We start from the raw sequence: 57,671 nt of genomic DNA, 5'->3' as shown, positions 1-57,671 counted from the left end.
CCATGCTTTTTGGACTCTTAGAGCAGTGCAAGCATTTACGGGAGCGGCAGCAACGGTAGTAGTACCGGGTATTATTCGCCATATTTATCAGCAAAATACAGCTAAAGGAATGTCATATGTATCGATGATTATGATGGTAGCACCGTTAGTTGCCCCCTCTGTTGGTTCGTTTATTTTAGGATTTTCTGTTTGGTCAACCATATTTTTGGTGCTTGCTGGATATAGCTTTTTAATATTGGCGTTAGTGCAAGTGTATCTAATTGATATTCCTATTCACAAAAATGAAAAAAAGGGTCTCGCTCTATTTTTTGATAGCTATAAAACAGTACTCAGTAATAAAGATGCACGTGCCGACATACTCAGTTCTATGTTTGTATCGTTTGGATTTTTTTGCTTTTTGACCTCAGTACCATTTATTTATTTAGATTTATATGAAGTGTCAGAACAGTTATTTGGTGTGTTATTTGCCTTTAACGTAATGGCGCTGATGTTTGGTAACTTTTTAAATACGCGAATTGTACCAAGGCTGGGCTCTCGAAAAATGCTCTATATTGGGCTTACATTTGGATTTGTATCGGGGCTGGCTTTGCTAACATTTAGCTTATTACACTTATCACTTTATTATATTGTGGCTGCTATTGCGCCATTAATGATGAGCTTAGGCGTCACTGCAAGTAATGCTGACTCGCTAATATTAATGAAGTTTGAAAAAAACACAGGCACGGCAACGGCCGTAATTGGCACACTTCGTTTTGGCAGTGGCGCGTTAGTTGGCCCACTACTCGCTATTATGCATGCAAAAAGCGCAGTGCCATTTTCAAGTCTAATGTTTAGCGCTGTGTTGCTTACTATGCTCGTACAGTTAATTCACTATAAAAAAGACAAAAAAAATGCCTCAATATGAGGCATTTTTTAAAACTAATAATTCAATTAAGCATCAGCAGCTTTAGAAACCATAACCATTGCAGGGCGTAATAAACGACCATTTAATGTATAACCTTTTTGCATAACAGCAAGTACTGTATTAGGTGTTACATCGTTACTTGGTTGAATTGACATTGCTTGATGAAAATCTGGATTAAACTGCTCACCTTGTGGGTTTACAATTTCAACACCAAACTTTGCAACAGCATCGTTAAAGCTTTTAACTGTCATATCGATACCTTCAAGCAACGGCTTTAAAGTCTCATTTTCTTTATCAGAAAACTCAATAGCACGCTCAAGATTATCAATTACAGGTAGTAATTCGTTAGCAAATTTTTCTAGTGCAAACTTATGCGCTTTTTCTACATCTTGTGCTGCACGACGACGAATGTTGTCTACGTCTGCTGCAGCACGAACAACACCATCTTTTTGATCAGCAATAGTTTGTTTAGCAGCTTCAAGCTCTGCATATAGCATAGCTATTTCTGCTTCAGGGCTTTGCTCTTCTTCTGCATGTTGATCAGCGGCTTCTACTGCTGCTTCTACATCAGCCTGCATTTTAGAAATTTCTTCGTTTAATTCTACTTCTTGCTCAGGGTTTTTTGTCTGCTCAGACATAAAATACGTGCTCCAATTCTTTACAACTGCGGTAATTATGGGGATTGAATAAAAAGATTCAAGAGTTAGATGCCTCAATTAATTTAAATTCTCGAATTATTTCTTCGATTTGCGCTGATTTAGGGCAAATTATACAAAAGCGGCTTTGGTATTCTTGATTTTGAAAGTACGGCACGCTTATTACGATCAATTCATCACACTCAGTAAAAGGCAATTTTTCGCTATTAAGTACCGATACACCGTTTTTAAAAGCGAGTTTATCTTCTACATAATTTAAAAACGAAACACCAATATTTAAACTTTGCTCACAATCGATTTGTTTATAGAGGTAATTTTCGCCAACTACAATACTATTATCTGAGCCTAATTTTTGACTTAGTTGTCGCGTCCATTGATTAAGCGAATCATGACAATTTCGAGGCGCTGTATTTGCCATCGCCTGCATACGATACAAACCCTCCATAAGAGTTTGTTGGCTAAATACGGTGTTCAACCATGTTGCAAACTGATAACGAACAGAATCTGACGAATCATGAGGTTTATCAATACAAATGTTGTGGCTCTGCCCAGCCCTGTCTATTAATAGAATAAGCCAGTCGGTAGAATCAAAATCAAGCACTTCTACTCTAAACACTTGCTGCGAGCTGACTTGTGGTAAACCAACACAACAACATATTTGGTATTTTTGGCTCAAACCATGTGCTAGTTCAACGAGTTGTGATTGCTCTGGTTGCCAATAATTAGCAATGTCAGCGAGTGGAAAAAACTCGTCAAACCAATAATCAAACCCTTCATTTGTGGGCACTCGTCCTGCAGATGTATGAGGTGAATACAATAGCCCCACTTTTTCTAAGCGAGCCATAGCATTACGAACCGTAGCCGAGCATACTGCCATGCCTTTGAGCTTGGCAATTTTTGTTGATGGAACAGGCAAGCCTTCACCATTACAGTACATGTTCATAACAGCTGAAAAAATTTGCTGATCTCGTGAGTTTAGTTTCATGGTATCTACATCTTGTTGCATGAAAGAGATATCGGGGCGTCTAGTTGTTTTTCAAGTCGTGCAGTTAACTCACTGCGAATAAAATTGAAGGTTTATAATATTGCTATAATCTGTATTTTCAAACACTTCTGTTTTGAGTTACTCTACAATTATTAAATCTTTTTGTGCGTACATTATGGACTCTCCTTTTAATACCATTGGCCTAATTGGCAAACCTAATCACCCGGGAGCCGCTGCTACCCTTCAGCGCTTACATACATTTCTACTTGCGCTTGGTTTTGAGGTAATAGTAGAAAAACGCACAGGGAGTCAATTAGACGATATCCCGCATGACAAACTTGTTAAGTTAGTCGACTTAGGAGAACAAGCCGATTTAGCTATTGTTGTAGGCGGTGACGGTAACATGCTTGGTGCTGCACGCGTGCTTGCGCGCTTTAACATTGCTGTAATTGGAGTAAATAGAGGTAACCTTGGCTTTTTAACTGATTTAAACCCTGAAGGGTTTGAAGCGAGCTTAGAGCAAGTCCTCAGTGGTGAGTACCTTGAAGAAAAACGCTTTTTATTAGAAGTAGAAGTATATCGCCACAACGAATTAAAGAGTGCAAATTCTGCCGTTAACGAAGCGGTACTTCATGCCGATAAAGTAGCGCATATGATTGAGTTTGAAGCTTTTATAAATAATGACTTTGTGTTCTCTCAGCGCTCTGACGGTTTAATAGTATCAACCCCTACTGGCTCTACGGCATATTCACTTTCAGGTGGCGGGCCAATTTTAACGCCAGAGCTAAATGCAATATCGTTAGTGCCTATGTTTCCTCATACCTTATCTAGCAGACCTTTAGTGGTCGATGCCGATAACGAAGTACGCTTAAAGCTAAGCCTAGAAAATACAGATAGCTTGCAAGTAAGTTGCGACAGCCATGTTGTGCTTGCCGTATTACCCGGCGATGAGGTAGTAATTAAAAAAGCGGATAAACAATTGCGCTTAATTCATCCAAAAAATTACTCGTACTACAACGTTTTACGTACAAAACTAAATTGGGGTAGTCGTTTGTACTAATTTTATTGCCAAAAGTTAAACGATAGAGCAAAATATTAGTAACAACTAAAAATTAAACATTTCAGGAACAAACGGCAATGACTTATGTAGTATTCTTTGCTTTACTGCTATTAATTACACTTTTATACAGTTACCTCAAAATTGAGAGTAATCGCAAAAAAGCAATCGAAGCTAGAAAAAAGCTATTTAATGAACGTGTTTCGCATGTAAATTCACGCCTTAGAGTAAAACTTAATGATCTTCTTGATGCTAAAATAATTCGCCCAAAATACGTTCCTCGTATTCAAGCTATTGTAAATAATTTTTTTGTTGTTCAATCGCATACAGAAGAGAATTTACAGCAACTTGAAGATACCGCTGACCTACTAATTAATACGTTGTCCAACGAGTTAATTAAAACTAATCAAACGAATATAATCCAACCATTGATTGATAATATACAGTACTTTGTATCTGAGTTACCTCAGCAAGGAATTTTATACAATAAGAGTTTTTACCTAAATACTTTACCTCCACTTATCGGGCTACTTAAAACCGAAGACGTTATACAAGCTACTGATATTGTTGATGATCAAATTGATACCTCCCCAAAAACTTCTGATACACAATTTACTCAAGATGTAAGCGTTGCATAAATAATAAAAAATTAATTTGCAAAAAACCAAAACACTGTATAAATTAACAGTTAATTGACTGGATGGATAAACAGTATGTTAATTGGTTTAGAAGTTAAAAATTTTGCAATTGTTAGTAATTTAAGCACAGAATGGCGCAGCGGTATGACCGCGATCACAGGCGAGACAGGTGCTGGTAAATCTATTGCTATTGATGCGCTATCATTATGTTTAGGTGAACGAGCTGAAGCATCAGCAGTGCGCCCAAGCTCTGATAAAGCAGAAGTATGCGCTCAATTTGACCTAACAGATTTACCGCTAGCTCAATCGTTTTTAGAGCAACATATGCTAAACAATGACGATAATGAATGTTTATTGCGTCGTGTTGTTTGCAAAAATGGACGCAGTAAAAGCTATATTAATGGCAGTGCCGTTACCGCATCACAATTAAAAGAACTTGGTCAATATTTAATATCTATTCATGGACAACATGCCCACCAACACTTATTAAAAGCTGAGCATCAGTTACAGCTTTTAGATGCCTATGCAGGGCATCACCACTTAGTAAATGATGTAAATAACAACTATAAACAGTTTGCTAACTTACAAAAAGAATTTAAACATTTAGAGCAACAACAGCAGCAACAAGCAGCGCAAAAACAATTGTTAGAATACCAAGTTGCAGAGCTCGATGAGTTTGCCTTACAAGAAAGTGAGTTTGATTTAATTGAGGCCGAGCATTACAAACTTAGTAATAGCCAAACAATATTAGAATCGTGCCAACGTGAATTACAATATTTATATGAAAGTGATGAACAAAATGCTTGTTCAATGCTGCAGCACAGTGCCCAACAATTCGCTGAGCTGGCTCAATACGACGAAAGCTTAGCGGGCGTAGCAGCGCTCCTTAGTGAAGCCGCAGTACAAGTTGAAGAAGCAAGCCGTGAAGTTCGAAATTATACTGAGCAAGCAGATTTAGACCCTGCTCGTTTAGGTGAAGTAGAAAATAGACTAAGCGGTGCGATGGATTTAGCGCGTAAGCATCACATAAAACCACAGCAGCTAGTTGAGTTTCATCAATCGATTGCTCAAGAGCTTGAGTCAATAAGTAATAATAGTAATCGTCTAGAGCAACTAGAGTCAGAAATAGAAAGCGCGTTACTTAGTTATAAGCAAGCTGCCGATGAACTAAGTAAAAGTCGCTATGAGTATGCTAATACACTTAACACACTAATAAGTGAAAGCATGGCTAATTTATCGATGGAAAACGGTGTATTTGAAATAGCTTTAACTCAAGAGAGTAGCCGCGCACCAAATAGCTTAGGGTACGATAATGTGTCGTTTTTAGTATCAACTAATCCTGGGCAGCCACTTCAGCCGTTAGCTAAAGTAGCCTCAGGTGGTGAGCTTTCGCGAATTAGCCTTGCTATACAGGTAATTATTGCCCAAAAAGTAACAACCCCAACGCTTATTTTTGATGAAGTTGATGTAGGTATTTCTGGCCCTACGGCATCAGCCGTAGGCAAACTATTGCGCCAGTTAGGTAAGTCTACTCAAGTGATTTGTGTTACCCATTTACCGCAAGTTGCTAGTAGCGCACACCAACAATTTTTTGTAGCTAAAGAAATAGCACAAGGCGAAACGTTCACTCATATGCTGCCTTTGAATAAAGATGGTCGTATTAATGAAATAGCTCGCTTACTTGGTGGTGATAATATCAGTAAAACAGCTAAAGCGAATGCTAAAGAACTAATAATGGCCCATGCCTAATATTGGTTAATAGAGCTTTGAAGGATTAAATAATGCACAGTACTTTAGTTAATTTTTGTATCATTTTAAGTTGGTTTTTATTAGCGCTAAGCAGCTGTTTAATAATTTTTAGTAAATATAAGCATACTTACTTTAAACAGCGTTTACTGAGGTTTTTAAATAGCTTTTTAGTTCTTCAGATAATCGCCGTAGCCTATTACTTTACTAGCGAAAAAATAAATAACCTAAGTGACTTAGGCATCAGTTATTGGCTATTAATTACAATGCAGATTGCCTGTAATGCAATGTGTTACATGAGCGTAAAGCGCAGAAAGGCTAAAATAAAGCCATCACTTGATTCGTTTTCAATGGATTAAAGTAGATAAACTTTTAAGAAGAACACGTTCTGTTTTTACCTTGCGCTTTTGCTTTATAAAGTAGTTCATCAGCACGCTTGATATCAAGATCAATTGAGCGTTCGGCACTTGCAGAGATAACACCAATACTTAGCGTAATATTGGTACTATCTGAAAATAAGCTCACAGCTGAAGCTTTAAGGGTGTTGTGGATTTTTTCTGCAACTTGCTCCCCCTGCTCAACTGTTGCATCTGGAATAACAATTAAAAACTCCTCTCCGCCCCAACGTGATGCAATCGCATTTTTTGGAATACTTTTATCAAAGGTTTTAGCTAATTGAATAAGTGCTTCATCGCCAAAATCATGGCCGAATTGATCATTAATCTTTTTAAAATTATCTACATCAGCTAATAAAATAACGAATGGAATATGATTTTTTGTTAGTTCAGTTTTAAAAGTAACCAGTTTATTCATAGCATAACGGCGGTTTGGCAGGTTGGTGAGTGGATCTATAGTTGCTAAAAATTCATTCTTTTGACTCAAAGCAATTATTTTACTGCTGTATTTTTCTCTTGAAAACTCGTAGTAGCCACTCAGCGACGCGACAATTATAAAAGCGAGTATGATTCTGATAGGAAACTGTTCCGGACTATAGTCATATATATTGAATGTATCAGCGCAGTAAAAGCCTAAAACAATCGCTAATAAAAACAAAATTATATCAAATGTACCTCGCTTAAGTCCGCGTATTGAATAAGTAACAGGAGACACTATGAATATCCATATAGGCCCTGTTCCTTGTGCTCCACCAGTGAGGACTAGGTAAAACATTAGTGCATAAAGGTTGTATAAAATTATAGTGCCTGACTTCTCTACTCCCCTACTTATGCTAAATGCCAATAAATAAACAAACGAAGAAACCACCAAGGTACACGCTAATAAATAACTGCTATTAATAAATGCTAAGCTAGCCATAGAAAACGTTGCTATAAACCCTATTGAAGAGAAGAATCGAACAATGAGTTTCCTTTCCGACTTGTTTGAATATTCGTACATAATTTCTATTTATTTTATTAATATATAAAAGCTTACTTGTACACAGAAAGTAAGCAAACCGTAAACAGCGTGCGATAATGGACCAACTTTATATTTAAATCAACTCTTAAGATTAGTTATTTCGGGTTGATAAAAGCGAATACTTTAACCATTACTTACCTTTGTTAGGGATAATGCAATAATATTAAGGGTTAAAAAATAAATAAGTTTACTTTTTTATTCCCACACTACCCGCACTAATAGTACTAGTAATAGTTAAAGTAGTGATATAACACACGTAGTTAAAGATGGTGTTAACGGTACTGTATATATGTATTGAGCCAAGCAACCAATCAATTAACTCTTCAAATCAAAGTATTTATACAACGATGCAAACAAGAGTTATAGCATATTAAGCAACAAAAGAAGCTACAGATTATGGCCAAATAACGTTAGCTAGTACTACTGAAAATCCAAAAAAATCGAGTTGCTATAAGTATATGCCTGTACCCTTGTGTTGGTTAAGTAAAGCGTAAAGTTTGATGTATGAATTAACCCTCAAGGCTGCTTAATAGATGCCCTAAGCATCCGTATTTAGCTCGAAACAAGCTCACCCACACTAAAGCATAATAATCCCTCTTGGTAGTACTCTAAAGGTAAAAGCTCAAGGTGTCGCTAAAGAAAGCTATACGCACAAGGTGAATTGTTTAATGAAGCCGAAGACATCATTGAGCAACCTGATGAGCTTGCTACGCAAGAGATTAGCTACACTCGCAAAACACCAAAGCGCAAACCATTACCCAAAGACTTACCCCGTGAGCAAGTGATTCATGACATTGCCGAAGAAGACAAGTTGTGTAACTGCTGTGGTAATGAGTTGCATAAAATGGGTGAAGACGTCAGCGAAAAGATCGACTTCGTCCCCGCAAAGATAAAAGTCATTGAGCATATTCGCCCAAAGTACGCGTGTCGTGAATGTGATAAGTCAGGGTCGAATAACAGTATTAAACAAGCCAAGATGCCAAACATGGCCATCAACAAAGGCATGGCCACGTCCAGTTTGTTAAGTCAAATCATCACCAGCAAATATCAATATGCATGCCACTGCACAGACAAGAGTCGATGTTCAAGCAATACGGCATTGAGCTTAGCCGTAAAACCATGAGTGACTGGGTACTCGCATCCGCTACCTTGTTTGAACCGCTGATACAACGACTGAAACACGCGTTACTTAAACAGCCTGCGATACATGCCGATGAAACGACGGTCAATGTGGTCAACGCCGACAAAGTAAAAAGTTACATGTGGCTATATTGTACCGGCACGGATTCGCCATCGGCTATAAATAAACACAACCCAATACCAAACATTGTGCTTTACGACTATCAAAACAGTCGGGCAGCTTCCTGTGTGGTTAATTATCTGGATGGCTATTCGGGCTATTTACAGGTTGATGGTTATCAAGCGTATGCACAAACGCAATCAACACTCGTTGGTTGCTGGGCCCATGCACGTCGTAAATTTATAGAAGCAAAACACGTGCAGGGTAAAAACAAGACAGGCAAAGCCGACGTAGTCTTGAGTCTTATTCAAAAACTGTACGGCATTGAATCAAAACTCAACGATAAAACACCAGAACAAAAGCATGAAATAAGGCAAGAGCAAGCGAAACCTATTATTGATAAACTGCATAAATGGCTAGAGCAAAACCAGCCACGTTTAGTCGGGAAAACCAAGTTAGCAGAGGCAGCAACCTATCTCGCTAATCAATGGCATAAACTTATAGTTTACCTTGAAAATGGTCAGCTTAATATCGACAATAACCGCGCCGAGCGCGCTATCAAACCATTTGTTATTGGCCGTAAGAACTGGATGTTTAGCCAAACCTCACGCGGCGCAATGGCAAGCGCTCACCTATACAGCATCATCGAAACTGCAAGATCCAACGGCTTAACGCCATTTGATTACATCATGCATTGCCTCGATGAGCTTTGTCAGCCTGAGCCAGACATAGAACAATTATTGCCTTGGAATATCAATATCTAGGTGATGATCACCGGACGTTTACTGAGTATATGTTAATTGCGCACATTTTACTTTTATGCAGACGTAAAAAAGCCCGACCATTTCTAGTCGGGCTCTCTACAATGTGAGGTCGGTGCGCTACGCAGTAGAATGTCGTAGTGCCCACAGCGGTGGAGAGTAACAGTGAAATGCTACTGTTTCGGCCGACTGAAATATTGAGTGATTTTGCTGTAATTCTAGCGTCGGGAGTCATTGCGCTCACCCGCCCTACGCGATGAGTGCTGATGTGAGTGCCTATTAATTGCGCACATTTCACTTTTCTGCAGACGTAAAAAAGCCCGACTCTTTCGAATCGGGCTCTCTACAATTTGAGATCGGTGCGCTACGCAGTAGGATGTCGTAGTGCCCACAGCGGTGGGGAGCCACAGTGAAATGCTACACTCTCTTTGTGTCGCGTTATGAATGTGTGTTAATTGCGCACATTTCACTTTTCTGCAGACGTAAAAAAGCCCGACTATTTCTAGTCGGGCTCTCTACAATTTGAAGCCTGGTAATGTCCTACTTTCACATAGCAAATGCTACACTATCATCGGCGCTGTTTCGTTTCACTACTGAGTTCGGCATGGAGTCAGGTGGGTCCAAAACGCTATTGTCACCAAGCAAATTTGGGCGTTAATTCGTATCTCTACGCATTAACTGAATTTGGAAAATATCTGATAATATTTTTTAAGTCTTTTCAGTAATTTCTACTTTAGTCATATTAACTTCTGTCAAACTGTCGCATAAAACGCGTTTGGCGTTGTATGGTTAAGCCTCACGGGTAATTAGTACAAGTTAGCTTAATGGCTCACACCACTTCCACATCTTGCCTATCAACGTTGTAGTCTTCAACGGCCCTTCAGAGACTTTAAAAGTCTAGTGAGAACTCATCTCGAGGCCTGCTTCGCGCTTAGATGCTTTCAGCGCTTATCAGTTCCGAACGTAGCTACCGGGCAATGCCATTGGCATGACAACCCGAACACCAGCGGTTCGTTCACTCCGGTCCTCTCGTACTAGGAGCAACCCCTCTCAATTCTCAAACGCCCACGGCAGATAGGGACCGAACTGTCTCACGACGTTCTAAACCCAGCTCGCGTACCACTTTAAATGGCGAACAGCCATACCCTTGGGACCGACTTCAGCCCCAGGATGTGATGAGCCGACATCGAGGTGCCAAACACCGCCGTCGATATGAACTCTTGGGCGGTATCAGCCTGTTATCCCCGGAGTACCTTTTATCCGTTGAGCGATGGCCCTTCCATTCAGAACCACCGGATCACTATGACCTACTTTCGTACCTGCTCGACGTGTCTGTCTCGCAGTTAAGCTGGCTTCTACCATTACACTAACCGTACGATGTCCGACCGTACTTAGCCAACCTTCGTGCTCCTCCGTTACTCTTTAGGAGGAGACCGCCCCAGTCAAACTACCCACCAGGCACTGTCCGTAACCCCGATTCAGGGGCCAACGTTAGAACATCAAAACTACAAGGGTGGTATTTCAAGGACGACTCCACAACAACTAGCGTCGCTGCTTCAAAGTCTCCCACCTATCCTACACATGTAGGTTCAATGTTCAGTGCCAAGCTGTAGTAAAGGTTCACGGGGTCTTTCCGTCTAGCCGCGGGTACACAGCATCTTCACTGCGATTTCAATTTCACTGAGTCTCGGGTGGAGACAGCGTGGCCATGGTTACACCATTCGTGCAGGTCGGAACTTACCCGACAAGGAATTTCGCTACCTTAGGACCGTTATAGTTACGGCCGCCGTTTACCGGGGCTTCGATCAAGAGCTTCTCCCTAAGGATAACCCCATCAATTAACCTTCCGGCACCGGGCAGGTGTCACACCGTATACGTCATCTTGCGATTTTGCACAGTGCTGTGTTTTTAATAAACAGTCCCAGCCACCTGGTCACTGCGGCTCCCGTCCGCTTAGAGAGCAAGTCTCATCACAGATAGGAGCGTACCTTCTCCCGAAGTTACGGTACGATTTTGCCTAGTTCCTTCACCCGAGTTCTCTCAAGCGCCTTAGTATTCTCTACCTGACCACCTGTGTCGGTTTGGGGTACGATTCCATATAATCTGAAGCTTAGAGGCTTTTCCTGGAAGTATGGCATCAACAACTTCATCACCTTAGTGACTCGTCTCGTGTCTCAGTCTTAATAGCAACCCGGATTTACCTAAGTCGCCAACCTACTCACTTTCACATGGACTACCAACGCCATGCTTGTTTAGCCTGCTCCGTCCCCCCATCGCAATTATATCGAGTACAGAAATATTAATCTGTTTCCCATCGACTACGCCTTTCGGCCTCGCCTTAGGGGTCGACTTACCCTACCCTGATTAACATGGGATAGGAACCCTTGGTCTTCCGGCGTGGGAGTTTTTCACTCCCATTATCGTTACTCATGTCAGCATTCGCACTTCTGATACGTCCAGCATACCTCCCGGTACACCTTCAACCGCTTACAGAACGCTCCCCTACCACTCAGAATAAATTCTGAATCCGCAGCTTCGGTGCATAGTTTAGCCCCGTTACATCTTCCGCGCAGACCGACTCGACCAGTGAGCTATTACGCTTTCTTTAAAGGATGGCTGCTTCTAAGCCAACCTCCTGGCTGTCTGGGCCTTTCCACATCGTTTCCCACTTAACTATGACTTTGGGACCTTAGCTGGCGGTCTGGGTTGTTTCCCTCTTCACGACGGACGTTAGCACCCGCCGTGTGTCTCCCGGATATTACTTTACGGTATTCGGAGTTTGCAAAGGGTTGGTAAGTCGGGATGACCCCCTAGCCTTAACAGTGCTCTACCCCCGTAAGTATTCGTCCGAGGCTCTACCTAAATAGATTTCGGGGAGAACCAGCTATCTCCCGGTTTGATTAGCCTTTCACTCCTAGCCACAGGTCATCCCCTAACTTTTCAACGTTAGTGGGTTCGGTCCTCCAGTTGATGTTACTCAACCTTCAACCTGCCCATGGCTAGATCACCGGGTTTCGGGTCTATACCTTGCAACTAGTCGCCCAGTTAAGACTCGGTTTCCCTACGGCTACCCTATTCGGTTAACCTCGCTACAAAATATAAGTCGCTGACCCATTATACAAAAGGTACGCAGTCACCCAACAAGTGGGCTCCTACTGCTTGTACGTACACGGTTTCAGGTTCTATTTCACTCCCCTCACAGGGGTTCTTTTCGCCTTTCCCTCACGGTACTGGTTCACTATCGGTCAGTTGGGAGTATTTAGCCTTAGATGATGGTCCACCTATATTCAGTCAAAGTTTCACGTGCTCCGACCTACTCGATTTCACTTAAAATGTCTTTTCATGTACGGGACTATCACCCTGTATCGTGGCACTTTCCAGAGCCTTCCATTAACACATAATAAGCTTAAGGGCTGTTCCGATTTCGCTCGCCGCTACTTTCGGAATCTCGGTTGATTTCTTTTCCTACGGGTACTTAGATGTTTCAGTTCTCCGCGTTCGCCTCGTTAACCTATGTATTCAGTTAACGATACCTGCAAGCAGGTGGGTTTCCCCATTCGGAAATCCTAGTCTCAAGCGCTTTTTACTAGCTTGACTAGGCTTATCGCAAGTTAATACGTCCTTCATCGCCTCCAACTGCCAAGGCATCCACCGTGTACGCTTAGTCACTTAACCATACAACCCAAACGGGTCTTTGTTTTGTGACAGTTTAACTTCGCCAGAAGTCAATATTGAATACTAAAGTAGATACCAATCAATCAACTCCTAAGAGTTAATTAAATGGCACTGAATGGTACTGCTACCATTCTTTTTTTACTTTTGAAAACTCTTGATAAATACAATGTATCTATCAGAATTTTATTATCAGCTTTTCCAAATTTTTAAAGAGCATATTAATTAGTTATCCCGAAGGACACGCACTAATTAACAATCATCTGTGTGGACACTACGAACAAATAAGTTCTAAATCGTATAAGGAGGTGATCCAGCCCCAGGTTCCCCTAGGGCTACCTTGTTACGACTTCACCCCAGTCATGAATCACTCCGTGGTAAACGTCCTCCCGAGGGTTAGACTATCTACTTCTGGAGCAACCCACTCCCATGGTGTGACGGGCGGTGTGTACAAGGCCCGGGAACGTATTCACCGCGTCATTCTGATACGCGATTACTAGCGATTCCGACTTCATGGAGTCGAGTTGCAGACTCCAATCCGGACTACGACGCACTTTAAGTGATTCGCTTACTCTCGCGAGTTCGCAGCACTCTGTATGCGCCATTGTAGCACGTGTGTAGCCCTACACGTAAGGGCCATGATGACTTGACGTCGTCCCCACCTTCCTCCGGTTTATCACCGGCAGTCTCCTTAGAGTTCTCAGCATTACCTGCTAGCAACTAAGGATAGGGGTTGCGCTCGTTGCGGGACTTAACCCAACATCTCACAACACGAGCTGACGACAGCCATGCAGCACCTGTATCAGAGTTCCCGAAGGCACCAAACCATCTCTGGTAAGTTCTCTGTATGTCAAGTGTAGGTAAGGTTCTTCGCGTTGCATCGAATTAAACCACATGCTCCACCGCTTGTGCGGGCCCCCGTCAATTCATTTGAGTTTTAACCTTGCGGCCGTACTCCCCAGGCGGTCTACTTAATGCGTTAGCTTTGAAAAACAGAGCCGAGGCTCCGAGCTTCTAGTAGACATCGTTTACGGCGTGGACTACCGGGGTATCTAATCCCGTTTGCTCCCCACGCTTTCGTACATGAGCGTCAGTGTTGACCCAGGTGGCTGCCTTCGCCATCGGTATTCCTTCAGATCTCTACGCATTTCACCGCTACACCTGAAATTCTACCACCCTCTATCACACTCTAGTTTGCCAGTTCGAAATGCAGTTCCCAGGTTGAGCCCGGGGCTTTCACATCTCGCTTAACAAACCGCCTGCGTACGCTTTACGCCCAGTAATTCCGATTAACGCTCGCACCCTCCGTATTACCGCGGCTGCTGGCACGGAGTTAGCCGGTGCTTCTTCTGTCAGTAACGTCACACATGATGGGTATTAACCACCACGCTTTCCTCCTGACTGAAAGTGCTTTACAACCCGAAGGCCTTCTTCACACACGCGGCATGGCTGCATCAGGCTTGCGCCCATTGTGCAATATTCCCCACTGCTGCCTCCCGTAGGAGTCTGGGCCGTGTCTCAGTCCCAGTGTGGCTGATCATCCTCTCAAACCAGCTAGGGATCGTCGCCTTGGTGAGCCATTACCTCACCAACTAGCTAATCCCACTTGGGCCAATCTAAAGGCGAGAGCCGAAGCCCCCTTTGGTCCGTAGACATTATGCGGTATTAGCAGTCGTTTCCAACTGTTGTCCCCCACCTCAAGGCATGTTCCCAAGCATTACTCACCCGTCCGCCGCTCGTCAGCAAAGTAGCAAGCTACTTTCTGTTACCGCTCGACTTGCATGTGTTAGGCCTGCCGCCAGCGTTCAATCTGAGCCATGATCAAACTCTTCAATTAAAAAGTTTTATGTCTTTCGACAGCCCAATGAATTCTGAATTTTTGTTTTTGTTGCCAAAAACGAATTGACTGTGCGTTATTATTTTCACTTTTAAAAAAGTAAAATCAAAACAGCTCAAGGCTGAATCTTTTAATAACATATGGTCACTCAGTTTCAATTGAGACTCTAATTTGTTTGCCTCGCTACCGAAGTAGGTTGGCTGTTAGAACTCAATCTGTACGAGTGCCCACACAGATGATTGCTTTATATTGTTAAAGAACGTTTTGAGTCGCTTTGGCGTCTCAAGGGATGCGAATAATACACCCTTTATTTTTTGAGTCAACACTTAGTTTTAAACTTTCTTTTTAGAAGATTTAAAACCGAAGTTTTATTTAACTCTCTGAGTAGTTCGTGCCTCGCTATGCGTTGGCGTTTCCCGTCTCAGTGGGGTCGCATTATAGGGAGCGGCGGATTTTACGCAAGCGTTATTTGCATAAAATAGTAATTAAAATTAAGCCCCAAGCAAGCGCACACGATAAGCACAAGTTACCCACAAAACCCTGTTGATAACTCTGTTTTTGAACTTTAAAACTAAACACTTTTATCCTGATGTGATAAGTTGCGGTCACTTTTTTTAACTCATGTATTTAGGCAGTATCCATGACAGACATAATAAATAGTATAAGTGCCCTTCTATGGGGCCAAGTTCTCGTCTACTTATTAATAGCAGCGGGCCTCTTCTTTACTTTTCGACTAGGCTTTATTCAATTTGTGCAATTTCCACATATGTTCAAAGTTATGTTTAGCTCTCGTAAATGTGCCGATAATGAAATTTCATCCTTTCAGGCTTTTTGTACTTCGTTAGCTGCACGCGTTGGTACAGGTAATATGGCTGGCGTTGCTGTTGCCTTATACCTAGGTGGGCCAGGTGCTATTTTTTGGATGTGGCTGATTGCATTAATAGGTATGGCTACAAGCTTTGCTGAAAGTACTTTGGCTCAGGCTTATAAAACAAAAGATGCTGATGGCAATTTTAGAGGTGGCCCTGCTTATTATATGCAAAACGGTTTAGGTAAACGCTGGATGGGGACTTTATTCTCGTTATGCTTAATTTTAGCCTTTGGTTTGGTATTTAACGCCGTACAGTCAAACTCTATTGCTGCAGCATTTGAAGTAGCGTTTGATGTACCTAAGTATATAGTAGGCATTTGCTTGGTTATTGGCTCTGGTATTATTATTTTTGGTGGTTTGAAAACGATTTCTCGTTTTGCTGAAATGGTTGTGCCATTTATGGCATTAGCTTACTTATTAGTTGCTCTTTATGTATGCGCTATTAACTTTACTGCATTACCGGATGTAATTGTACTTATAATAAAAAGTGCTTTTGGTATTGAACAAGCTGGTGCAGGTGCAATTGGTTATGGTGTTACACAAGCTATGATCCAAGGTATAAAGCGTGGTTTATTCTCAAACGAAGCTGGTATGGGTAGTGCAGCTAATGCTGCAGCTACTGCGACACCTTACCCTCCTCATCCAGCATCACAAGGTTATGTGCAAATGCTAGGTGTATTTATTGATACTATTGTTATTTGTACAGCGACTGCTTCTCTTATTTTACTATCGCAGCAATTAGTACCTGAATCTGGTGTTATGGGGATTGAACTTACACAAGCAGCATTACAAGAACATGTCGGCGACTGGGGTACTTACTTTATTGCCATTGCTATATTGTTTTTTGCTTTTACTTCTATTGTGGCTAATTACTCTTACGCTGAAACAAATTTAATGTTTTTAGAGCACAACTCTAATAAAGGTATGTTTATCTTTAGACTTGTTGTTTTAGGTATGGTGATGTTTGGTGCTGTTGGTGAGCTTGGTTTAATTTGGACGCTGGCAGATATATCAATGGGTTTAATGGCCATTGTAAACGTTATAGCGCTATTTATGCTTTCAGGTGTTGTTGTATGGCTCTCTAAAGATTACAACGAACAACGCAAAAAGGGCTTAATACCCACCTTTGACAAGAGTAAGCATCCTAAACTTGCTAAAGAGGTCGATCCCGAGGCCTGGAAATAAACAATAAACAGCGAGCTACGGCTCTAATGCCGATCATTTAAGAATTAGTTAATAGCACTTGAACGATCTTCTAGGTATGTAAGAATCCGAATTCTTTTGTAGAATTCGGATTTTTTTATGCAACTTTCTAATGCTCTCGATATTATTAACAACATCAAACCTAATGACGTTGAAACACTCGCAGACTTACTCCCTTTATCTCTTATCGAAGAAGCCTATGCACTGACCGAAACCGTTACACTACGAAAAAGAAAACTAACCCTAGAATCGATGGCTTGGTTGTTGATCGGGATGGTTATTTATAATGACAAATCGATGGCCGATGTCGTTAATATGCTCGACATTGTTGACCGCGATGGTAAGCCATTTGTTGCGCCAAGTGCTTTAACTCAGCGTCGTAAAAACCTAGGTGAAGCCGCCATGAAAGCCTTATTTGAATGCACCCAAAGGCATTGGAATAATGACGCTAATCATCCTCATTGGAATGGGCTTACCTTGCTTGGTGTCGATGGTGTCGTTTGGCGTACGGATGACTCACCCCAAAACAATGAAGCCTTTACAAAACCGACTAATACACAATACCCACAGGTCAGAATGGTGTGTCAAATGGAGCTAAGCAGCCACCTAATCACGGGGAGTGCTTTTGATGATTACAAGGTCAATGAAATGGTGCTGGCTGAAAAGCTTATAGAAACCACACCCGATAACAGTCTCACTTTATTCGACAAAGGTTTCTATTCTTTAGGGCTTTTACATAAATGGCAAACAACTGGCAGTGAACGCCATTGGCTAATCCCCCTGAAAAAAAATGTGCAATATGAAGTTATTCAAACATTAGGGCGTAATGATAAATTAGTCCAACTTAGCAGCAACCCAAGAGCAAGAAAGATGTGGCCAACGCTGCCTAACACCTTAATCGCGAGGTTAGTGACTCGAAAAATAAAGGGGAAATCATATAGTGTGATGACATCTATGACAGATCCGATGCGATATCTATCAGCCGATATAGGTGATTTGTACAGTCACCGCTGGGAGATAGAGCTTGGTTATCGGGAACAAAAGCAATATATGCTGGGCAATCGATTAACATTAAGAAGTCGCTTACCAGCGCTTGTAAAGCAAGAGCTGTGGGGAGTGTTGCTTACTTATAATATGGTGCGATATCAGATGGTAAAAATGTGCCACACATTAAAAGGTGATTATTTACCGTACCAACTGAGTTTCAATGGTAGTTTAGCTCAAATAATGAGGTTGCTTGTTGGATTACCTTATTCAACACCTGGAGCCATACCACGTCAATTAAAATACTTTTATGCGATGGCAGAAAGCCTAATTCTAGAGCCTCGAAGGGATCGAGGTTTTCCTCGTGCAGTCAAGCCAAGACCACAGCGGTACGCTAGAAATAAAAAAGCCGCTCACCTTAAGTGAACGGCATTAGAGCTACGGCTCGCTTTTTTAGTTCTAAAAATAAAAAGTCCTGACACATAACACTCGATCATTTATAACTAAAAGCTGTTACGGACGATAAGAACTGTATAGACATTATCTGATTATCAGCCTAGACAAGACAACCTACAAAAACAGATGTTTAATGCCCATAGCTCTGCATTATGTATAAGCACTTTATTGTTTACCTATTTGAAGTTCTCACCATAACTCTAGACTTACTCTTACCCGCGATTTTTAACTTCCAATGAGCATGTGTTAGCAACCAATTCGACAACTATACCAACCTGCATAAATCTCTGAGCAATTTAACGAATTAAATTGCCTATAACGTCGTTAAAAATTTTTTATTTACGACTGCATGGATGCAGGAGGTAGAGCAATGCAGGGAGCAATTGCCGAGAACACTAGATATAAAATTTTTTGCATAGATCTAGCGTAATTTCCTTAACCTTAAATAGACCCGATATATAAGCGGATTAGTATTACTTTATGCTACAAGCATATGAGTGTTTGAACTTTACTTTCAAGCTTATTTGCTCTCGAGGTGTAGATTACTTCATTGTTTTAAATTTTTTAAAGCTAATGGCCTACTTTGCTAGTTGGTATCATAAGTCTATGACCCTTAGTTCAGTTCAAAGTGTATTCATTAGCATTAAGTATTGTATGTCGTTAAGGATTACATGGCTGGTTTATTTGAGGTGTTATAGGACTGGGTTTGGAAATATTACATTATGCCTACTCATATATAATATCTTTAATACGATAGATATACAAACTCATACTGAACTATCACACAACGCTATTATTGGGTAAACCATGCATAAAATAGTGCATATCAAGATAATATAAATCATAGAAATGAGAAATGAGAAATCAGGGTTTTACTGAATATTTTATAGATATTAGAATGATTTATTAGATATTTTTTAAGCAAAGCGCTTAATATATAGATGGTGCCCGAGGCCGGACTTGAACCGGCACGACTTGTTAGTCGAGGGATTTTAAATCCCTTGTGTCTACCAATTCCACCACTCGGGCATCGAGTTTGCTAATTAAAGCGTGTGGAGTAAATTATATGGAGGCGGAACCCGGAGTCGAACCGGGGTAAACGGATTTGCAATCCGGTGCATGGCCACTCTGCCATTCCGCCTAAATGTTTCCAAATAATTTGGAGCGGTACACGAGGCTCGAACTCGTGACCTCGACCTTGGCAAGGTCGCGCTCTACCAACTGAGCTAGTACCGCAAAATACTATTTTATCAACTTTAAATTATCTTGGTTAAATAACTTAAAGTGGTGCCCGAGGCCGGACTTGAACCGGCACGACTTGTTAGTCGAGGGATTTTAAATCCCTTGTGTCTACCAATTCCACCACTCGGGCATCGAGTTTGCTATTTAAAGCAAGTGGATAAAACTAATATGGAGCGGTACACGAGGCTCGAACTCGTGACCTCGACCTTGGCAAGGTCGCGCTCTACCAACTGAGCTAGTACCGCATCATATTAATTCTAAATTAACCATTTTATAAATTACACTTGGTAATGCAATTAAACCACAAAGTGGTGCCCGAGGCCGGACTTGAACCGGCACGACTTGTTAGTCGAGGGATTTTAAATCCCTTGTGTCTACCAATTCCACCACTCGGGCATCGAGTTTGCTAATTAAAGCATGTGGAGTGTTGAAATGGAGGCGGAACCCGGAGTCGAACCGAGGTAGACGGATTTGCAATCCGGTGCATGGCCACTCTGCCATTCCGCCCCAGTACGGGGTATTAACCTTAAGATAAACTTGGAGCAGTACACGAGGCTCGAACTCGTGACCTCGACCTTGGCAAGGTCGCGCTCTACCAACTGAGCTAGTACCGCATTTTATTTATCAGTTATTTGAATTAGCACATGATGATTTATGTGAACATTCAGGTAACTGATTAATTACCGTTTTGTTTATCTCGGGGGCTATGCCCTCTCAACACGGACGCATTCTACAGAGATTATTAAACGCGTCAATACAAAAAATGCTAGTTTTGAACTGTTTGCTTGTTTTTTATCTAAAACGGTGCGTTATTATACATTTAGAGTTAATTTTTAGTCAATTCACCCCATGCTGCACGTAAATATTGCATCATAGAACTCAAGGTTAAAAAGGTCGCAATGTACAGTAGTCCAAAACTTAAATAGTTCATCCATGTATCATATTGCCAAATCAAACCGATAATGGCTAACATTTGTGCCGCCGTCTTAATTTTACCCATGTTTGATACAGCGACATTACCACGCTTACCCTGCTCTGCCATCCATTCACGAAGTGCAGATATGATAATTTCACGGCTTATTATAATAAGAGCAGGTATTGTCATGTACATTGACTGGTACTGATCAGATAACGCTACAAGTGCGGCACATACCATTACTTTATCAGCAACAGGATCTAAAAAAGCACCAAAAGGGGTTGATTGCTCAAGCTTTCTTGCTAAATAACCGTCTAGTATATCGGTGATTGATGCAAGCCAAAAAATAAAGGCGGCAGCAAAAAAAGCCCAGCTATAAGGCAAATAAAATATCACCAAAAAAACGGGGATAAGAAAAAGTCTAAATGTTGTGAGTGTGTTTGGAATATTCCACATAACTACTTGGATATGTCTTTTTTGCTATATTCGCATGTAGGGCTAGCCCTTGTCATGCAAATGGTTAAATATCTTCTCAGCCATGTCAGGGCTGATCCCAGGAACTTTCTTTAACTGTTCTATATTAGCAGCTTTTACTCCCTGCATGCCCCCTAAATATTTTAATAATGTTTGCCGACGCTTAGAACCGACGCCATTTATTTCTTCTAGTAGTGATTGCGTACGTTGTTTTTGGCGTTTATTACGATGCCCTGCAATTGCAAAACGATGAGATTCATCACGTATATGCTGTATTAAATGTAGCGCAGGTGCATCTGAATCCATAGGAATAGTTTTTCGACCACCGTCAATTAATAGTGTTTCAAGGCCTGGCTTACGGCTAGTACCTTTAGCAACACCTACTAACAAAGGCATTTTTGTATGTGGCCAGTTAGAAAAGTACTGCTCCGCGCGCCCCAGTTGCCCCTTACCACCATCAATAAAGATAACGTCTGGAATTTTGTCTTCATCTACTAATTTGTTGTAACGCTTATTAAGTGCAAACTCCATTGCAGCATAATCATCACCACCGGTTATACCCGTTACATTATAGCGCCTATACTCTTTTGTATTTGGGCCTTGTGAGTCAAATACAACACAACTTGCAACAGTGTTCTCCCCCATGGTGTGGCTTATATCAAAACACTCCATTCGGGTAATATCATCAAGTCGCAGTGTTGCTTTTAATTGTGCATAACGTTTATTAATAGAGTCTTGGGTACTTTGCTTAACTGCAATACTGTTTAATGCATTTTTATTGGCCAGTTGTAAGTATTGAGCACGCTCACCACGGGTGACTACTTTAAGTGTTACTTTGCGCTCACTTATTTGTGTGAGTGCTTCACCGAGCGCCCCGCTCTCTTCTATTTCAAACGGTAATATGATTTCTTTTGCAATACGCCCTGTTGCTCCTGGCGCTAAATAGTACTGTCCTAAAAATGAAGTCAATATTTCTTGTTCACTTGAATCTTTAGGTACTTTTGGAAAATACGTTTTACTACCCAATACTTTGTGATCGCGGATCATTAATAAATGAATACCATTTAAGCCATTTAAATGAGCAAAACCAACTACGTCCATTTCAGCAAAATTACCTGATATAGACTGTTGCTCCTGCATTTTACGAAGTAGCATTATTTGGTCGCGAACTTTTGCCGCCAGTTCAAAATTTAATTGTAGGCTGGCTGCTTCCATTTTTTTTATTAAATCAGCAATAACTTCGTGAGATTTACCCGTTAAAAACTTACGGACATAGTCAACTTGCTCGCTGTAATCATCATCCGTAACTTTATTCACACACGGAGCTGAGCAACGCTTAAGCTGATATTGCAGACACGGGCGACTTCTTGCGCGGTAATAAACATCTTCACATTGACGAACAGGAAATATTTTTTGCATTAAGCGCAAGCTTTCAGATACCGCTCCCGCGCTCGGAAAAGGTCCAAAGTACTCACCTTTAATTTTACGGCTGCCACGATGAAACGCTAAACGAGGGTGTTTATGGCTAGTTAATAAAATATAAGGATACGACTTATCGTCGCGTAATAATATGTTGTAGCGAGGCTGGTATTTTTTTATTAGATTATTTTCAAGCAGCAGCGCTTCTGTTTCAGTATTAGTGAGTGTGACTTCGATGTCACAAATATTACTCACTAAAACGCGTGTTTTGCTATCGGTAATGTTACTTCTAAAGTAACTGCTCACACGCTTTTTTAAATGCTTAGCTTTACCAACATAAATAACTTGGTTGTCACTATCAAGCATGCGGTATACACCCGGCTCACTTGATAGCGTTTTGAGAAAATGTACGTGATCAAATTCAGACATAAATTATAGTTAGTACGAAACGTCTATATCAATCATTTTATGACGAATTGCTAAATGGGTAAGCTCAACATCACCACCTACATTTAGCTTTTCAAACATACGGTAGCGATAGCTATTTACTGTTTTTGAACTTAGGTTTAAACGCTCAGCTATATTTTGTGCTTTTTCACCTTTAGTGATCATAAGCATAATTTGCAGTTCGCGTTCAGATAAGCTCTGAAAAGGATTTTCGTCTGTGCGACCTGTCACTTGCGCAAGTGCTATTTGCTGTGCAATTTCAGGGGCAATATAACGCTGACCGGCATGAACACAACGGATGGCACGCACCATTTCGTCAGAGCCAGCACCTTTAGTTAAAAAGCCATGAGCACCAATTTGCATTACTTTACTCGGAAACGGGTCTTCACAGTTAACGGTAAGCACAATAATTTTTACATCAGGGCAGTAACGACAAATCTTTTTAGTCGCTTCTAATCCGCCCATGCCTGGCATGTTCATATCCATTAATACTATGTTTGGCGCATGCTGACGACAAAACTGTACAGCCTCTTCGCCAGTTTTAGCTTCACCAATTACTTTAAACCCTCGTACATCATCAAGAATACGCTTTATTCCTGTTCGTACAAGTTCATGGTCATCAACTAAAAGTACATTAATCAATGGAACATCCTCACTTACCTAACAACATGCAATTTAATTAAATTAATTTGCCACAGTAACATACATAAAGCGAAACAATAACTAATATTATTGCCTCGCCCTAATAGTTTAAGATGACGATTTTTCGCTAAATCTGTCAACCCATAACGAAATGATACCATCACCCGTTACATTACACGCAGTACCAAAGCTATCTTGTGCCAAATAAAGTGCAATCATTAATGCAACCGCGCCTTCATTAAACCCAAGCATGCTTGTTAATAGACCAAGCGCCGACATAACTGCGCCACCTGGAGCACCTGGTGCTGCAATCATTACTACACCTAACATCATAATAAACGGTAGCATACCCATTAATGAAGGGACTTCCATGCTTGGCGATAAAAACATAACAGCCATTGCACAGGTTACTATAGTGATAGTTGAGCCAGATAAGTGAATAGTCGCGCAAAGTGGTACGGTAAAGTTAGCTACATCTTCTTTAACGTTATTTGCTTTACTTGATTGAAGCGATACTGGAATCGTTGCTGCACTTGACATAGTACCTAACGCTGTAAAGTAAGCTGGTAGCATATTTTTAACTAATTCGATTGGATTACGTTTCAATAGTACACCTGTCGCTATATATAAAACGCTTAACCATAACCAGTGCATAACAAGCGCTGCAATTAGTACTACGCCAAATGTTCGCAGTGTATCTACCACAGTACCCGCTACCGTCATTTCGGCAAATACACCTGCAATGTAAAATGGTAAAGCAGGGATAATTACTTTTGATAATAATCCGTCAATCACATCACGGCCCTGATCAGACACCTTTTTAAGCGTATCAAGCTCTAATTGGCTCATGCCTATACCAAATACAAAAGCAGTTACTAATGCGGTCATTACCCCCATCAAAGGTGGAATTTCTAAATCAATAAAGCTGCCAATTTCTGTAGCAACTTCTGCCTCGAATGTAATGCCACCGCTTAAAAAAGGGATAACAGCACTTACTAATAAAAATGCAAGCGTACCTGCAATAATTGTAGAACTATAAGCAAACCCGACTGTTTTACCAAGTAAGTGACCAGACCCTTTTGGTAGGCCTGCAATACCTGATGCAATAAAAAATAATATAATAAGTGGAATGGTAAAGGAGATAATTTGACCAATCAGCTCTTTTACTGTGAATAAAAGTTCAACACCAGTTATAGGTACATATAGTCCAACTAGGATACCGGCCACAATACCGGCAATTAATTTTAAGATTAATTTCATTGTGATTGCTTAATTGAATTTAGATACGTGTTTTTATCATGTTTTAGACGCATTGTGTGATAAAACTATTCAAGTTACATTCATATGCACAAATATTGAACAAACACAGCTTAATTCAATACTCTTTTGAACATTTTTTGACTAAACGAAGTTTTACTCTTTAAATTTTAAATTAAGCCCGCACCTATAATAACTAAAGCACCGCTAATAATTGATTTTTATTTCGACTGGTTATAAGCCCAATAGATATATGTTATAGCCAAACTTTACTTTAGTTTTTTTAAACTCACAGTAAAGTGTGTTTATATAGTTAGTAGCAAAGGCTATTAACACGTTGATCAGATTGCATCCAAAGGAACATTATGTCTACTATTTTTGAAGATAACTCACTAAGCATCGGTAATACACCGCTGGTAAAACTTAACCGTGTTACAGGTGGGAATGTATACGCTAAAGTTGAATCTCGTAATCCAAGCTTTAGTATCAAATGCCGCATTGGTGCATCGATGATTTGGGAAGCTGAAAAGTCAGGTCAGCTTGTTGAAGGTAAAGAACTTATAGAACCAACATCGGGGAACACCGGTATTGCACTTGCATTTGTTGCAGCAGCACGTGGTTACAAGTTAACGCTTACTATGCCAAACACCATGAGCCTAGAACGTCGCAAGCTATTAAAAGCATTAGGTGCAAATCTAGTACTTACCGACGGTGCAAAAGGTATGAATGGCGCAATTGAAAAAGCAAAAGAAATTCAAGCAACAGCACCTGATAAATATATTTTATTACAACAATTCGAAAACCCTGCAAACCCAAAAATTCACTTTGAAACAACAGGCCCTGAAATTTATGATGCGCTTGATGGCAAAGTAGACTTTTTTGTAGCCGGTGTTGGTACTGGTGGTACTATTACAGGTGTTAGCCGCTACCTCAAAACAGAAAAAGGTCTAAACGTTAAATCTATTGCTGTTGAGCCAACTAACTCTCCAGTTATTAGCCAAACGCTTGCCGGTGAAGAAATTAAACCAGGTCCTCATAAAATCCAAGGTATTGGTGCTGGCTTCATTCCTGGCAACTTAGATATGGACTTAATTGATGGCGCAGAGCTTGTATCTAACGAAGACGCAATTGCAATGGCGCATCAGTTAATGAAAAAAGAAGGTATTTTAGTCGGTATTTCGTCAGGTGCAGCGGTTGTTGCAGCTAAGCGAATTGCTGAAAAGCCTGAAAACGCAGATAAAAATATTGTTGTTATCCTACCTAGTGCAACTGAGCGTTACTTATCAAGCCCAATGTTTGATGAAGAGTTTAGTGAACAAGAACTAGTACAATAAGTAATTTTAAGATTTTTAGAAGGATGCTTTAGGCTTAATGCCGATCAGTTAAGAAAATGACCGGTTGACCGATCCAAACGATCATGCAAAATCCGTAGTTAGGAAACTAACTACGGATTTTTTTGTGAATATAGAACAAGCACTGCAAGTAACACTTGAAGAAAGCAGCCGATACCATACCTTTGAAAAATTATCAGAAATTCTTGACCCTGAAATCATTGAACAAGGCTTTCAACAAGCAGGGATTGCAACCGTTCGTAAGCGAAGATTACCGCTTGAAGCCGTTTTGTGGTCAGTTATTGGCATGGCATTGTTTCGAAAAGAATCAGTTTGGAATATCGCTAATAAGCTAGATATCATGTTACCTGGCAAGAACCAACTCGTTGCTCCAAGTGCGATGGTACAGGCGAGACAAAGGTTAGGTGATGATTCCGTTAAACACGTTTTCAATAAATCTGCTCAATCAATGTATAAGCAACAGTCATTCGAAACATGGAATGGTTTGAACCTATTAGCTGTTGACGGTGTTGTGTGGCGAACAGCCGACACGCCTGATAATCGTAAAGCCTTCTCTTCAGGTAGCAACCAATACGGTGATACAGCCTTTCCTCAAATACGCATGGTCTGTCATATGGAATTGACCAGCCATCAACTGCTCAGTAGCGAGTTTGATAACTATAAAACCAACGAGATGAAATTAGCTGAGCGTTTAATTGAACGTACACCAGATAATTCGCTGACTATGTTTGATAAAGGATATTATTCTTTAGGCCTGTTAAATCGTTGGCACCAAACTGGGAAGATGAGGCACTGGCTGATACCAGCAAGGCCCGACTTACAGTATGAAATCATCTCCAGCGCGGGTAAAAATGACCATATCATTGAATTGAAAACAACAAAGCATGCACAAAAAAACTTTCCCGATGTTCCTGAAACGATTAAAGCGAGATTAATCAGTAAAACAATAAAGGGCAAAAGCTACCGTATATTAACCTCGATGACGGATAGATTGTGTTATCCAGGTAATGAAATTGTTGAATTATATTGTCATCGTTGGGAGATAGAACTTGGGTTTAGAGAAATCAAACAAACCATGCTTGATAGCGCATACCATTTAAGAAGCAAGCGTCCAGACATGGTGCGTCAGGAGCTATGGGGCGTGTTACTCGCCTATAATTTAATACGAAGAATAATGACGATGGCGGCGACAGTTACAGGGATATGGCCTAACCAGCTTAGTTTCTCTAGCAGTTCGATGGCTGTCATTCAGTATTTCTCGTCAGTATCTATAATGAGTCCAGGAAACATTCCAATACACTGGCAGCACTTACTCAATACACTGGTCTTATTTAAGCTTCCAGCTAGACGAGAGGATAGAAGATATCCCCGATGGGCTGAGGGATCCCCACTTTATCCAGCGGCCTCTTTTTCGTAATTCAAAATAAAGTTTTTTAAACTTTTTTCTATATAGCTTTGTGTAATACGTCTCTTACATAGCTTTATGACTTGCTTGGCTAAGGTTAAAAATGAAAGAACTCGGCGATTCTTAACGCTATTTGCTTGAAATTTTATATGCCACTTTCTTTTTTCTGCTTCACACCCTATAAACCATAACGCAGTGCTCGCTATTGTGGCTATCAAGCATAATATTCCTATTCTATTTATGCCGGTGCTTTTACTAAAACGCCACGAAAAACCATATCTCAAACTTTTGTCATCGCGGAAATTTTGCTCTATTTGCATTCTTTTACTATATAAACCAACTACTCGCTTACTCGTCATTGTATTGTCTGATGTCGCGAGTAACCATGGCTCTTTAGCTAAGTTTTGATACATTTTTGTATCTTTCGTAAATCTGCTTTTTCCTTTTCTTCCTTTATTTTTTCCATGATATACGTGTAAAAATGCATCGCATGCTGTCGGGCTGGACTGAGTTAGTCGTGCTTGACCTAACGCCTTAGGTATATCGCTGGCACCAGTCCTAAGTTGTTTTAATGTATGCCATTGTGATTGCATGGCTAGTTTACACTTCATTGAGCCTCTTAATCGACCTATCATATGCCAACCAAGTTCGCGTACTTTACTATACCAAGGCGTAAGAAAGCCGCCGTCTGTTACAATATAGACACTAGGATGTCGTCCAAGCACTTCATAAAGTTCATCTAAAAACAGGCTGTTGGTTGCTGGGCTATCAAAATCCTTCTGCTCAACAATCATGTTATAAATCACGATAGAGCGCCCATCCACAAGTAAGCTTGCTCGCAGTAAGTGATAGTCGTGACCACAGGCACCGCTCCAGTCAACGGCAATTGCAAGCATGGGTAAAGAGTCAATAATAGGATGAGCTAATGCTTCATAGATAGCGACCCTTTCATTGTAGAGGTGAGTATTTTTTAAGAAGCGATCAACGCGTTTTATTTTATGTTTTACATCCACAGCGCCAGACAAATTTCTGCCGATTTCAGTTAAGGTAAGTTTATTGCCCGAAATTAATGCATTACTGCAGCTTAGTAATGTTTTTACTCTGGCATTATTGAATGGCGCTAATGCATGTTTAAAGTACTTATGGCAAACTGATGTCTCAGGCATAGCAGTTGTGACTTATGTGGGTTGTGGTGATTTACATAAGATCATAAATTGCTGTGCCTGTCACGTTTTGGGGATTCGTCAGCCCGATGGGTTAAGCCAAAACCATCTAAGTATCCCCATAAAAAGAAAAATGCCAGTCAGCTTAACTGACTGGCATTATGCTTTAGGCATCCTTTTTTATTATTTATTATCCAATTTTCTATTTATTGCCTGCCATACCTTTACATCTGCATAGATAAACCACACACTTTAAAAAAACTAATTAATAATAATTAATATGAAAAAAATCACGAGTTTATTAAGTTTGGTCATCTGTTTATTTTTATCAGCCTGTGGTGACGATACCAAAACACTTGGCGACACTCCTGGCGATACAGCAACCGCTTATTTTGATGCGCTTTATAACCAGCAAGACCTTCAAAAAGCCAGCACCATGGCAACCCCCAACCTTACACGTATAATGAAATCCTACGGCACCGCTAAACAGTTTTCCCGTAACTTAGTAAATATGCAATATGATGAAGTAACCATTGAAGTTGATATGACCAATATGAGTGTCCGTGAACAATACGGCGATAACGCTAAAATAAACCTTATTTTTACCGGCTATTTAAATGGTGATAAAATTGACGAAATGCGCAGTGTAAAAATGCTTCGTAAAAAGGGAAAATGGTACATAGATAAAATTGTTGCCGACCCTTACGCTCGTTAAAAATAAATGAATTAAACATAAAAAGGCCTTACATTTGTAAGGCCTTTTTCGCTTTAGCTAGGGCGTGTTGATCTTTGTGGATTGAAGTTTGTTCAATCTAGGGGCGATTTAATCGCGGCGCGAGGTTTGTAACCTAGTGGGCTAAGTAAAAACCGAGCAAAGCTTCCGCGTCCTGCTCACGCCCCTTACCTACATCCATGTCATAGGTAAGATCTTAAGAAATTGAGTTGAAGCTCAATTCATGATCAAATGGTTGTTACCACACAAACCACAGAATCAAGAAAAGAGCTTCAAATGAATGCTAACATTTTTATTAATAAGTTAAAAAGTATCCTAAGTGAAAAAAAACTGAACCGACTTGGTAAACAAGTAGCATTTACTAAAAGAGAAAGAAATATTACCGCATTTCATATGGTTGTTAGTCTTGTTGCTGCGCTTGGGGATAAAAAAACGATCTATTTATCCGAAATATTAAGAGTTTATAACCAGCTAACAGGGCAGTCTATTAAGTATAAGCCTTTTCATAACCAGTTAGTTAAACCTGAACTAGCTGAACTAATGCGAGAGGTAACAAATAGAGTTTTTAATTGTTGGATAAATGATGCGCTTAAGGACACTAAAAAAGATTTGTTCAAGTTTGAGAATATTTTAATTCAGGACGGTAGTTCTATTATGCTTCATCGTTCTTTAAAAGATGTTTTTCCTGGGCGATTTTCAAATACGTGTCCAGCAGCCATTGAATTGCATGCTACTTTAAATTTAACGCAAGGTTGCTTTGAAAAAGCAGGTATAACACCAGACAGTTACTCTGAACGTGAAGAACTTCCAACATTTAAAGAGTTGAAAGGACAGTTGTTACTTGCTGATAGAGGATATTATTCAGGTAGTTATATTCATGAATTAGATAAAGCAGGAGGATTTTACGTATTAAGAGCGAAGGGATTAAAAGCAGTCAGAGTACATAATGCTTTTAAGCAAAATGGACAGGAATTAACAGGAAGTCATTCCCCAAAGTTATGTGAATTGCTTCCCGAATTACCTAAAAATGATCTTATTGATATGAATGTTAGCATAAAAAACAAGCTAACAAGAGTCGTTGGGTATTGGTCAAAAAAAGAAAAACAATATACATTTTTAGTCACTAATTTATCTATTGATGAATTTACAGCGACTGAAATAGGCAAATTATATAGGTTACGCTGGCAGGTTGAATTACTTTTTAAGGAGTGTAAGTCTTATAATAATTTACGCGGCTTTCAAACATCAAACGCAACCTTACAAGAGGCGCTAATTTATGTAAGTTTAATAGTAACCACGCTTAAAAGATTTTTAACTGGCTGTATTGAAAAGATATTTAAAACTGAAATGTCTACAATGACAGTAGCAAAAACAACGGGTGTTTGGTGGATTGCCATATTAACAGCGATTATTAGGAAGCATAGGAAAGGATTGTTAAATGCAGTTAATGGAGCATTTGACTTTCTGAGGAAAAATGCAGCTAGGGCACACCCCAAACGCGATCGAAAAACAGGAGTATTTCAGTATGGGGTAGAGCCAAATTTTTAAGGCTGTACTTAATGTTTTTCTTAAGTACCTACCTATGACATCCATGTAGGCAACAAAGAGTTAATCGTCCCTAGAAAGAACCCAAAGGGCAGCGCATGTTTGGCATTTATGCTGCGTTATCGCCGATTTATGGGGAATAACCACACTACATAGGCTCTGCCTTGCCTAAAAACCAAACAGCCTGCTGCAAATTCAACCACGAAGGGTCAACACGCCCTAGTATTTAAAGTACTGCGCTACAGCTCACCAGGTTGAAAGTTATCAACTGCAATGGCTTTCTTACGTAGCTTATTAGCATGATGCATTGCATCAGCATCCGTTTGCTCTAACAACTTATTTTCAAGCGCAAAATTTATAGCACCTTCAATATCAAGCGTTGCAGGCACACTGCCCTTACGCTGCCATTGTTTTAAGTCTTTAAACTGCGCTTGCATATCATGCATAGCTAAAAATGCGCTTTCCATGACCCCAGTACCTGCATTTTCATCTACATAACATAAATGCGTTAAGCGGTTTCTAAATACACCAGGTTGAGTCATACGCTCGCAAATACTTTGTGCTATTTCATCACTTGGTCTGTGGTAATGGTTTCCAAGTGGGAACACGATACGTTTAAGGATAAAATTAACAACCGGGTTTGAAAAGTTTTTAAAGAAGCCATTAAACGCTTGGCCAATTTCAAATAATGAGTTCTCAATTGCATATTTTACAAATGGTAAATCAGCTTGTTGGCGCCCTTCATCTTCATAACGTTTTAAAACAGTTGATGCTAAGTACAAATGACTCAATACATCACCCAAACGCGCTGATATCATTTCTTTACGTTTAAGCTCACCGCCAAGCATTAACATTGCAACGTCTGTACAAATAGCTAAGCCTCGGCTCATTCTACTCAGTTGTTTATAATAAATAGCCGTTTCACCACCTACAGGCGCTTTCGCAAAGTAGCTACGTGTTAAGCCATGCACAAATGCCATGCCTGCATTACTTGCTGCAAATAGTATATGGTTCATTAATAAACCATCAAATTTTTCAAGTGCTGCGTCGTCATCTTCCATTGCAGCGGCTTCCATTTCTTTTAAAACAAATGGGTGGCAGCGTGTTGCACCTTGCCCAAATATCATTAAATTACGCGTTAGAATATTCGCGCCTTCTACTGTAATTGATACTGGAATCCCCATATATCCATGCGCCAAATAGTTATTAGGCCCTACTTGAATTCCTTTACCTGAATGAATATCCATTGCATCATTCACTACCGTACGACCCATTTCAGTCATATGGTATTTAGCAATCGCTGTTACAACCGATGGACTTAATTTTAAATCAATCGCACCTGCGGTCATTAATCTACACGACTCAAGTGTGTAAGTTAAACCACCAATACGCGCAAGTGCCTCTTGCACGCCTTCAAATTGCCCTATAGATACACCAAACTGCTGGCGTACCATGGCATATGCCGATGTCATTTTTGAAGCTAAATGCCCAGTTGCTGCACTTAATGCTGGTAGTGATATTCCACGCCCTGCACTTAAACACTCAACAAGCATTCTCCAGCCACGCCCTGCACACTCTTGACCACCAATGATCCAGTCCAGTGGTATAAATACATCTTTACCGTAAGTGGTACCATTCATAAAGGCCATATTAAGCGGATAATGACGCTCACCCGTTTCAACACCCGGATGATCGGTTGGTATAAGCGCACACGTTATACCTAGCTCTTTTTTATCACCTAATAAAGCGTCTGGATCATACATTTTAAATGCTAAGCCGAGTACAGTAGCCACGGGTGCAAGCGTAATGTAACGTTTTGACCAATTTAAACGCAGGCCCATTACTTGCTCGCCATTGTGCTCACCCATACACACAACGCCTGAATCAGGAATGCTGCCAGCATCAGAGCCCGCCTCTGGACCCGTCAGTGCAAAACAAGGAACATCTGTACCATCAGCTAAACTTGGCAGCCAACGATCTTGCTGCTCTTTAGTACCATAATGAAGAAGTAACTCGCCCGGACCTAAGCTATTAGGCACCATAACAGTGACTGCGGCTGTTAAGCTTTTAGTCGAAATTTTTGACACTATCGTTGAATTAGCAATTGCCGAGAACTCACGACCGCCAAATTTTTCAGGAATGATCAGCGCAAAAAAACCTTCTGTTTTTAGGTAATCCCACACTTCTTTTGGTAAGTCTTTGTCTTTTTGTACAATTTGATAATCATCAAGCATCGCCAATAAGGTTTCTACTTGGTTAGCCATAAATGCGTTTTCTTTATCGCTAAGCTCTGGTTTTGGAAAGTGGTGCAGTTTTTGCCAGTCTGGGTTACCACTAAATAACTCACCATCCCACCAAACATCACCTGCTTCCATCGCCTCTCGCTCTGTTTGCGATAATGGCGGAAGCACCTTTTTGAACATTTTAAACGTAGGACGACTAATCAAGTTTAGGCGAATATCTTTAACCGCAAAAATAACCACCACCACGACCAGCAATATTATAAATATTAACATGCGCACATTCCTTACACATTGAATGAAAATAGTAACTTAATTATGACCCATCTTAATTTAAATACAATCATTGCACGACGAGTCGTGAGCCTTAACGCATTCATTTTATTGTTTTAAACATCACTGCTATTATCAACGTTTTAATAACAATAAATTAAAGGAATAGCATGATCCCCTTTCGATTTAAACTAAGTATGAGCGCCTTAATGGTAGCAAGTACTCTTGCTTTAACGGCCTGCGATGCACAAGTATCTATCGACACTACCGATTCACCACACACTAAAAAAGCTGTAACAGCTAAAGATGCAAATACATTTATAACAAACACAGAAAAAGAACTGAGTGCACTTTATTTAGAATCGAGCCGTGCAGAGTGGATTTACGCAAACTTTATTACTCACGATACATCTGCTCTATCGGCTGAAGTTAACCGTAAAATGACCGAAACAGTCGTGCGTTTAGCAAATGAAGCTGCAAAATACGACGAACTAGAGCTTGATTACGATGCTCGCCGTAAGCTTGATAAACTAAAACTAGCACTTACACTTCCTGCCCCACAAGACGCTGATAAAACAGCGAAGCTTTCACAAATTGTCGCAGAGCTTGGCGGGCTATATGGTAAAGGTAAATACTGTAAAGAAGATGGTAGCTGTTTGAGCCTTGGCGACATGACCTCAAAAATGGCCACCAGCCGAGATTACAACGAACTACTTGATTTATGGCAAGGCTGGCGTGAAATATCAAAACCCATGCGCCCACTTTACGAGCAACAAGTAGCACTTACCAACGAAGGTGCAAAGGAGCTTGGTTATGCCGATACGGGCGCTATGTGGCGCAGTAAATACGATATGCCTGCTGATGACTTCACCACTGAGCTTGACCGTATTTGGGGCCAAGTTAAACCACTGTATAACTCGCTACACTGCCATGTTCGCGCAAAGTTAGGTGAAAAGTACGGCACCGACAAAGTACCTCAAGATCAGCCAATACCAGCGCACTTACTTGGTAATATGTGGGCGCAAGCATGGGGTAATATTTACGATGTAGTTGCACCAGATAACGCCGATCCGGGTTACGACGTAACCGAGTTATTAGCTCAAAATAATTACGACGAACTTAAAATGGTCAAAGGGGCAGAAAACTTTTTTACATCAATGGGTTTTGACGCACTACCAGAGACATTTTACGAGCGTTCATTGTTTGTAAAACCAAAAGACAGAGATGTGCAGTGTCATGCATCAGCATGGAATATCGATAGTAAAGACGATTTACGCATTAAAATGTGTATTCAGCGCACAGGCGAAGAGTTTTCAGTCATTCACCATGAATTAGGTCATAACTTTTATCAACGCGCTTATAATAAACAACCTTTATTTTATCAAGAAAGTGCAAACGATGGTTTTCATGAAGCCATTGGAGACACCATTGCCTTATCGGTTACACCGGGTTACTTAAAAGAAATCGGCTTACTTGAACAAGTACCTGACGAATCTAAAGATATCGGTTTGTTGATGAAAATGGCACTTGATAAAGTAGCCTTTGTACCGTTTAGCTTAATGGTTGATCAGTGGCGTTGGCAGGTATTTTCAGGTGAAGTAACCCCAGATAACTACAATAAAGCTTGGTGGGAATTACGTGAAAAATACCAAGGAGTGCAAGCTCCTATCGCACGTAGCGAAAACGACTTTGATCCGGGTGCTAAGTACCACGTTCCGGGTAACACGCCTTATACACGTTACTTTTTAGCGCATATTTTACAATTTGAGTTTCATCGTAGCTTATGTGAAATTGCCGGTAACGATAAAGCCATTCATCGCTGCTCTATTTATAATTCAAAAGAAGCAGGGGATAAGCTAAACGCTATGCTTGAAATGGGTTCGTCTCGCCCTTGGCAAGAGGCGCTTGAAACTGTGACAGGTAAGCCGCAAATGGATGCAACAGCAATGCTCGATTACTTTGCACCATTACAAACATATTTAGATAAACAAAATGAAGGCCGCAACTGCGGCTGGTAAATAGCGCTGAATAAAAAGCCCGCTCAAATGAGCGGGCTTTTTGTTCATATTCTAATTTTTAGTTAAATTAGAACTGTAAGCTTACATTTGCAAAGTAAGCATCATAATCAGAATCATCCCAGTTATTGCCGTAACCTGCTTCTAAACCAACATTGTTGTTGAAGAAGTGTTGAGCACCAAGAGTGTAATCATCATTTTTATTAACTGTAACAAAAACCGATGTTGCTTTGCTGAAATAGTAGTTAGATGCTAATTCCCAGTTACTTGAACCACCATCAACATCTTCAAATTTACCTTCAACAGTCAAGTAGTTACCTTGCTGTAAATCAGCAAAGTACTTAGCTGCTACTGCACGGTAATCAAACTCATCATCTGCTGTTACTGTGAAACCGATATAATCAGTGCTATTTAATTCGTGGTTATATGCTAGGTCAAACACAAACTGATTTTCAGCATCTTCTACATCAACAAACGTTGCTTTTAATAAAAAGTTTGGATTTAAGAAGTAACCTGCAGAAAGTTCAATTACATCCGTGCTTGAGCCAAAATCACTATCGAAATTATTGTACTGTGCACCTAATACAAAATCTTCTACAAAATACTCACCGCCAACGCTAGTAACATCTCCAAAATCATTATCACTGTATGCACCATAAACATTTGTTTGCTTATTGATGTATTCAAATTGATCGTAAGGACCTAAAGTCGCTTTTGGAGAAAAATAATAAGTTGAGTCAACAGTTATTGTGTCATCACCATCTACATCCACGTATCCTACATGGCTGATTGATTGGTAAGTATCTGCAGCTATTGCAGTGGTTGCAGCGCTTGATAATAAAATGCTCGAAATGATAACGGCTAATTTTTTCATTTTAAATTCCCTATAAATATTACTTTTTATGCCTCAGCTGTCTAGCCAAAGTCGGGGCGCATCCTAACGCCAAAAAATGAACAAAAACCGAACAAGAGGACAAATTTAAACCACTGAAAATATAAATAATTACAAGCAAATGTAAACAATAGGTATCATCAAAATCTACGTAACAATAGTCTGTCATCATTTAAACTCAAAAAGTAACAAATAAGGTACAAGTTGTCGCTAAATTAAACACAACTTAATTATTCGATAAACCTCATCAATATAACCTCCCCTCACTAAATTTTTCTAATTTCTCAAAATAATGACTATAATTAATTCATTATTTCTGAATTTATAATAAAAAATAGGTTTGTATAAGTGCATATTTTTATCTGTTTTTTCCAATAACTATTATTTACCAGCAAAAAAACTCCAATACTCATTATTTTATAACTATTATCATCGACTCTACTTAATGGCTTTAATAAAAATCTAGCCTTTTATGGCAACTCTATTTATAACTTAAAGGGGTTATTTAGATGAGCATAATAAAAGCCGTAATTATGGTTAGTAAAAGTTTATAGTTAAAAGATCAAACGTTTATAAACAACAAAGCCCGCTAAATTTAGCGGGCCTTTGATATTACTTTTGTATTAACTAAGTACGGGACTTAATTAAAACTGGAAACGCATGTTAGCAAAGTACGCATCGTTGTCAGAATCATCAGCGTTGTTTTCGTAACCCACCTTTACACCAATATTTTTATTGATAAAGTGTTGAGCACCAAAGCTGTAAGTGTCTTGCTTGTTGTAGTTAGCAAATACAGATGTTGCTTTTGAGAAGTAGTAGTTAGTTTCTGCTACCCATTGGTTTTCTGCGTCATCAATGCTTTCGTATTTACCTTCAAAAGTTAGGTAGTTACCTTGCTGTAAATCAATAAAGTATTTAGCAGCAACTGCACGGTAATCAAAATCGTCGTCTGATGTAAGTGTAACACCTACGTAATCTGTGCTGTTTAGCATGTAGTTGTAAGCTAAATCAAATAATGCGTAGTCGTCGCCGTCTTTGTTTTCAACTAGTGTTACTTTTGCAAGTAAATCAGGGTTGAAAAAGTAACCACCCGTCAGTTTATAAAGCTCACTGTTAGAACCTGAATCTGGGTCTAGGTTTTCGTAAGATGCGCCAACAACAAACTCATTAATAAAGTATTCGCCGCCAACTTTTGTAACATCACCAGAGTCGTCATCAGCGTAGCCGCCATATACGTTAGTTTGTTTATTGATGTACTCAAATTGATCGTACGGACCTAAAGTTTTTTTAGGAGATAAGTAGTAAATAGAATCTACAGCAACGGTGTCGTTGTTATCGCTATTTTTGTAGCTTAGGTTACTAATTGAATTATAGCTGTCTGCAGCAGCCGCAGTGCTAGATAATAAAATGCTCGAAATAATAACTGCTAATTTTTTCATTGTAAGACTTCCCTATGTACATTGCTTTTTATGCTCTAGCTGTATTGCTAAAGTCGAGGCACATGCTAACGTTAGGAAACTGAATGAAAACTTAACTAACCAATTGTATTTATTAAGTTAATTGTAAGGAAGTGTTGTAAACTGTAAAATTAAAGTAGTTGCAACATCTAGTCAACAACTACTTAAAACATGTACCGTATTAAAGCGCGTGTTGGCTAATAATTAGGTAAACATCGTTAATATTATCGCCAGACTTAAACTCTTTACTAATTGGTGTTGGATCTGAGCCAACCCATATTTTTAGCTCGGCATCTAAGTCAAAATGGCCTGCACTTTCTTTACTAAACTTGGTAATTTTAGAGTAAGCAATACTCACCATTTCCATTTTAGAACCGGTCATACCTTGCTTGTCAATTAAGATTAAGCGCTTATTAGTAAAAATAAACATATCACGTACTACTTTATATGCTTTTTCTACTTGCTCGCCGTCAATTAATGTATTGGCAAGGATTTTTTCTAAATCAGAATCGTCAACTTCGCTTGCATTACCCATAAGTCCGCTAAGTAAACCCATTATACTTTCTCCTGTTTAAATATTTGATTCTCTAATGTATGACCATTAACTAACTGTCGGTACTGCCAGTGTTGTTGATGACAAAAATTCAGTAGTGCAATATCAAGTGGATCGCTCGTTGGCTGATACTCAACTACATACTCTTTATGTTGGCTCATATACACACGACTCACACCTGCAATTGCTTGAAGCTGTTGCTCAACATTTTGATAAGCCTCGCTTAGCATTAATGTATAAAAGTGTTTATCGGTATTATTAGTTTTTGTTTGATGCTCGCTTAGTACGCCTTTATCTAAATGAAGTACCTGTGAGCATAGTCGCTCAAGCTCAGTTAAATCGTGAGAGCTTAAAATAAATGTAGCCTGTTCACTTAATTCTGATACCAGCTCACGTACTTCTCTGGCATGAATCGGATCAAGCCCTGCGGTTGCTTCATCAAGCATTACAATTTGTGGTGCGCCAATAAGTGCTTGCGCTATCGTAACGCGCTTGCGCATACCGTGCGATAAATCCCCCGCACGCTGCTTTGCAATTTCTTTTAAGCCAACTAAATCAAGTACACGTAGCGCCTCAGTTTGGCTTTGCTTAGCACCCATACCTTGCAGCTTTGCATAAAAGGCGAGTTGCTTATCTATATTAAAACGAGGGTCAAGTTGCGCGTCTTGCGGTAATGCACTTACTTTATTAAATAAAGCAGCACTAGCAGGTTTATGCCCTAATATTTCAAGGCTGCCTTTACTTGGCGCAATATAGCCGCACAACAAACTAAATAAGGTAGTTTTACCCGCACCATTTGGCCCAACAAGTGCCACTGGCGCGCCTTTGTTAATTTCAAAGTCCACATTATTAAGCGCAAGTTTTGCACCATACGATTTACTCAAACCGCTAGCTGTAATTAATGGTCTCATAGTGAGCTCCTTGCAAAAATACGTTGAGCAACGCTTAGTAATACCGCAGTTTGCACAAGGGGAATAGCCACAGCGCTCAATAATGGTAAATTTTGCCCCGCTAATAGCTCTATTTGCACACCCGGAAATAAATAATCAAGCAGGCCTAATGCGGGTATTTGCCATTGCAATAAACCAACTACAATACCGCCTGCTGCAAAATATAAAATTGCCAATACAATAGATAAACGTGATGAGCGAGCAAAGGTATTAATTAACGTCATTAGTGCTACAAATGGGCACAGAGTAATCACTAATATTAAAAATATAGAAAGCGCACGGGCAAAACCACCAGCCAGTAAACTTGGCTCTCTAAAACCCAATACCGCGAGTGTAGCTACAAGCGTTATACCCACCAAACATGCTAATACTCCTAGCTGCCCTAAAAAACGGCCAAACAGTATTTCAAAGCGAGTGGAGCGCAGTGATAAAAACCTTAGTGTGCCGCGCTCTCTATCGCCTACCGTTTGGTCGCTACAAATAAATAAACCAAAAACGGGAAAGCTATATAAGGCTATTAACCAGTACATAGCAAATTCGGCCTCAGGCCAATCAAGCAGCTTACTTAAACCAATGGAGCCTGATATATCACGGGCTATTTGCTCAAAATCGGGTGCACTTACAATGCCTACTGCCTGCCCTATTGGGTAGCGCAGTATTATTAGCCACACCAATGCAAAGGCTGCTAATGCAATAAGTCCACGTTTTGTTAAAAACATACGTACAAGCTCAAATCCCGCTATTTGCGTTAATCGCCCTACGTTTATCGGTAATGGTGTTGCCATTGACTATCCTTAATGACTTTTTATTTTCTGTGTATTTATCCACACTAAGTGTAAACACCTTGAATTACCAGCAAAAAAAAGCCCACCTATGGTGAGCTTTGTAACAATACATTTAAATGTAACAGCATAAATTGCGATATAAATTATAAATGCTGCTTATAAACCTCAAGTGCTTGGCTTAAATCGCTAATTAAATCTTCAACATCTTCAAGACCAATATGCAAGCGAATAACCGGGCCTAAATCCCAACCTGTATTTGAACGCAGCCCTTTCATAGTTAAATTAGCGGTTACTAAACTTTCAAAACCGCCCCACGAAAAGCCCATTTTAATATGCTCAAGGCTATCTAAAAAGGCATCAATCGCTTTTTGATTCCCGGTTTTCATCACAAATGAAAACAACCCATTACTGCCATCAAAATCACGTTTAAAGAACTCATGCCCTGGGCAGGTTTCAAATGCAGGGTGGCGAATATGATCAACAAGCTCATGTTGCTCGAGCCATTTAGCTACTTCTATTGCTGCTTTTTCATGTTGATTTAAACGCACACCCATTGTACGCAGGCCTCTAAGTGCTAAATACGCATCATCGGCACTGGTACATTGCCCTAGTAAGTATGAGTTTTCGCGCAAGGTTGGCCAATACTTTTTATTAGCAACAGCCACCCCCATCATCACGTCTGAATGGCCAACAATATACTTTGTTGCAGCTTGAATACTAATATCAACACCGTGCTCTAACGGGCGATAATGCAGACCGTTACCGTAGGTATTATCAAGCATGGTCATTACGTTGTGCTCATTGGCTACTTTTACCATAGCGGGCACATCTTGCACTTCCATCGTAATAGAGCCTGGAGATTCTAAAAACAACACTTTAGTATTTGGCTGAATGTAATCTTTAATACCTGCGCCAATGGTTGGCGGGTAATAGGTTGTTGTAATACCCAGCCCCACTAAAATTTTATCGCAAAAATCGCGAGTTGGTTCGTATACGTTATCAACCATTAAAATATGATCACCGGTTTTTAAAAACGATAAAAATACTTGGCTGATCGCCGCAGCGCCACAAGGGTACAATGCACACCCTTCGCCGCCTTCAAGTTCTGTAATCGCTTCTTGTAGCGCAAAGTGTGTTGTTGTTCCTCGGCGCCCATAAAATAACGTTTTATCGCCACGGGTTTTAGCTGCTTCTTTTAAATCGGCTACAGTATCAAATACAATGGTAGATGCACGCTGTACAACGGGATTTACTACGCCATGTGTATAGGCTTTTTTTCGCCCTGATGATACCAGCTGAGTGTTTTTATTACTTTTACTCGACATTGTTAATCCTTAAGGGTTTGTGCGCCAATGCTCAATTAAATAACGAGAGATAGAATCGGTTCTAGGCAGCTTTAAATGCTCGCCGTCTTCGTGCCAATTACCAAATTGCTCTAAGTCTTCACGGCTAAACCATTTTGCATCGTCTAGCTCTTCTTTATCTACGTTAATTTGTTCAGATGTCGCCTGTGCAAAAAAACCAAGCATAATGGACGATGGGAACGGCCAAGGCTGAGATGCAACATAACGTACGTTATCAACCTCTATACCTGCCTCTTCTTTAACTTCACGCGCAACAGCTTGTTCTAGTGTCTCCCCTGGGTCTACAAATCCAGCAAGCGACGAATACATACCAGTGGGCCACGCAGCTTGGCGACCTAATAAACAGCGTTCTACTCCGTCAGCAAAGACTTTAGTAACAACCATAATTACCGCAGGATCGGTACGAGGGAATGTAGGATGCTTACAGTTTTCGTTTTCACACACTCTAGAGTGCCCGGCTTCCACTGAACGGTTTTTACTACCACAGCGCCCACAAAAGCGATGCGTGGCGTGCCAATAACATAACCCTCTCGCAAGGGCGGCTATTGAGGCATATTTAATGGTTACTTGAGGCCCATATTGGCGAATATCAAAAAACTGAGCGCCCTCTATTAAAGGCGAAAGTACGCTTTCATCCAGATCAGAAACATCCAATGCAAACACACCATGTTTAGCATTGTTTAAACCAACAAAAATAGCACTCGTTAAATCTAAATGCGCCACTTGCTGATACGTTAAATAGCTTACTTTAGGGGTATCTTTAATAAATAGGGTTTGATTATTTTTAACTAAAACCCATTTACTTTGCGCCGACATTTGCGCTTTAAGCCACGATGGGTCTTTACGAAAATTTGAGCCTCTATCTAGTGGCATGTTGCTGTAATGAAGCATGTAAGTCCTTGGTAACTCGTTATGCTTTAAAATTACCATAATCATTTAGCAAACCCAATTGATTACAGTAATAAAAAAAGCCTATATAAGGCTTAATTCATCTATTACGGCTTTGTATTAAAATCTCTCATGTTGCAGGCACTTAGCTTGCACTTTTTTAACTATTTTTTACTGTTAAAGTAGCAAAGTATTATCAATTAAATGAAATTGCTCTGCGCTTTGTTTTAATACCTCAGCAGTTAACCTGTCAGCACCGTATACATCGCACGGTACATTATATTGATTTTTTAAATGCCCAAGTAACAAAGCAAAGTCACCATCGCCAGAGAGCAAAATAACTTTATCAAGATTTTTACCCTGCTCTAACATGTCTATTGTTATGCCTACATCCCAATCGCCTTTAGCACTTCCATCACGGCGTTGAATAAATGGCTTTAGCTTTACCTCAAAACCAATCGCACGCAAAATATTTTGAAACTGATTTTGCTTTTCATCTCCTCGATAAATTGCATACGCAAAAGCACACTCAATATTGTATTGCGCCTCCATCATTCGCCAAAACGCATTGTAGTCAAAATTTTTCCCGTAACTCTCACGGCACGTGTAATAAATATTTTGCACATCAACAAAAATACCGACCCGTGGTTTCGTGCTTTGCTGCTCGTTTTGTAAAGTCATTTAGTGTCCTAGTGAGGATTAATAGCAATAAAAGTAACGTTATAAAATAAGTGTACCTTGCAATTTATATTTAAGTAACCTAAATTAGTTACATACCCTTATGTAACCAATATTGGTTACATATTAAAAAGTAACCATTTTGAGATTTTTATGATTGGTGTGATCAGCGGCGATATTATTAAATCGCAAACAATCCCTAAGCAGCAATACGATGCCATGCTTTATCAACTAGAGCAAAGTTTGCGAAACATTTCGGGGGAGCAAACACTTTGGAATATATACCGAGGCGATGCCTTTCAGTTACAAGTTAATAATCCTCAGCTCCTTTTTAAAAATGCCTTACTTGTATATTTACACCTTAAATCGTCAGGTTATGAACTACGACAAAGCTTGGCACTTGGGCAAATAGATAACCCACGCAGCGATATAAAAACAGCAACCGGTTCTGCTTTTACTCTTTCGGGGCAAGGCCTTGATAAAATAGGCAATCAACGCTTTGTTTTTAATATTAACGAGCAGCAGCTCGATGAAAGCTTAAATCTTAATTTAGCCTTTGCCGACGTATTGCTCACTAAAATCACACAAAAACAAGCAAATGCCCTGTATGTCTATTTAACATCACCAGACAACAGCCACGCGGCACTGGCTAAAGAGCTTAAAACAAGTCGCGAAAACGTAACCAAACTACTCAATTTAGCGCACTACCAACTTATAGAACGCTTTATTAAGCACACGCAACACGTTATAAAAAATATAATTAAAGGAGGTGAATAATGGCGTTTTCACTTTTACTGGTCGCGCTTATTATTGGCCACTTACTCGCTGATTTTTACTGGCAACCTATGAGTTGGGTAAACGACAGAAATACCCGTCACTTTAAAGCCAGTAAGCTTTATTTTCATGTACTAGTGCATGGTATAACAAGTGCACTCATCATTACCCTGTGGGAATACACCTTTGGGTGGCAACAACTAAGCAGTGTTTTAATTACCACGGCGAGCATTATGTTGAGCCATTACTTTATTGATATAGCTAAATCGTATTCTAATAAAGGCGTGGTGCCTTTTTTACTAGATCAAATAGCGCACATACTCGTTATTATTGCGCTCAGTATTTGGCTAACTGATAACAATAGCTTTATGGCTGCAATTAATAATATGCTCACTGATCCCAAAATACTGTGGGTGGTATGCGGTTATTTAATTATTTTAAGCCCCTGCGCCGTATTTATAAGAATGATGTTAGAGCGTTTAACAAGTAACTTTTCAAGTACTGGTAGCTTAGTGCTTGCAGGGCAAAGCATAGGTATGTTGGAACGCGTACTTATGCTGAGCTTTATATTGCTTGACCAATTTGCAGGGCTTGGTTTTTTACTTGCGGCAAAGTCGGTATTTAGGTTTGGTGATTTAAGTGCAAGCAAAGATAAAAAACTTACCGAGTACGTTATGCTCGGCACATTACTTAGCGTAAGTGTGACTTTATTTGTCGGCTTGGGTATTAACTATTTAATCAGGCAGGCAATACAGTAAGTACAAATTACAGGCAATAAAAAACGCGCTGCTTCTATTTAATTAAAGAAGGGAGCGCGTTTTTTGTATCTGCCTTTAACTAAATTCTAAATTAATTAAACGCTAGTGCAATCACTAATAATGATTAATCGTTATTGGTGCGACGACGGCGTTGGCTATTACCGCCAACAGATTCACGCTTTGCCCATGGGTTTTGCGCGCTGTCATCTGTTTTAGCTGCTGGCTTTTTAGAACCACCACGGCGTGGGCCGGTACCATTACCACCATTGTTCGGCTTTTTGCTGTTAGGCTTGCTGCTATCAGATTTAGGCTTATTAAAAGGCTGCTTTTTCTTAGGCTTTTTAGCCGGTAACGGACGAGCATCTAATGCGCGCTCTGCTACTGGATTTATAGGCTCAAAACCATCTTCTTCAGCACGTGGGATAAGCTCACCAATAAAGCGTTCAATACCGTATAAATCAACAGCATCATCAACCGTTACAAACGAAATCGCATGACCCGATGCACCAGCACGGCCTGTACGGCCAATACGGTGAACGTAATCTTCATATACATTTGGCAAATCGTAGTTAACAACATGCGGTAATTCAACAATGTCTAAGCCACGTGCAACAATGTCTGTTGCTACTAGTACGCGTACTTCACCACTTTTAAAACCATCAAGTGCTTTAACGCGAGCACCTTGTGACTTATTACCATGGATAGCCGCGCCTGTAATATCATCACGTTCTAGTTGTTTAACTAAGCGGTTAGCACCGTGCTTTGTGCGGCTAAACACTAATACTTGTTGCCAATCGTTAGTACGAATTAAGTGGCTTAGCAATGCTGTTTTACGTGTTTTATCTACCGCGTAAACGCACTGAGTAACACTTTTAGCTGTAGTATTTTTTGCTGCAACTGAAATTTCAACTGGGTCATTAATTAACCCTTTTGCTAATGCACGAATTTCATCTGAAAATGTAGCCGAAAACATCAAGTTTTGACGTTTAGCAGGCATTTTAGCAATTAAGCGTTTAATGTCGTGAATAAAGCCCATGTCTAACATGCGGTCAGCTTCATCGAGTACAAGCACTTCAACGCTATCAAATTTAACTGCATTTTGATTATGTAAGTCGATTAAACGACCCGGCGTTGCTACTAAAATATCAACACCTTTACGAAGACGCTGCATTTGTGGGTTAATTTTAACGCCACCGTAAACTACAAACGAACTCACATCCGAATGCTTAGCGTACTCTTCAACGTTTTCGCTTACTTGCAAAGCAAGTTCACGTGTAGGCGTTAAAATAAGTGCACGTACGTGGTTACTTTTAGCTTTAGGGCCCGACGACAAGCGCTCAATAAGTGGTAATGTAAAACCCGCTGTTTTACCTGTACCTGTTTGCGCTGCTGCCATAACATCACGGCGTTCAATAATTGCAGGAATTGCTTGAGCCTGAATCGGCGTTGGCGTTTCATAGCCCTTTTCTAAAACCGCATTAACCAAAGACTGTGATAAACCTAAACCTTCAAAACTCATATAAACTCTCTTTTAAATAAGGCTACATTAGCCAGTTGCGCGCATTATACCTGTAGTAGCTAAGAATGCATGCCATTATTTACGTTGCGAGCAATTGAGCATAGTTTATTAAAATTAAACCTGTGCTCAAGTTGCTTAAAAATGCAAAAAACGGCCATAAGCCGTTTTATATTTATACTTAATTACTCTAAGTATAAGAGTTACTTAACACCTAACTCACGCAGGCGTTCTTGCAAGTAGCTATCTGCCGTGTAGCGCTCTGAAAGCACAACATCTGGATGCGGGTGTAAAAATAACGGTAGTGAAATACGCGATTTAGTAGATGCTTTACCCGTTGGGTTAATTACACGGTGAATTGTCGATGGGAAATACCCGCCCGACGCTTCTTGTAACATGTCGCCGATATTAATAATTAAGCTGCCAAAATCACATGGCACGTCTAACCAACCGCCATCTGTTTTTTGAACTTGTAAACCAGGCTCATTAGAAGCTGGTAATACAGTCAATAAGTTAATATCGCCATGGGCTGCTGCGCGAATAGCACCTGGCTCTTCATCACCCGTCATTGGTGGGTAATGTAGGATACGTAACAATGTTTGCTCAGAATCGGCAATCATGTCTTTTAAATCAATTGAAAACTTAGCACGTACATCAGCCGGAGATTCAGCCTGAACCCAGCTTAACAATGTGCCAGCAAATTCACTTGCTAAACGGTAGTATTCACGTACATCAGCTTCAAGCTGGGCAGGAACGCGACCTTTAGGGTACACATGAAAGTACTCTTTAATGTCTTTTATTGTAAAGCCTTTCGCTACTTCAGATACTGAAGGCGGAAAATAACCGTCTTGAGTTTCTTTAGAGAATAAAAAGTCGTGCTTTTGCTCTGAGTTAAAAAAGTCTTGCCAATTTTTGTAAATAGACTCAACTAAAGACTGTGGGATTGGGTGGTTTTTTAAAACGCCAAATCCAGTATTTCTTAACGATTCAACAAATTGTGCAGCCGCATCGGGAGCTTTATAATCAACAGTAGGTAATTGCATTGTACGTTCCAGTGAATAGGTTGTGTGAAGTGAGTTGCTTTTAATAGTGCTAAATTACTTATATAAAGTAGCAAAGCCTTCATTATAGCGCTATGCGAGGATAGACAAATGACCTCAAAAACATAAGGACATATGTCCGCAAAGCATAGTCGCCGCCACTTTGCTTGATCAAGATCAACTTATAAAAAAACGTTGAATTTGCAAGGTTTAGTAACTATCTCTGGTCTATTATTAGAATATATTTTATTTGTGTAAATAAGGCCCCCCATGCGACAAAAAGTATCTTTTAAAAGCGGCGATTTAGAACTTGCCGGCCAACTTGAACTTCCCTCTGGTGACGTTAAGTTTTACGCGCTATTTGCACACTGCTTTACATGCGGTAAAGACATTGCAGCAGCTACACGGATTAGCCGTGCACTCACACAACAAGGGATTGCCGTACTGCGTTTTGACTTTACTGGTTTAGGTAATAGTGATGGCGATTTTGCTAACAGTAACTTTTCATCAAACATTCAAGATTTAGTATCTGCGGCAAATCATTTACGTGAGCATTTTGCGGCGCCGCAACTACTCATTGGCCACAGTTTAGGCGGGGCAGCCGTTCTTGCTGCTGCTGAGCATATTCCTGAAGTATCGGCTATTACAACCATTGGTGCACCGTCAGATGCGCAGCACGTAGCGCATAACTTTGAAGCACACCTTGATGAAATTAACACAGCAGGTGAAGCAAAAGTTAATTTAGCTGGTCGTGAATTTACCATTAAAAAACAATTTATTGACGATATAGCCAAGTACGATAAAAGCCACATTAGTAAGCTTAAGCGCGCATTATTAGTAATGCACTCCCCTATTGATGCGACGGTAAATATTAGTGAAGCTGAAAAAATTTATGCATCAGCTAAACACCCTAAAAGCTTTATTAGCCTAGATAACGCCGATCACTTACTTACTAATAAAAACGATGCCGACTACGCTGCACAAATAATTGCAACGTGGGCAAACCGTTATGTTAAGTACGACAAAACTAAATACACGGCAAGTTTAACGGGTGGCAATGTACTCGTTGAAGAAAAAGACCATGTATTTACTCAGCACGTGAGCACTAAAGATCATACTTGGCTTGCAGATGAGCCAATAAAAGTAGGCGGTAAAAACTTAGGCCCCGATCCGTATCATCACTTATTAGCGGGGCTTGGTGCCTGTACGGCCATGACACTGCGTATGTACGCTACACGTAAAAACTTACCACTGGAGCATGTTAAAGTAGAACTTGATCACACTCGCGATTACAACAAAGATTGCGACGATTGTGAGCAAACCGGTAACCTTGAAGCCATTACCCGTAAAATCACCTTACGTGGCGACTTAACAGAGCCACAACGCCAGCGTTTACTCGAAATAGCCGACAAATGCCCAGTGCATAAAACACTACACAATAACCCAGTTATTGTAAGTGAACTGGTAGAATAACTGCCGTGAAATTAATATAGCGCAGGTAACACTGCGCTGTGATTTAACTTTTATAAACCTAATTTTTACTATCTAAAAATCCCTCTACTTCTTTACTCATTCTATCCACCAGCCATTTTGGCCCGCCATCGTACATATCGTTATGACGCGATTTTTCTATTAGTGTTTGTGTAACAGGAAGCTTATCCAGCTCTGAATCGTTTAACAGCACATTCGCATCAGCGGGGTAATCACTACCGCGTAGAGTAAGTACGCGAATGTTTTTATTGCGCGGGATCAACATGCGGCGATGATCGAGCGTAATAATAGTGCTAACTTCGTTTGGATAAATAGAGCCATATAATGCGGAAATATCCCCGCCGTTTGAGTGCCCAAATAAGGTGAGTTTTGTAAATTCGTATGCTGGGTATTTACTCGATAGCTCATTAACTAAAAACTTAAGCGTTACTACGCCACGATGCCAGTTTTCCATGCGAGTGGTTAAGTAAGGCTGCTCACGGTTTAAGTAAGGGTCACTTTTTAGCTCATGTGCAACGGCTATTGTTAAATATCCACGCTGATTAAACGCATTACTGGCAAACGTATACCCGTTATGGCTAATCCCGTAACCTGCGTTAATAAACGCTACAGGGCATTTTACTTCTTCAGTGCACTTAGAGCATTGTTACTTGGTAGTGTGATATTGATAGGAATAGTGCGATTACGGCTTTCATCAGTTATAACGCCATCGTTTGCATAGCTTGTCGCGCCTATTACTGATGTGCTTATAACTGATGTACTTAGAGCTAGTGCGCCTAACATAAAAAGCTTTTTAAGTGTTTTTTGCATGTTCAAACTTATATAAATTATTGTTTTTAATTAAAAATAACTTTTACTTTATAGGTTTGCATTCTCTATTGTCAAACTATGCGATAATGGCCGCCATTGTTTAAATATATTTAGTAAAAGATCCAATAAATGAAATCATACAATAGCATTCAAGAACGTATAGAAATTTTAGAAGACAAACTAACGGCAATACATGACGAAATCGAAACACTAAAAGCACCTGCTAAAAACAACAATGAACGTATTATTTTTAAGTTTATTGAAACAGGCAGCACAGGTAAAACGAAGGATTTTGTTCGTGAGTTAGGTATTAAATCACCGCGTGACGGTTTGTTTTCGTCAGGTGATGTTACAAAACTAATTAAAGATGGCGCTGAAGATATTTCACCAGCGTTATTAGAAATCGCAAGACAGCTTGCCAGTGCACGTAATAAAAATGGCCCAAGCCGTTAATTACGCAGTCACGCAGTATCTAGAAGCCCAGCTAAGCTGTCGCTTCTAGGTATGTAACCATATTAAACTAAATTAATCACAAAGCTCTATATCAAGGCTGGTAAGCAGATTAAGTGCTTCGAAGCGATCAAACTTAGCATTCGCTAACATATTATTATTCAAATCTATATTAAACGCTGTAGCACCTACAAAGTCACATTTTGTTAAGTTAGTTTGAAAAAACTCACTATCGCGAAAATCTGTTCCTGTAAATTCACTACCGCTTAAATCAGCGTGTCTAAAATCAACATTTTTGGCAAAGCAGTGTGTTAGTTTGAGGGCTTTGAGAGTTAATTCAAAAAAAGAACTATTACTGAGCTCGCAATAATTAAAACTCACCGGTGCGTTGATACTAAGCGCTGGCCAATCTACATCAGCCCATTGCAAACTATTTAATTTACAGTGGCTAAAACTTACATTTTCAAGCGAACTGTAGTTCCATTTAAGTGACGATAAATTACAGTTTTTAAAACTACATTCTATAAATCGGCAATTTTTAAACTGCCCATCTGAAAAGTCGCAATCGATAAATATACACTCTTCAAACTCAGAGTTTTCAGTTAATTGCTCTGCGTACTGTAAAGCATTAAATTGTTCATCAAAATACTGGTTATTATTACTTAACAACACAATTCACCTATTAAATTTAACCCGTGTAGCCATTACTTTTAGGTAAATCTTTTTTAAGCGCAAGCACTGCAATAAAAATCAAAGCAAGTAGTGGAAATAGCGCTAAACAGCCACCCACAAAAGCTAAAACCCCAGGCATAGTACTTTTACGCTTACCTATTTTGTAGCTAATTACAGCAAAAATAGGAATACTCAGCACAATAAAAAAAACTAAGAACTCACCAAATAGGGTTGCATTGATCGACATAATAATTCCTTTTTCGTCTGTTCGGTTAAAATACACTCTGCTGCAAATTTAACCACAAAAAAAACCTTAAGCATATAACTTAAGGGTTTTTAAATTTAGCTCAATAAGCTAAACAAAAATTACTCTTCGCTAGGTATCGCTTTTTCAACAACACTAATTGCAAGCTCAGCTAACGAATCAAGGCTAGGTTTGCTTGGTGCGTTGGTTAATAAACACGACGCTTGTGTTGTTTTAGGGAAAGCAATAACGTCACGAATGTTATCGGTACCACATAAAAGCATTGCTAAACGGTCAAGACCAAATGCTAAACCTGCATGTGGTGGTGTACCGTATTTAAGTGCATCAAGTAAAAAACCAAACTTGTCTTGTTGCTCTTGCTCGTTAATACCTAAAATTCTAAATGCAGTTTCTTGCATATCTGCATTATGAATACGTACCGAACCGCCACCCACTTCGTAGCCGTTCAATACCATGTCGTAGGCATCTGAAATAGCCGCAGCTGGATTTGCTTCAAGCTCACTTGCAGTAATATCTTTTGGTGCAGTGAATGGATGATGCACAGCATGTAATGTGCCCTCGTCATCTTCTTCAAACATTGGGAAGTCTACAACCCAAAGTGGTGCCCAACTATTAAGGTTAGTGATTTCTAAGTCAACACCAATCTTAACGCGCAGTGCGCCCATTGCTTCATTTACTGTGTTGCGCTTATCGGCACCGAATAAAATGATATCGCCAGACTGAGCATTAGTACGCTCAAGTAATTTAGTAATTACGTCTTCGCTTAAAAACTTAGCCACTGGTGATTGAACACCTTCAGCGCCTGCAGTGTGGTCATTTACTTTCATCCACGCCATACCTTTAGCGCCGTAAATACCAATAAACTTAGTGTAATCGTCAAGTTGTTTACGAGAAAGCTTAGCGCCACCCGGTACAGTTAATACAGCAACACGACCTTTTTCGTCGTTAGCTGGACCTGAGAAAACATTAAACTCTACGTCTTTAACTAAATCTGCAACATCAACTAATTTCATTGGGTTACGTAAATCTGGCTTATCAGAACCGTAAAGACTCATTGCCTCGCTGTAAGGCATGATTGGAAAATCGCCTAAATCAATGTTTAGCAATGTTTGCCACATCTCGCGGATCATTTTTTCAGTCATACCACGTACTTGATCAGAGCTCATGAACGAGGTCTCTATATCTATTTGGGTAAATTCTGGTTGGCGATCGGCACGTAAATCTTCATCACGGAAACATTTAACAATTTGGTAGTAACGGTCAAAACCCGACATCATCAACAATTGCTTAAATAACTGTGGAGACTGTGGTAAAGCGTAAAAACTACCTTTATGAACGCGGCTTGGCACTAAGTAATCGCGTGCGCCTTCTGGCGTTGCTTTAGTAAGTACAGGTGTTTCGATGTCTAAAAAGCCGTTTTCATCTAAAAAGCGACGAACAAAGCTGCTTGCTTTAGCACGTAATTTAATACGGTCACTCATTTCTAGACGACGTAGGTCTAAGTAACGGTATTTTAAACGACGCTCTTCTGAGTTTACTTGGTTAAAATCAAGTGGAAGCGGTTCAGAGCGGTTAATAATTGTAAGCTCAGTACCTAAAACTTCAATTTCACCTGTTGCCATATCTTTATTTACTTGGCTATCAGGGCGTGCACGTACAGTACCCTTTAGCTGAACACAAAATTCTTGGCGAAGTGTGTTAGCTGAACTCATTAACTCTTCAATGTCAGAGTCGAATACAACTTGTACTAAACCTTCTCTATCGCGTAAATCGACAAAGATAAGTCCACCAAGGTCACGTCGTTTGTTGATCCAGCCACATAGTTCAACTTCTTGATCTACGTGAGTTTTATTTAGCTGTCCGCAATATATAGAGCGCATAGTTTTCCTGTCAGATAAAAGGCTTAAACGGTTATATTTATTTGTTTTAAGGCGTGTGATTTAAAAAACAGGTCACCACAATACAAATAAAGCCGCTAGCAATCTAAAAATAATCAAATTAAGCCCTGCATTATACTCAACTAACATTAAGATGCTAGGGCGTGTGCCGCTTTTGCCCCTGAATTTACAGCAGCTCGTTTTGTTATTTGCTACACTATCGCCACTTTATAATAAGGCGCTAGTTTGTATGTTATATATTGGATGCCCTCAGTGGTCGAGCAACGCATGGAAAGGCAATTTATTTTCAAGCCAATGTAAAAACGCCGATATGCTTAACCAATACGCCCAGCATTTTAACTCAGTTGAAGGCAATACCAGCTTTTACGCTGACCCATCGCCAAGCACCGTATTGCGCTGGGCAAACAGCGTACCCGACGATTTTAAATTTACGTTTAAGTTTAATCGTCGCTTTAGCCACGAGCTGCATCTTACTAATGTTCAAACCGAGCTTACTGATTGGCTTAACTTGTTCTCCCCTATTTTAGAAAAAACCGGGCAAATCATGCTGCAATTACCTAAAGCATTTGGCCTTGGTGACTTACCCAAACTCGCCCAATTTATTAGCCTGTTACCAAAAGAGGTTAATTACGGTGTAGAGGTACGTCATACTGCGTTTTTTCAAAAGGGTGAAGCCGAAATAGCGCTTAATCAGTTATTAATGGCAAACAACATAAATCGTATATCGATGGATACTCGCGCCTTATTTGCGGTAAAACCAACAACCGAAGCACTAATAGATGCACAGCAAAAAAAGCCCCACTTACCGGTACATGCAATAGCTACTGGCTCAGAGCCTATGGCGCGCTTTGTAATAGCCGATTTACAAAACGACTATAAACCCTTTTATAAACCGTGGCTAAGTAAAGTAAAACAATGGCTTGATGAAGGAAAAACTCCTTATGTGTTTTTTCATACGGCAGATAACCGAGAAGCGCCATTATTAGCAAGGCAGTTTTGCAAAGACCTTGGTTATGATCACAAAGCATTAAACCCATTTACTGGCGAAAAAGAAGCCCACCAGCAAGCACTTTTTTAAAAGTAAAACGACAGAGAAACAATAATGAGTGAATACGCACGTTACTTTACCGGCTACCCAGCTAACATTGTTGAGCAAGTATTAAGCCTTATAGATAACAACAAGGTATGTGACTACTTACTTAAAAAGTATCCGCAAGCACATACCATTACTAGCGATAAACTACTTTATAACTACGCAACCGAGCTTAAAAAACAATATTTAAAAAATGCGCCACCATTTGGTCGTGCGGCGTTTAAAAAACAAGGCGACATGGTGACCAATGCACTCGGTACACATACGTATCGAATGCAAGGTAAAACCCGTAAGCACGATTTAGCGATAAACAGCGACTTGCTCCGCGCTCCCGAGCCGTTATTAAAAGCGTTAGTGGTACATGAGCTCGCCCACTTTAAAGAAAAAGACCACAACAAAGGTTTTTATCAACTTTGCTGCCACATGGAGCCGAGTTATCACCAGCTAGAGTTAGATTTAAGAATTTTTTGTGTGGTAGTCGCAATGGGAGAAAATCCTTATTTATGAGTACTCTTAGATGCTTTAGCTGGACGTTGGCTAGGAAAGTGATTGAAATATTCTTTTGTATGTTTCAAAGTATTTTGATATTGAAATGAATTTTCATAATTGATTTGGTTAATAATAGTTATATCCAATCCAACGAACATAGGGTGATTATAATCAACCGAAGATTTTAAAACAGACAACCGCGGATCATCAATATACATATGAATAACAAGTCCATCATGATAGAAGCGATATATATTCTCACCTCCATTAATATCCATCTTGTGCTTAAATGGTGCTAAATTGACTGTATGACCTTTTGTAGATAACTGAACCAAGCTAATTGGAAAAATAGCTCTATTATCTTCCTTCTCACCAACTATAATCTGTCTAAGAAGTTCAATGTTTTTTGCATTTAAATTAACTTCACTAAATGCCGAAATTTTTGTTACTGCAGCTCTCCACAAAAGGCTAAGAAAGTATTTTCTAATTAATTTGGGTCTTTGAAATTTTACTAGTCTGAGGCTATTTAGCTGTTTGGCAGAGTTTGCTTTAAATAAATGACTAGACCAAACCAAACCTAAACCTCGAAGCTCCTCAATAGCTAAGGTATCTAAATACGCTAAAATATCTTCACCTTTTTGGGTCACTATATTTGGGTCATACCAGCTATCACTTGCTTTGCCATAAAAGGGTCCGCGATTAGTCACTTTCTTTTCAATAAATTTATTCCCTGAAATGTTTGGCCTAGTTAGGGATTTCGGTATTATGTGCGACTTTACAAACCTCCCAACTTCTTTTGTAAGCTTGCAATCACCGTTTTCCGTATCAGTCATTTAAAATATCCTTACTAATACTAAAGAGAATTTATATTTTGGTTAATAAAAAACGCGATATCAAATCGCCTTTTTATGGGTCGTATCAACCTACTAAAAGCTGATAGCGAAGAGTTGATAGAGCAGTCGTTGGGTTTCGTTTCTCTCAACAACCTACGTAAATAGACTTAAAGCCCTAGGCCTGCCATAAAATCATCATCGCCATCATCTTGTTCTACTGCTTTAGATGATTTTTCTTTGTCCGCTTTTTTTCGTGCTTCGTTTTCAATTATGTCGTCTGGGTCGAGTGCTTCTGCAATATCAAAGTCGTGTAATTTAATGAACTCTGTTTTATCCATCGCTAATTCCAAGTAAAAGATATTTTGTTTACTTGTGGTGAATGTTACGCGGCGGGCTTGCGGGCGATCCATCGTGGTATCTACCGATATTTGCACTTGCTTGTTTATTGCCATCATTTTTGGCTGGTTTTGTGTAATTGAAGTATGTAATTGCTCACGCACTTTAGACGTAAAGTCGCCAACAATTTGATTCATCAACTCGCCTAGTACGTTTGATACATCGTCTGATAAATGGCTATGCGCTATTTCATCTTCTGGCATTCCCATGTTACGCATGTAATCGCCATAAATTTCCATCGCCGCTTGCGAAGTAAAGTTGGTAATTACGAGCCCTGTAAAACCGCCGTCAAATAAAACAAAGCAACCAATATCTGGTCGCATACATGTACGTGTTATTTTTTGCACCATGGCTGAGTAGCTAATACCATTACCGCTGGCTGATGTGAGCACACCTGTCACTGAATGACAAAGGGTTGCTAATATATCGTCTGTGCTGATGACCTTACTTTTGCTCATTTAATCTTCTCTTTTGTACTTATTATTCATAATTCTAGTCAAGCTACTGAATTTATCACTGACTATCCAGTATAAAATGTTAAAATAGCGCCATTATTTACAAAGAGACTGCCTTCGTGACCATAAAAGACAGTATTTATGCCTCTGAGCAACAAGTAAAAGATTTTAGCTTTGATCAAAATGTAGTCGAAGTTTTTCCAGATATGATCCAGCGCTCTGTACCTGGCTACGCAACGATTGTCAGTACAATGGGTAAACTTGCGGGTGAGTACGCACAAAGTAACTCAAATCTTTATGATTTAGGCTGCTCACTGGGCGCAGTCACGCTTAGCATGCGTCGTAATATTCGCACTGATAATTGCCACATTATTGCAGTAGATAACTCACAAGCCATGGTTGAGCGTTGTAAAATGCATTTACAAGGTTTTAAATCAGATGTGCCTGTTACTGTTACTTTAGGCGATATTAACGAGCTTGAGATTCAAAACGCATCGGTTGTGGCAATGAACTTTACACTGCAGTTTATTCCACACGCACAGCGCCAAGCCGTGCTTGAGAAAATATACGCTAATCTTAAACCTGGTGGCGTGCTACTACTTAGCGAAAAAATTAAAGCCGAAAACGAGCAATGCGATAACCTATTAATTGATTTGCACCACGACTTTAAACGTCACAATGGCTACTCAGAGCTTGAAATAAGCCAAAAACGTACCGCTATCGAAAACGTTATGCGCCCAGATACACTGAGCACTCACTTTACTCGCTTACAAGATATTGGTTTTAGCCAAACTCAAGTGTGGTATCAATGTTTTAATTTTTGCTCAATGGTAGCAATTAAATAAAGAGAGTCATCCATGTCTCAATGGTTTAACCAATTTTACGCATCTATCGCACAAAGCCCACTTAGTCACTGGCTAGAAACCCTCCCTGCTCAATTAAAACATTGGCAAAACGAGGCTAGCCATGGTGATTTGCCTAAATGGCAAAAAGTACTTAAAAACTTACCAGAGGTGGCAACTTCGCATGTTGATATTTCTACTAAGGTAGAAATTGGCGCGCCAGGAGAGATGAGTGATGGCGAGCAAAAGCAAGCCATGCATTTATTAAAACGCATGATGCCATGGCGCAAAGGTCCATTTAATGTGCACGGTATTGAAATAGATACAGAGTGGCGCAGTGATTGGAAGTGGGACCGCCTGCTTCCTCATATTGAGTCATTAAAAGGCCGCACTGTTTTAGATATTGGTTGTGGCTCAGGGTATCATTTATGGCGTATGCGTGGTGAAGGCGCAGAGTTTGTAGTGGGTATTGATCCGTCTGATTTATTTTTATGTCAGTTTCAGGCAATTAAACACTACAACCCAGACGAAAACGTACATTTACTACCACTAGGCGTTGAAGCATTACCCGAGCTTAAAGCGTTTGATACGGTTTTTTCGATGGGCGTACTTTATCATCGTCGCTCACCTATCGACTTTTTAGCGCAGTTAAAAGCGCAGCTTCGCCCAGGCGGCGAACTCGTACTTGAAACCCTAGTAATTGAAGGCGATGAAAACACAGTACTCATACCTACCGACCGCTACGCTAAAATGCGCAACGTGTGGTTTATTCC

44 protein-coding genes, 8 tRNA genes, 3 rRNA genes and 2 pseudogenes (2 of these 57 only partly in view) are annotated in these 57,671 nt (G+C 40.0%); 21 read left to right on the top strand and 36 right to left on the bottom strand.

Translation table 11 applies throughout. From position 1 onward, the window contains the following. Positions 1-904, top strand: partial view of a Bcr/CflA family efflux MFS transporter gene (locus ABX891_RS08335; RefSeq protein WP_165742783.1) — the 3' portion only. Its footprint begins 299 nt before the window's first position; only the last 904 of its 1,203 coding nucleotides appear in the window; the start codon falls outside the window, past its left edge; the stop codon is at positions 902-904. Positions 905-930: 26 nt separating this feature from the next. Here the strand turns inward: ABX891_RS08335 and grpE are convergent, their stop codons facing one another. Then, positions 931-1,542 (bottom strand): nucleotide exchange factor GrpE, encoded by a 612-nt coding sequence (gene grpE / locus ABX891_RS08330; protein WP_354629272.1) that lies wholly within the window; start codon positions 1,540-1,542, stop codon positions 931-933. 58 nt (positions 1,543-1,600) lie between these two features. Beyond that, positions 1,601-2,566, bottom strand: a complete 966-nt coding sequence (locus ABX891_RS08325; protein WP_024604215.1) for an HrcA family transcriptional regulator — start codon at positions 2,564-2,566, stop codon at positions 1,601-1,603. 154 nt (positions 2,567-2,720) lie between these two features. Here ABX891_RS08325 and nadK point away from each other — a divergent pair, with 154 nt between their 5' ends. From nadK to ABX891_RS08305, 4 genes are all read left to right on the top strand, one after another. Beyond that, the gene (nadK, locus tag ABX891_RS08320; protein ID WP_004335384.1) at positions 2,721-3,605 is read left to right on the top strand and encodes an NAD(+) kinase; all 885 of its coding nucleotides are present in this window, start codon (positions 2,721-2,723) and stop codon (positions 3,603-3,605) included. 77 nt (positions 3,606-3,682) lie between these two features. Continuing rightward, entirely contained in the window at positions 3,683-4,240 is a 558-nt protein-coding gene (locus ABX891_RS08315; RefSeq protein ID WP_309168658.1) for a hypothetical protein, read from the top strand. A gap of 75 nt (positions 4,241-4,315) precedes the next feature. Then, positions 4,316-5,989 carry a DNA repair protein RecN gene (gene recN, locus ABX891_RS08310; RefSeq protein WP_024604213.1) on the top strand — a complete coding sequence of 558 codons (1,674 nt, stop codon included), beginning with the start codon at positions 4,316-4,318 and terminating at the stop codon, positions 5,987-5,989. A 32-nt stretch (positions 5,990-6,021) separates the two neighbouring features. After that, the gene (locus ABX891_RS08305; RefSeq protein ID WP_004335381.1) at positions 6,022-6,345 is read left to right on the top strand and encodes a hypothetical protein; all 324 of its coding nucleotides are present in this window, start codon (positions 6,022-6,024) and stop codon (positions 6,343-6,345) included. 13 nt (positions 6,346-6,358) lie between these two features. Here ABX891_RS08305 and ABX891_RS08300 read toward each other — a convergent pair whose 3' ends face one another. Continuing rightward, complete coding sequence (locus ABX891_RS08300) at positions 6,359-7,300, bottom strand: GGDEF domain-containing protein (protein ID WP_502936044.1); 942 nt, start codon at positions 7,298-7,300, stop codon at positions 6,359-6,361. A 754-nt stretch (positions 7,301-8,054) separates the two neighbouring features. Between ABX891_RS08300 and tnpC the strand changes: the two are divergent. Further along, positions 8,055-9,406 (top strand): annotated as a pseudogene (gene tnpC, locus ABX891_RS08295) (IS66 family transposase); the annotation flags it as partial. Between the two features lie 524 nt (positions 9,407-9,930). Here the strand turns inward: tnpC and rrf are convergent. The 3 genes from rrf to ABX891_RS08280 all read right to left on the bottom strand — a co-directional run bounded on the left by rrf (position 9,931) and on the right by ABX891_RS08280 (position 14,912). Beyond that, positions 9,931-10,045, bottom strand: a 5S ribosomal RNA gene (gene rrf / locus ABX891_RS08290). 143 nt (positions 10,046-10,188) lie between these two features. Next, positions 10,189-13,078: ribosomal RNA gene (locus ABX891_RS08285) — 23S ribosomal RNA — on the bottom strand. Between the two features lie 298 nt (positions 13,079-13,376). Further along, positions 13,377-14,912 (bottom strand): 16S ribosomal RNA (locus ABX891_RS08280). The 16S, 23S and 5S rRNA genes sit together here, the layout of an rRNA operon. Positions 14,913-15,552: 640 nt before the next feature. Here ABX891_RS08280 and ABX891_RS08275 point away from each other — a divergent pair. Beyond that, the gene (locus tag ABX891_RS08275) at positions 15,553-16,968 is read left to right on the top strand and encodes an alanine/glycine:cation symporter family protein (protein WP_354629270.1); all 1,416 of its coding nucleotides are present in this window, start codon (positions 15,553-15,555) and stop codon (positions 16,966-16,968) included. 117 nt (positions 16,969-17,085) lie between these two features. Further along, entirely contained in the window at positions 17,086-18,396 is a 1,311-nt protein-coding gene (locus ABX891_RS08270) for an IS4 family transposase (protein ID WP_309167426.1), read from the top strand. Positions 18,397-19,368: 972 nt separating this feature from the next. Here the strand turns inward: ABX891_RS08270 and ABX891_RS08265 are convergent. The 12 genes from ABX891_RS08265 to ABX891_RS08210 all read right to left on the bottom strand — a co-directional run bounded on the left by ABX891_RS08265 (position 19,369) and on the right by ABX891_RS08210 (position 24,826). Continuing rightward, positions 19,369-19,455: transfer RNA gene (locus tag ABX891_RS08265), tRNA-Leu, on the bottom strand. Between the two features lie 38 nt (positions 19,456-19,493). Beyond that, positions 19,494-19,567: transfer RNA gene (locus ABX891_RS08260), tRNA-Cys, on the bottom strand. A 19-nt stretch (positions 19,568-19,586) separates the two neighbouring features. Then, positions 19,587-19,662: transfer RNA gene (locus tag ABX891_RS08255), tRNA-Gly, on the bottom strand. A gap of 49 nt (positions 19,663-19,711) precedes the next feature. Then, positions 19,712-19,798: transfer RNA gene (locus ABX891_RS08250), tRNA-Leu, on the bottom strand. Between the two features lie 39 nt (positions 19,799-19,837). Further along, positions 19,838-19,913 (bottom strand) — tRNA-Gly (locus tag ABX891_RS08245). 64 nt (positions 19,914-19,977) lie between these two features. Continuing rightward, positions 19,978-20,064: transfer RNA gene (locus ABX891_RS08240), tRNA-Leu, on the bottom strand. Positions 20,065-20,101: 37 nt separating this feature from the next. Then, a tRNA-Cys gene (locus ABX891_RS08235) sits at positions 20,102-20,175 on the bottom strand. A gap of 31 nt (positions 20,176-20,206) precedes the next feature. Then, positions 20,207-20,282, bottom strand: a tRNA-Gly gene (locus tag ABX891_RS08230). A gap of 212 nt (positions 20,283-20,494) precedes the next feature. Then, positions 20,495-21,040 carry a CDP-diacylglycerol--glycerol-3-phosphate 3-phosphatidyltransferase gene (gene pgsA / locus ABX891_RS08225; RefSeq protein WP_032827134.1) on the bottom strand — a complete coding sequence of 182 codons (546 nt, stop codon included), beginning with the start codon at positions 21,038-21,040 and terminating at the stop codon, positions 20,495-20,497. Positions 21,041-21,082: 42 nt separating this feature from the next. Further along, positions 21,083-22,906 (bottom strand): excinuclease ABC subunit UvrC, encoded by a 1,824-nt coding sequence (gene uvrC / locus ABX891_RS08220; RefSeq protein WP_354629269.1) that lies wholly within the window; start codon positions 22,904-22,906, stop codon positions 21,083-21,085. Between the two features lie 9 nt (positions 22,907-22,915). Continuing rightward, on the bottom strand, positions 22,916-23,566 hold the full coding sequence (gene uvrY / locus ABX891_RS08215) for a UvrY/SirA/GacA family response regulator transcription factor (RefSeq protein ID WP_002963136.1): 651 nt from the start codon (positions 23,564-23,566) through the stop codon (positions 22,916-22,918). A 108-nt stretch (positions 23,567-23,674) separates the two neighbouring features. Further along, entirely contained in the window at positions 23,675-24,826 is a 1,152-nt protein-coding gene (locus ABX891_RS08210) for a dicarboxylate/amino acid:cation symporter (RefSeq protein ID WP_165745030.1), read from the bottom strand. 362 nt (positions 24,827-25,188) lie between these two features. On the opposite strand from ABX891_RS08210, the gene cysK reads away from it, so the two are divergent. Beyond that, a complete protein-coding gene (cysK, locus tag ABX891_RS08205) occupies positions 25,189-26,157 on the top strand; it encodes a cysteine synthase A (protein WP_002963138.1) in 969 nt (322 codons plus the stop codon). Between the two features lie 124 nt (positions 26,158-26,281). Continuing rightward, positions 26,282-27,592 carry an IS4 family transposase gene (locus ABX891_RS08200; RefSeq protein WP_354629268.1) on the top strand — a complete coding sequence of 437 codons (1,311 nt, stop codon included), beginning with the start codon at positions 26,282-26,284 and terminating at the stop codon, positions 27,590-27,592. On the opposite strand, the gene ABX891_RS08195 is transcribed toward ABX891_RS08200, so the two are convergent. Continuing rightward, positions 27,568-28,746: an IS4 family transposase gene (locus ABX891_RS08195; protein ID WP_354629161.1), complete on the bottom strand. Its 1,179-nt coding sequence runs from the start codon at positions 28,744-28,746 to the stop codon at positions 27,568-27,570. The genes ABX891_RS08200 and ABX891_RS08195 overlap by 25 nt on opposite strands. A gap of 277 nt (positions 28,747-29,023) precedes the next feature. Between ABX891_RS08195 and ABX891_RS08190 the strand changes: the two genes are divergently transcribed. After that, positions 29,024-29,458 carry a hypothetical protein gene (locus tag ABX891_RS08190; RefSeq protein ID WP_002963139.1) on the top strand — a complete coding sequence of 145 codons (435 nt, stop codon included), beginning with the start codon at positions 29,024-29,026 and terminating at the stop codon, positions 29,456-29,458. Positions 29,459-29,752: 294 nt separating this feature from the next. Then, positions 29,753-31,024, top strand: a complete 1,272-nt coding sequence (locus ABX891_RS08185; protein WP_354629267.1) for an IS4 family transposase — start codon at positions 29,753-29,755, stop codon at positions 31,022-31,024. A 236-nt stretch (positions 31,025-31,260) separates the two neighbouring features. Here ABX891_RS08185 and ABX891_RS08180 read toward each other — a convergent pair whose 3' ends face one another. After that, positions 31,261-33,537 (bottom strand): acyl-CoA dehydrogenase, encoded by a 2,277-nt coding sequence (locus tag ABX891_RS08180; RefSeq protein ID WP_309168653.1) that lies wholly within the window; start codon positions 33,535-33,537, stop codon positions 31,261-31,263. 167 nt (positions 33,538-33,704) lie between these two features. On the opposite strand from ABX891_RS08180, the gene ABX891_RS08175 reads away from it, so the two are divergent. Beyond that, a complete protein-coding gene (locus ABX891_RS08175) occupies positions 33,705-35,552 on the top strand; it encodes a M2 family metallopeptidase (protein WP_354629266.1) in 1,848 nt (615 codons plus the stop codon). 67 nt (positions 35,553-35,619) lie between these two features. Here ABX891_RS08175 and ABX891_RS08170 read toward each other — a convergent pair whose 3' ends face one another. From ABX891_RS08170 to ABX891_RS08135, 8 genes are all read right to left on the bottom strand, one after another. Then, a complete protein-coding gene (locus tag ABX891_RS08170; protein WP_354629265.1) occupies positions 35,620-36,423 on the bottom strand; it encodes a putative porin in 804 nt (267 codons plus the stop codon). A 662-nt stretch (positions 36,424-37,085) separates the two neighbouring features. After that, positions 37,086-37,880, bottom strand: coding sequence for a putative porin (locus ABX891_RS08165; RefSeq protein WP_354629264.1), 795 nt, complete (start codon positions 37,878-37,880; stop codon positions 37,086-37,088). A 199-nt stretch (positions 37,881-38,079) separates the two neighbouring features. Then, positions 38,080-38,454, bottom strand: a complete 375-nt coding sequence (locus ABX891_RS08160) for a PH domain-containing protein (protein WP_354629263.1) — start codon at positions 38,452-38,454, stop codon at positions 38,080-38,082. Beyond that, the gene (locus tag ABX891_RS08155; RefSeq protein ID WP_354629262.1) at positions 38,454-39,362 is read right to left on the bottom strand and encodes an ABC transporter ATP-binding protein; all 909 of its coding nucleotides are present in this window, start codon (positions 39,360-39,362) and stop codon (positions 38,454-38,456) included. The genes ABX891_RS08160 and ABX891_RS08155 overlap by 1 nt, the downstream gene beginning before the upstream one ends. Then, complete coding sequence (locus tag ABX891_RS08150; protein WP_309168650.1) at positions 39,359-40,186, bottom strand: ABC transporter permease; 828 nt, start codon at positions 40,184-40,186, stop codon at positions 39,359-39,361. Before ABX891_RS08150 ends, ABX891_RS08155 begins: the two co-directional genes overlap by 4 nt. Positions 40,187-40,329: 143 nt before the next feature. Beyond that, positions 40,330-41,511, bottom strand: a complete 1,182-nt coding sequence (locus ABX891_RS08145; RefSeq protein WP_002962840.1) for a cystathionine beta-lyase — start codon at positions 41,509-41,511, stop codon at positions 40,330-40,332. Positions 41,512-41,520: 9 nt separating this feature from the next. Next, complete coding sequence (nudC, locus tag ABX891_RS08140) at positions 41,521-42,441, bottom strand: NAD(+) diphosphatase (protein ID WP_354630127.1); 921 nt, start codon at positions 42,439-42,441, stop codon at positions 41,521-41,523. 174 nt (positions 42,442-42,615) lie between these two features. Beyond that, positions 42,616-43,119 (bottom strand): LabA-like NYN domain-containing protein, encoded by a 504-nt coding sequence (locus ABX891_RS08135; protein WP_002962844.1) that lies wholly within the window; start codon positions 43,117-43,119, stop codon positions 42,616-42,618. Between the two features lie 150 nt (positions 43,120-43,269). On the opposite strand from ABX891_RS08135, the gene ABX891_RS08130 reads away from it, so the two are divergent. Further along, positions 43,270-43,893: a hypothetical protein gene (locus ABX891_RS08130; protein WP_002962846.1), complete on the top strand. Its 624-nt coding sequence runs from the start codon at positions 43,270-43,272 to the stop codon at positions 43,891-43,893. Then, the gene (locus ABX891_RS08125) at positions 43,893-44,648 is read left to right on the top strand and encodes a DUF3307 domain-containing protein (RefSeq protein ID WP_354629261.1); all 756 of its coding nucleotides are present in this window, start codon (positions 43,893-43,895) and stop codon (positions 44,646-44,648) included. Before ABX891_RS08130 ends, ABX891_RS08125 begins: the two co-directional genes overlap by 1 nt. A 124-nt stretch (positions 44,649-44,772) precedes the next feature. Here ABX891_RS08125 and ABX891_RS08120 read toward each other — a convergent pair whose 3' ends face one another. Further along, positions 44,773-46,167 carry a DEAD/DEAH box helicase gene (locus ABX891_RS08120; protein WP_354629260.1) on the bottom strand — a complete coding sequence of 465 codons (1,395 nt, stop codon included), beginning with the start codon at positions 46,165-46,167 and terminating at the stop codon, positions 44,773-44,775. Positions 46,168-46,367: 200 nt separating this feature from the next. After that, positions 46,368-47,207 (bottom strand): isopenicillin N synthase family dioxygenase, encoded by an 840-nt coding sequence (locus ABX891_RS08115; RefSeq protein WP_337120555.1) that lies wholly within the window; start codon positions 47,205-47,207, stop codon positions 46,368-46,370. Between the two features lie 267 nt (positions 47,208-47,474). On the opposite strand from ABX891_RS08115, the gene ABX891_RS08110 reads away from it, so the two are divergent. Next, positions 47,475-48,677: a bifunctional alpha/beta hydrolase/OsmC family protein gene (locus ABX891_RS08110; RefSeq protein ID WP_354629259.1), complete on the top strand. Its 1,203-nt coding sequence runs from the start codon at positions 47,475-47,477 to the stop codon at positions 48,675-48,677. Between the two features lie 58 nt (positions 48,678-48,735). On the opposite strand, the pseudogene ABX891_RS08105 reads toward ABX891_RS08110, so the two are convergent. Further along, positions 48,736-49,505 (bottom strand): annotated as a pseudogene (locus ABX891_RS08105) (alpha/beta hydrolase family protein). A gap of 129 nt (positions 49,506-49,634) precedes the next feature. On the opposite strand from ABX891_RS08105, the gene ABX891_RS08100 reads away from it, so the two are divergent. Further along, positions 49,635-49,958 (top strand): hypothetical protein, encoded by a 324-nt coding sequence (locus ABX891_RS08100; protein WP_010555318.1) that lies wholly within the window; start codon positions 49,635-49,637, stop codon positions 49,956-49,958. 72 nt (positions 49,959-50,030) lie between these two features. Here ABX891_RS08100 and ABX891_RS08095 read toward each other — a convergent pair whose 3' ends face one another. The 3 genes from ABX891_RS08095 to aspS all read right to left on the bottom strand — a co-directional run bounded on the left by ABX891_RS08095 (position 50,031) and on the right by aspS (position 52,772). Next, positions 50,031-50,627: a pentapeptide repeat-containing protein gene (locus ABX891_RS08095; RefSeq protein WP_076924391.1), complete on the bottom strand. Its 597-nt coding sequence runs from the start codon at positions 50,625-50,627 to the stop codon at positions 50,031-50,033. Between the two features lie 16 nt (positions 50,628-50,643). Then, positions 50,644-50,874: a hypothetical protein gene (locus tag ABX891_RS08090; protein WP_354629258.1), complete on the bottom strand. Its 231-nt coding sequence runs from the start codon at positions 50,872-50,874 to the stop codon at positions 50,644-50,646. A gap of 119 nt (positions 50,875-50,993) precedes the next feature. Continuing rightward, complete coding sequence (aspS, locus tag ABX891_RS08085) at positions 50,994-52,772, bottom strand: aspartate--tRNA ligase (protein ID WP_354629257.1); 1,779 nt, start codon at positions 52,770-52,772, stop codon at positions 50,994-50,996. A 247-nt stretch (positions 52,773-53,019) separates the two neighbouring features. Here aspS and ABX891_RS08080 point away from each other — a divergent pair, with 247 nt between their 5' ends. Further along, the gene (locus ABX891_RS08080) at positions 53,020-53,868 is read left to right on the top strand and encodes a DUF72 domain-containing protein (protein WP_354629256.1); all 849 of its coding nucleotides are present in this window, start codon (positions 53,020-53,022) and stop codon (positions 53,866-53,868) included. 24 nt (positions 53,869-53,892) lie between these two features. Beyond that, the gene (locus ABX891_RS08075) at positions 53,893-54,390 is read left to right on the top strand and encodes a M48 metallopeptidase family protein (protein WP_354629255.1); all 498 of its coding nucleotides are present in this window, start codon (positions 53,893-53,895) and stop codon (positions 54,388-54,390) included. Here ABX891_RS08075 and ABX891_RS08070 read toward each other — a convergent pair. Next, positions 54,381-55,205 (bottom strand): hypothetical protein, encoded by an 825-nt coding sequence (locus ABX891_RS08070; RefSeq protein WP_165744146.1) that lies wholly within the window; start codon positions 55,203-55,205, stop codon positions 54,381-54,383. The two genes, ABX891_RS08075 and ABX891_RS08070, sit on opposite strands and share 10 nt — an antisense overlap. 167 nt (positions 55,206-55,372) lie before the next feature. After that, entirely contained in the window at positions 55,373-56,059 is a 687-nt protein-coding gene (locus ABX891_RS08065) for a DUF3334 family protein (RefSeq protein WP_002959987.1), read from the bottom strand. Between the two features lie 116 nt (positions 56,060-56,175). Between ABX891_RS08065 and cmoA the strand changes: the two genes are divergently transcribed. Further along, positions 56,176-56,901 (top strand): carboxy-S-adenosyl-L-methionine synthase CmoA, encoded by a 726-nt coding sequence (cmoA, locus tag ABX891_RS08060; RefSeq protein WP_149594767.1) that lies wholly within the window; start codon positions 56,176-56,178, stop codon positions 56,899-56,901. Positions 56,902-56,913: 12 nt separating this feature from the next. Continuing rightward, a protein-coding gene (gene cmoB / locus ABX891_RS08055) for a tRNA 5-methoxyuridine(34)/uridine 5-oxyacetic acid(34) synthase CmoB (protein WP_354629254.1) crosses the window boundary here: on the top strand, positions 56,914-57,671 show its 5' portion. The gene runs 211 nt beyond the window's last position; only the first 758 of its 969 coding nucleotides appear in the window; it begins with the start codon at positions 56,914-56,916; its stop codon lies beyond the right edge, outside the window.

Source organism: Pseudoalteromonas sp. NCIMB 1079 (genome assembly GCF_040567695.1).
Classification (GTDB): Bacteria; Pseudomonadota; Gammaproteobacteria; order Enterobacterales; family Alteromonadaceae; genus Pseudoalteromonas; species Pseudoalteromonas distincta.
Note: the sequence above shows the minus strand (reverse complement) of the source record. Positions and strands in the feature narration are given on the sequence as shown.

Bases quoted from the DNA above. Each gene is read 5' to 3' on its own strand.
- grpE (WP_354629272.1), bottom strand. From the start codon at position 1,542: ATGTCTGAGCAGACAAAAAACCCTGAGCAAGAAGTAGAATTAAACGAA.
- ABX891_RS08325 (WP_024604215.1), bottom strand. From the start codon at position 2,566: ATGCAACAAGATGTAGATACCATGAAACTAAACTCACGAGATCAGCAA.
- nadK (WP_004335384.1), top strand. From the start codon at position 2,721: ATGGACTCTCCTTTTAATACCATTGGCCTAATTGGCAAACCTAATCAC.
- ABX891_RS08315 (WP_309168658.1), top strand. From the start codon at position 3,683: ATGACTTATGTAGTATTCTTTGCTTTACTGCTATTAATTACACTTTTA.
- recN (WP_024604213.1), top strand. From the start codon at position 4,316: ATGTTAATTGGTTTAGAAGTTAAAAATTTTGCAATTGTTAGTAATTTA.
- ABX891_RS08305 (WP_004335381.1), top strand. From the start codon at position 6,022: ATGCACAGTACTTTAGTTAATTTTTGTATCATTTTAAGTTGGTTTTTA.
- ABX891_RS08300 (WP_502936044.1), bottom strand. From the start codon at position 7,300: ATGGCTAGCTTAGCATTTATTAATAGCAGTTATTTATTAGCGTGTACC.
- ABX891_RS08275 (WP_354629270.1), top strand. From the start codon at position 15,553: ATGACAGACATAATAAATAGTATAAGTGCCCTTCTATGGGGCCAAGTT.
- ABX891_RS08270 (WP_309167426.1), top strand. From the start codon at position 17,086: ATGCAACTTTCTAATGCTCTCGATATTATTAACAACATCAAACCTAAT.
- pgsA (WP_032827134.1), bottom strand. From the start codon at position 21,040: ATGTGGAATATTCCAAACACACTCACAACATTTAGACTTTTTCTTATC.
- uvrC (WP_354629269.1), bottom strand. From the start codon at position 22,906: ATGTCTGAATTTGATCACGTACATTTTCTCAAAACGCTATCAAGTGAG.
- ABX891_RS08210 (WP_165745030.1), bottom strand. From the start codon at position 24,826: ATGAAATTAATCTTAAAATTAATTGCCGGTATTGTGGCCGGTATCCTA.
- cysK (WP_002963138.1), top strand. From the start codon at position 25,189: ATGTCTACTATTTTTGAAGATAACTCACTAAGCATCGGTAATACACCG.
- ABX891_RS08195 (WP_354629161.1), bottom strand. From the start codon at position 28,746: ATGCCTGAGACATCAGTTTGCCATAAGTACTTTAAACATGCATTAGCG.
- ABX891_RS08190 (WP_002963139.1), top strand. From the start codon at position 29,024: ATGAAAAAAATCACGAGTTTATTAAGTTTGGTCATCTGTTTATTTTTA.
- ABX891_RS08185 (WP_354629267.1), top strand. From the start codon at position 29,753: ATGAATGCTAACATTTTTATTAATAAGTTAAAAAGTATCCTAAGTGAA.
- ABX891_RS08180 (WP_309168653.1), bottom strand. From the start codon at position 33,537: ATGTTAATATTTATAATATTGCTGGTCGTGGTGGTGGTTATTTTTGCG.
- ABX891_RS08175 (WP_354629266.1), top strand. From the start codon at position 33,705: ATGATCCCCTTTCGATTTAAACTAAGTATGAGCGCCTTAATGGTAGCA.
- ABX891_RS08170 (WP_354629265.1), bottom strand. From the start codon at position 36,423: ATGAAAAAATTAGCCGTTATCATTTCGAGCATTTTATTATCAAGCGCT.
- ABX891_RS08165 (WP_354629264.1), bottom strand. From the start codon at position 37,880: ATGAAAAAATTAGCAGTTATTATTTCGAGCATTTTATTATCTAGCACT.
- ABX891_RS08160 (WP_354629263.1), bottom strand. From the start codon at position 38,454: ATGGGTTTACTTAGCGGACTTATGGGTAATGCAAGCGAAGTTGACGAT.
- ABX891_RS08155 (WP_354629262.1), bottom strand. From the start codon at position 39,362: ATGAGACCATTAATTACAGCTAGCGGTTTGAGTAAATCGTATGGTGCA.
- ABX891_RS08150 (WP_309168650.1), bottom strand. From the start codon at position 40,186: ATGGCAACACCATTACCGATAAACGTAGGGCGATTAACGCAAATAGCG.
- ABX891_RS08145 (WP_002962840.1), bottom strand. From the start codon at position 41,511: ATGTCGAGTAAAAGTAATAAAAACACTCAGCTGGTATCATCAGGGCGA.
- nudC (WP_354630127.1), bottom strand. From the start codon at position 42,441: ATGCTTCATTACAGCAACATGCCACTAGATAGAGGCTCAAATTTTCGT.
- ABX891_RS08135 (WP_002962844.1), bottom strand. From the start codon at position 43,119: ATGACTTTACAAAACGAGCAGCAAAGCACGAAACCACGGGTCGGTATT.
- ABX891_RS08130 (WP_002962846.1), top strand. From the start codon at position 43,270: ATGATTGGTGTGATCAGCGGCGATATTATTAAATCGCAAACAATCCCT.
- ABX891_RS08125 (WP_354629261.1), top strand. From the start codon at position 43,893: ATGGCGTTTTCACTTTTACTGGTCGCGCTTATTATTGGCCACTTACTC.
- ABX891_RS08120 (WP_354629260.1), bottom strand. From the start codon at position 46,167: ATGAGTTTTGAAGGTTTAGGTTTATCACAGTCTTTGGTTAATGCGGTT.
- ABX891_RS08115 (WP_337120555.1), bottom strand. From the start codon at position 47,207: ATGCAATTACCTACTGTTGATTATAAAGCTCCCGATGCGGCTGCACAA.
- ABX891_RS08110 (WP_354629259.1), top strand. From the start codon at position 47,475: ATGCGACAAAAAGTATCTTTTAAAAGCGGCGATTTAGAACTTGCCGGC.
- ABX891_RS08100 (WP_010555318.1), top strand. From the start codon at position 49,635: ATGAAATCATACAATAGCATTCAAGAACGTATAGAAATTTTAGAAGAC.
- ABX891_RS08090 (WP_354629258.1), bottom strand. From the start codon at position 50,874: ATGTCGATCAATGCAACCCTATTTGGTGAGTTCTTAGTTTTTTTTATT.
- aspS (WP_354629257.1), bottom strand. From the start codon at position 52,772: ATGCGCTCTATATATTGCGGACAGCTAAATAAAACTCACGTAGATCAA.
- ABX891_RS08080 (WP_354629256.1), top strand. From the start codon at position 53,020: ATGTTATATATTGGATGCCCTCAGTGGTCGAGCAACGCATGGAAAGGC.
- ABX891_RS08075 (WP_354629255.1), top strand. From the start codon at position 53,893: ATGAGTGAATACGCACGTTACTTTACCGGCTACCCAGCTAACATTGTT.
- ABX891_RS08070 (WP_165744146.1), bottom strand. From the start codon at position 55,205: ATGACTGATACGGAAAACGGTGATTGCAAGCTTACAAAAGAAGTTGGG.
- ABX891_RS08065 (WP_002959987.1), bottom strand. From the start codon at position 56,059: ATGAGCAAAAGTAAGGTCATCAGCACAGACGATATATTAGCAACCCTT.